Source organism: Lutimonas sp. (genome assembly GCF_051011215.1).
In the GTDB taxonomy this organism is placed as follows: domain Bacteria; phylum Bacteroidota; class Bacteroidia; order Flavobacteriales; family Flavobacteriaceae; genus Lutimonas.
Genome location: NZ_JBPCUJ010000122.1, coordinates 1 through 57,671, shown reverse-complemented (window position 1 = coordinate 57,671; position 57,671 = coordinate 1). Strand labels below are relative to the sequence as shown.

General features: G+C 38.3%; 41 protein-coding genes (1 of these 41 running past the window's edge). 19 read left to right on the top strand and 22 right to left on the bottom strand.

What is annotated here, in order from left to right:
- The 3 genes in view from ACR2MV_RS11865 to ACR2MV_RS11855 are tightly spaced (at most 25 nt apart) and all read right to left on the bottom strand, a layout consistent with a single transcriptional unit that may run on beyond the window.
- On the bottom strand, positions 1 to 86 hold the 5' portion of the coding sequence (locus ACR2MV_RS11865; protein ID WP_434022132.1) for an ammonium transporter. Its footprint begins 1,150 nt before the window's first position; the window shows 86 of its 1,236 coding nt (coding positions 1–86); its start codon is at positions 84 to 86; its stop codon lies beyond the left edge, outside the window.
- Between the two features lie 25 nt (positions 87 to 111).
- Positions 112 to 450, bottom strand: a complete 339-nt coding sequence (locus ACR2MV_RS11860; protein ID WP_434022131.1) for a P-II family nitrogen regulator — start codon at positions 448 to 450, stop codon at positions 112 to 114.
- Between the two features lie 13 nt (positions 451 to 463).
- On the bottom strand, positions 464 to 1,540 hold the full coding sequence (locus tag ACR2MV_RS11855; protein WP_434022130.1) for a porin: 1,077 nt from the start codon (positions 1,538 to 1,540) through the stop codon (positions 464 to 466).
- Between the two features lie 419 nt (positions 1,541 to 1,959).
- Here ACR2MV_RS11855 and ACR2MV_RS11850 point away from each other — a divergent pair, with 419 nt between their 5' ends.
- Complete coding sequence (locus ACR2MV_RS11850) at positions 1,960 to 2,133, top strand: DUF4177 domain-containing protein (RefSeq protein ID WP_290291640.1); 174 nt, start codon at positions 1,960 to 1,962, stop codon at positions 2,131 to 2,133.
- A gap of 34 nt (positions 2,134 to 2,167) precedes the next feature.
- The gene (locus ACR2MV_RS11845; RefSeq protein ID WP_434022129.1) at positions 2,168 to 2,344 is read left to right on the top strand and encodes an Arc family DNA binding domain-containing protein; all 177 of its coding nucleotides are present in this window, start codon (positions 2,168 to 2,170) and stop codon (positions 2,342 to 2,344) included.
- A 34-nt stretch (positions 2,345 to 2,378) separates the two neighbouring features.
- Here the strand turns inward: ACR2MV_RS11845 and ACR2MV_RS11840 are convergent, their stop codons facing one another.
- Positions 2,379 to 4,505: a S46 family peptidase gene (locus tag ACR2MV_RS11840; RefSeq protein ID WP_434022128.1), complete on the bottom strand. Its 2,127-nt coding sequence runs from the start codon at positions 4,503 to 4,505 to the stop codon at positions 2,379 to 2,381.
- Between the two features lie 81 nt (positions 4,506 to 4,586).
- Entirely contained in the window at positions 4,587 to 5,600 is a 1,014-nt protein-coding gene (locus tag ACR2MV_RS11835; RefSeq protein WP_434022127.1) for a DUF4421 family protein, read from the bottom strand.
- 225 nt (positions 5,601 to 5,825) lie between these two features.
- Between ACR2MV_RS11835 and ACR2MV_RS11830 the strand changes: the two genes are divergently transcribed.
- From ACR2MV_RS11830 to ACR2MV_RS11820, 3 genes are all read left to right on the top strand, one after another.
- Positions 5,826 to 8,363, top strand: coding sequence for a M14 family metallopeptidase (locus tag ACR2MV_RS11830; RefSeq protein WP_434022126.1), 2,538 nt, complete (start codon positions 5,826 to 5,828; stop codon positions 8,361 to 8,363).
- A gap of 24 nt (positions 8,364 to 8,387) precedes the next feature.
- Entirely contained in the window at positions 8,388 to 9,695 is a 1,308-nt protein-coding gene (locus ACR2MV_RS11825; protein ID WP_434022125.1) for a DUF819 domain-containing protein, read from the top strand.
- Positions 9,696 to 9,765: 70 nt separating this feature from the next.
- Positions 9,766 to 10,464 (top strand): DUF4369 domain-containing protein, encoded by a 699-nt coding sequence (locus tag ACR2MV_RS11820; protein ID WP_434022124.1) that lies wholly within the window; start codon positions 9,766 to 9,768, stop codon positions 10,462 to 10,464.
- A gap of 6 nt (positions 10,465 to 10,470) precedes the next feature.
- Here ACR2MV_RS11820 and ACR2MV_RS11815 read toward each other — a convergent pair whose 3' ends face one another.
- Both ACR2MV_RS11815 and ACR2MV_RS11810 read right to left on the bottom strand, forming a co-directional pair.
- Positions 10,471 to 11,271: a TIGR00266 family protein gene (locus ACR2MV_RS11815; protein ID WP_434022123.1), complete on the bottom strand. Its 801-nt coding sequence runs from the start codon at positions 11,269 to 11,271 to the stop codon at positions 10,471 to 10,473.
- Positions 11,272 to 11,284: 13 nt separating this feature from the next.
- Positions 11,285 to 11,746 carry a DUF4442 domain-containing protein gene (locus ACR2MV_RS11810; RefSeq protein WP_434022122.1) on the bottom strand — a complete coding sequence of 154 codons (462 nt, stop codon included), beginning with the start codon at positions 11,744 to 11,746 and terminating at the stop codon, positions 11,285 to 11,287.
- A 152-nt stretch (positions 11,747 to 11,898) separates the two neighbouring features.
- Between ACR2MV_RS11810 and ACR2MV_RS11805 the strand changes: the two genes are divergently transcribed.
- The 4 genes from ACR2MV_RS11805 (at position 11,899) to ACR2MV_RS11790 (ending at position 15,340) form a co-directional block, all read left to right on the top strand.
- Positions 11,899 to 12,294: a DUF4870 domain-containing protein gene (locus ACR2MV_RS11805; RefSeq protein WP_434022121.1), complete on the top strand. Its 396-nt coding sequence runs from the start codon at positions 11,899 to 11,901 to the stop codon at positions 12,292 to 12,294.
- A 118-nt stretch (positions 12,295 to 12,412) separates the two neighbouring features.
- A complete protein-coding gene (locus ACR2MV_RS11800; protein WP_434022120.1) occupies positions 12,413 to 12,763 on the top strand; it encodes a PadR family transcriptional regulator in 351 nt (116 codons plus the stop codon).
- Positions 12,760 to 14,523 (top strand): PspC domain-containing protein, encoded by a 1,764-nt coding sequence (locus tag ACR2MV_RS11795; protein ID WP_434022119.1) that lies wholly within the window; start codon positions 12,760 to 12,762, stop codon positions 14,521 to 14,523. The genes ACR2MV_RS11800 and ACR2MV_RS11795 overlap by 4 nt, the downstream gene beginning before the upstream one ends.
- A 97-nt stretch (positions 14,524 to 14,620) precedes the next feature.
- Positions 14,621 to 15,340, top strand: coding sequence for a head GIN domain-containing protein (locus ACR2MV_RS11790; protein WP_434022118.1), 720 nt, complete (start codon positions 14,621 to 14,623; stop codon positions 15,338 to 15,340).
- 9 nt (positions 15,341 to 15,349) lie between these two features.
- On the opposite strand, the gene ACR2MV_RS11785 is transcribed toward ACR2MV_RS11790, so the two are convergent.
- The 6 genes from ACR2MV_RS11785 to ACR2MV_RS11760 form a co-directional block, all read right to left on the bottom strand.
- Positions 15,350 to 16,060 (bottom strand): LytR/AlgR family response regulator transcription factor, encoded by a 711-nt coding sequence (locus tag ACR2MV_RS11785; RefSeq protein WP_434022117.1) that lies wholly within the window; start codon positions 16,058 to 16,060, stop codon positions 15,350 to 15,352.
- Complete coding sequence (locus ACR2MV_RS11780; RefSeq protein WP_434022116.1) at positions 16,050 to 17,096, bottom strand: sensor histidine kinase; 1,047 nt, start codon at positions 17,094 to 17,096, stop codon at positions 16,050 to 16,052. The genes ACR2MV_RS11785 and ACR2MV_RS11780 overlap by 11 nt, the downstream gene beginning before the upstream one ends.
- A 111-nt stretch (positions 17,097 to 17,207) precedes the next feature.
- Positions 17,208 to 20,504 carry an FG-GAP-like repeat-containing protein gene (locus ACR2MV_RS11775; protein WP_434022115.1) on the bottom strand — a complete coding sequence of 1,099 codons (3,297 nt, stop codon included), beginning with the start codon at positions 20,502 to 20,504 and terminating at the stop codon, positions 17,208 to 17,210.
- Between the two features lie 94 nt (positions 20,505 to 20,598).
- Complete coding sequence (locus ACR2MV_RS11770; protein ID WP_434022114.1) at positions 20,599 to 22,278, bottom strand: RagB/SusD family nutrient uptake outer membrane protein; 1,680 nt, start codon at positions 22,276 to 22,278, stop codon at positions 20,599 to 20,601.
- A gap of 3 nt (positions 22,279 to 22,281) precedes the next feature.
- Positions 22,282 to 25,398, bottom strand: a complete 3,117-nt coding sequence (locus ACR2MV_RS11765) for a SusC/RagA family TonB-linked outer membrane protein (protein ID WP_434022113.1) — start codon at positions 25,396 to 25,398, stop codon at positions 22,282 to 22,284.
- 231 nt (positions 25,399 to 25,629) lie between these two features.
- A complete protein-coding gene (locus ACR2MV_RS11760; protein WP_434022112.1) occupies positions 25,630 to 26,448 on the bottom strand; it encodes a 3-keto-disaccharide hydrolase in 819 nt (272 codons plus the stop codon).
- Positions 26,449 to 26,629: 181 nt separating this feature from the next.
- Here ACR2MV_RS11760 and ACR2MV_RS11755 point away from each other — a divergent pair, with 181 nt between their 5' ends.
- From ACR2MV_RS11755 to ACR2MV_RS11730, 6 genes are all read left to right on the top strand, one after another.
- Positions 26,630 to 27,637 (top strand): helix-turn-helix transcriptional regulator, encoded by a 1,008-nt coding sequence (locus ACR2MV_RS11755; protein ID WP_434022111.1) that lies wholly within the window; start codon positions 26,630 to 26,632, stop codon positions 27,635 to 27,637.
- A 158-nt stretch (positions 27,638 to 27,795) separates the two neighbouring features.
- Complete coding sequence (locus ACR2MV_RS11750; protein ID WP_434022110.1) at positions 27,796 to 28,797, top strand: sugar phosphate isomerase/epimerase family protein; 1,002 nt, start codon at positions 27,796 to 27,798, stop codon at positions 28,795 to 28,797.
- Between the two features lie 8 nt (positions 28,798 to 28,805).
- Positions 28,806 to 29,942, top strand: a complete 1,137-nt coding sequence (locus ACR2MV_RS11745) for a Gfo/Idh/MocA family protein (protein WP_434022109.1) — start codon at positions 28,806 to 28,808, stop codon at positions 29,940 to 29,942.
- A 25-nt stretch (positions 29,943 to 29,967) separates the two neighbouring features.
- Positions 29,968 to 30,702, top strand: coding sequence for a 3-keto-disaccharide hydrolase (locus ACR2MV_RS11740; RefSeq protein WP_434022108.1), 735 nt, complete (start codon positions 29,968 to 29,970; stop codon positions 30,700 to 30,702).
- Between the two features lie 277 nt (positions 30,703 to 30,979).
- Positions 30,980 to 32,491 (top strand): Gfo/Idh/MocA family protein, encoded by a 1,512-nt coding sequence (locus ACR2MV_RS11735; protein ID WP_434022107.1) that lies wholly within the window; start codon positions 30,980 to 30,982, stop codon positions 32,489 to 32,491.
- A 127-nt stretch (positions 32,492 to 32,618) separates the two neighbouring features.
- Entirely contained in the window at positions 32,619 to 33,428 is an 810-nt protein-coding gene (locus ACR2MV_RS11730) for a 3-keto-disaccharide hydrolase (protein WP_434022106.1), read from the top strand.
- A gap of 60 nt (positions 33,429 to 33,488) precedes the next feature.
- Here the strand turns inward: ACR2MV_RS11730 and ACR2MV_RS11725 are convergent, their stop codons facing one another.
- The 5 genes from ACR2MV_RS11725 to ACR2MV_RS11705 are packed head-to-tail and all read right to left on the bottom strand — an operon-like array spanning position 33,489 to position 45,660.
- The gene (locus ACR2MV_RS11725; protein WP_434022105.1) at positions 33,489 to 34,379 is read right to left on the bottom strand and encodes an AraC family transcriptional regulator; all 891 of its coding nucleotides are present in this window, start codon (positions 34,377 to 34,379) and stop codon (positions 33,489 to 33,491) included.
- A gap of 12 nt (positions 34,380 to 34,391) precedes the next feature.
- Positions 34,392 to 35,711 carry a vanadium-dependent haloperoxidase gene (locus tag ACR2MV_RS11720; protein WP_434022104.1) on the bottom strand — a complete coding sequence of 440 codons (1,320 nt, stop codon included), beginning with the start codon at positions 35,709 to 35,711 and terminating at the stop codon, positions 34,392 to 34,394.
- Positions 35,708 to 38,980 carry a VCBS repeat-containing protein gene (locus ACR2MV_RS11715; protein WP_434022103.1) on the bottom strand — a complete coding sequence of 1,091 codons (3,273 nt, stop codon included), beginning with the start codon at positions 38,978 to 38,980 and terminating at the stop codon, positions 35,708 to 35,710. The genes ACR2MV_RS11720 and ACR2MV_RS11715 overlap by 4 nt, the downstream gene beginning before the upstream one ends.
- Positions 38,964 to 42,329 (bottom strand): VCBS repeat-containing protein, encoded by a 3,366-nt coding sequence (locus ACR2MV_RS11710; protein WP_434022102.1) that lies wholly within the window; start codon positions 42,327 to 42,329, stop codon positions 38,964 to 38,966. The genes ACR2MV_RS11715 and ACR2MV_RS11710 overlap by 17 nt, the downstream gene beginning before the upstream one ends.
- On the bottom strand, positions 42,310 to 45,660 hold the full coding sequence (locus tag ACR2MV_RS11705) for a VCBS repeat-containing protein (protein ID WP_434022101.1): 3,351 nt from the start codon (positions 45,658 to 45,660) through the stop codon (positions 42,310 to 42,312). Before ACR2MV_RS11705 ends, ACR2MV_RS11710 begins: the two co-directional genes overlap by 20 nt.
- Positions 45,661 to 45,929: 269 nt before the next feature.
- Between ACR2MV_RS11705 and ACR2MV_RS11700 the strand changes: the two genes are divergently transcribed.
- Positions 45,930 to 47,195, top strand: coding sequence for a sensor histidine kinase (locus ACR2MV_RS11700; RefSeq protein ID WP_434022100.1), 1,266 nt, complete (start codon positions 45,930 to 45,932; stop codon positions 47,193 to 47,195).
- A gap of 1 nt (position 47,196) precedes the next feature.
- Positions 47,197 to 47,907, top strand: coding sequence for a response regulator transcription factor (locus tag ACR2MV_RS11695; protein WP_434022099.1), 711 nt, complete (start codon positions 47,197 to 47,199; stop codon positions 47,905 to 47,907).
- 65 nt (positions 47,908 to 47,972) lie between these two features.
- Here the strand turns inward: ACR2MV_RS11695 and ACR2MV_RS11690 are convergent, their stop codons facing one another.
- From ACR2MV_RS11690 to ACR2MV_RS11675, 4 genes are all read right to left on the bottom strand, one after another.
- Complete coding sequence (locus tag ACR2MV_RS11690; RefSeq protein WP_434022098.1) at positions 47,973 to 49,538, bottom strand: RagB/SusD family nutrient uptake outer membrane protein; 1,566 nt, start codon at positions 49,536 to 49,538, stop codon at positions 47,973 to 47,975.
- Positions 49,539 to 49,549: 11 nt separating this feature from the next.
- Entirely contained in the window at positions 49,550 to 52,645 is a 3,096-nt protein-coding gene (locus tag ACR2MV_RS11685) for a SusC/RagA family TonB-linked outer membrane protein (protein ID WP_434022097.1), read from the bottom strand.
- A 230-nt stretch (positions 52,646 to 52,875) separates the two neighbouring features.
- The gene (locus ACR2MV_RS11680) at positions 52,876 to 53,766 is read right to left on the bottom strand and encodes a carbohydrate kinase family protein (RefSeq protein WP_434022096.1); all 891 of its coding nucleotides are present in this window, start codon (positions 53,764 to 53,766) and stop codon (positions 52,876 to 52,878) included.
- Positions 53,767 to 53,769: 3 nt separating this feature from the next.
- Positions 53,770 to 55,092: a sugar porter family MFS transporter gene (locus ACR2MV_RS11675; protein ID WP_434022095.1), complete on the bottom strand. Its 1,323-nt coding sequence runs from the start codon at positions 55,090 to 55,092 to the stop codon at positions 53,770 to 53,772.
- A gap of 293 nt (positions 55,093 to 55,385) precedes the next feature.
- Between ACR2MV_RS11675 and nagB the strand changes: the two genes are divergently transcribed.
- Together nagB and ACR2MV_RS11665 are read left to right on the top strand one after the other, a co-directional pair.
- A complete protein-coding gene (gene nagB, locus ACR2MV_RS11670; protein ID WP_434022094.1) occupies positions 55,386 to 57,296 on the top strand; it encodes a glucosamine-6-phosphate deaminase in 1,911 nt (636 codons plus the stop codon).
- A gap of 112 nt (positions 57,297 to 57,408) precedes the next feature.
- Positions 57,409 to 57,671: hypothetical protein (locus ACR2MV_RS11665; RefSeq protein ID WP_434022093.1), on the top strand; the 263-nt coding region annotated here is incomplete at its 3' end.

Below are 57,671 nucleotides of genomic sequence, written 5' to 3'. Positions count from 1 at the left end.
TCCAGAAAAGCAAATCCCAGGTGCATAAAGAAAACCAAGGCCGTACAGATCATCATCCATACATTATTTATCGTAAGTAATTCCATGTCTATTTAAATTTTTTAGCTTTTTTTATTTTAGAGTGTCTCCTCCTTTTTCACCAGTTCTTATTCTGTAACAATCAGCGATATCGGAAACAAATATTTTTCCGTCTCCTACTTCGCCTGTTGAGGCAGCTTCAAGAATTGCCTTAATTGTCACTTCTTCAAAATCGTCATTGACCACGATGGATAAGAATCTTCTCTGAATATCACTGGTACTATAGGATACGCCTCTATATACATGACCTTCTTTTTCATTCCCGCGCCCTGTGGCGTCCCAGTAAGAGAAGAAGTTTACTCCAACGCTATGCAGCGCTTCTTTAACATCAGAATATTTTGACTTTCTGATAATTGCTTCGATTTTTTTCATAATTAGTTATTGTTTAAAATTTGTATACAGCTGCTACTAAAAAGGATGCCAAAGAACCTGTAGGCTCTAAATCATCATTATAGAAAGTATCTTCACTGGTAGTGTCAATTCTGAATTCAGGAATGATCATAAGATCTCCAATCGCATAATTACCAGTTAACGTAAATTCAAAGGCAGTGGCATTTCCATCGTCGTCATACCCACCGATTGCTCCAACTCCACCATCACCTTCACCGAAGTATTCAGCTCTGAATCCTAATACAAATGATTCAGATGTTTGTAACTGAGGATAGATAGCAACTCCGTAGAAGGAGGCATCTGAATTGTTGTCTGCGTAATAGGTCGAGTTCAGGCCTAAGTAAAAGGAGTCAGTAATGTCGAAACCTGTTGTTAAGTCAACTTGAAACTGAGGTCCGTAAAGGAAGTTTAAGTAAGTACCTTTATAGCCAACCTGAGCTCCTAATGTAAAGTTGTTTGTTGGGTTGTAACTTGTATAGTCGTTGTCGTTCATAACGGCTGCCATAAAAGACCAGTCATCGTTAATTGCCCAATCCATTTTTAGACCTGCATGAGAAAATGGTCCGTAAGAGAACATATATGATGTAGAGTAGTTAAAGTTACCAGTGGGAGAGATCACCTCATATCCTAAGAAAGTGTTGAAGTTACCTAAGGTTAGTGTTACTTTATCCGACACATTCCAGTATACATATAATTGATTCACTACCTGAGAACTGTTTCCTAAATCAGGAGCACCGTCTCCATCGATATCCCATTGTAATGAGCCGAATACAGCGTCGGTACCACGAGGTCCGAATACCAAATCAGCCACGGCACCTACTTTCTTCCCTTCATAAGCGAGAATTACATTGGCCATACCAATGGCAAAACCATTTTGATTTGCGAATGATGTATTTGGTGATTGGTGATTTTCACCTCCGTTAGGCGCACCAATATTTGTTCTATAGTAAACATCCCCACTTCCACTTAGTGAAAATTTCTTTTTTGGCGCTTCTTCAGCCTCTGGAATTGAGTCTTGAGCAAAAGTCATAAAGACTGAGAATAGCATCGCGAGAGTAAATAAATTTTTCATACTTTCTTTTTTTTGTAGTAATTAATTGTTAGTAGTAATATTTCAATTGATTAATCGTGGTAAAAATATGTTAATAATGTAATACCCCAAAAAAAATAAGGGTAATGACTAAAGAATTATTTATTTTGGAAAAAGACCCCCTCCAAAATTAGGGTATATGAATAAAAACTTGATATTTTTTTATATTCTCAATAATTTAGATAGTAAAACATCTGAAATTCGATTAAAATGATATTAAATTAATATCTTTGCTATATTAAATAGATGTCATGTTATAAGAAAATTGGCATATTTTAACATTTGGTGTTTTAAAAACACGATTTTTTTATCTTTGAATTCATTTTGAATAGATCCATTATAAATGACATGTTTGATCTATCCAATGCTCGCAAATATTTTAGAAACGACTTAGAAAGAATATGAAAGAATATAAAATTATCAAGCAGACAGGAACCGCAGTAAAATCACAACAAAATTTTGAGGACCTTATTAATAGTTATGCAAAAATGAACTGGACCGTTATTAATATGTTCACCCATCGTGGGATACTTAAGGCCTTGATAGAAAGAGATAAAAAAGAGGAAGAATCCTAGTTTGATTTTGTGTCCTACTAATGGAGTAAATATTATGAAGACTAAAAAGGCATTTGCTTTGCGAATTGAAGCCAACATTTTTAGGGAGGTTGAAAAGCTGGCAAAAGAAGAATTTCGATCTACCAACGGGCAAATAGAATGGATGCTCAGCAAACAACTGAAAGAAGCCGGCAGGTTGAATGATCAAGATGATGTAGAAGGTTTGACTTAGGTGAAGGATTCACCTAAGTCAAACCATGAGAATTTTATTTCTTTGGATGAACCAATTTCATCTCGTCAATCAGACGTTGGCTATCGGCAAATTTGTCAACTATAAATAGTATATACCTGGCATCTACCATAATATTTCTACAAATTTCAGGATCGTAATTATAGTCACTCATCGTTCCTTCCCACACACGGTCAAAATTCAATCCGATAAGGTTTCCTTTTGCATCGATCACAGGACTCCCTGAATTACCACCGGTGGTATGATTGGTTCCGATAAAATTTACAGGCATTTTTCCATCCACGCCGTATGCTCCATAATCCTTATTGTTATACAACTCAATTAATTTTGCCGGAACATCAAATTCGTAATCACCCGGCTGGTATTTTTCAATGACTCCTTTCAAATAAGTTACAGGTTCATAGACTACTGCATCCTTTGGCTGATATCCGTTTACTTTTCCATAAGTGACTCTTAAAGTACCATTGGCATCCGGGAAAATTCTTGCATCCGGAAATGTTTCAATCAAGGCTTTCATATATACCTTTTGTACCGCTTTAATCTGCATGTTCAAGTCCTGGTATTTTGGATCTATATGTTGGTAAAAATTATCAACCAGTGTTTTTCCAAATTCGAATCCAGGATCAGCATTGATTTTACTGATCACTTCTTCAACGGATCCTTCCAGCATTTTATTCATGCCATCATAGTTGGTAAGCGCTGAATTTGTATAAATGTTTTGGGTTAAATCAGAAACAGATGCTTCCTTTACAGAAGAGGTAAGGTATGCTTGCGGACTTTCTTCTTTATATAAGGTGAGTAGTTTTTCAAATACATCTTCATCGACAGTTGCGTTATAGTTTTTGTAGAACCCTTTAAATCCGTTCATAAGCTTGGTTCGCTCTGCATCAAGTTTTGAGGGGTCTTTTAAAATGCTTCTTTCAAATCGATATAACTTCACAGAGGCATTGAGCAATTCTACATTTCTGTAGACCACTTCAATCCAGTAATTTCTGGCAACAGAAACTTCTTCAATGTCGGTGTACAAACGATCAAACTCTGGCAAGAGGTTTTCATATTCAGCATTGCCTTTGTTTTTTTCCTGAAAGACCTGTTCCAATTCCTGCTTTTTTTCAATGGCCTTTGATTTTGTCAGACCTTGATTTTCTCCAATCCATTTTTTCCAATAATTCGCGATACGCGCAAATTTAGAGGCATATTGAATTTTTATTTTTGCATCCTTTCTCATATAGCCATCCACAATTGTAAGAGCTTCATCTCTTATTTTAATTTTAGGAGGATTTAATTTATGCACAATCTGATCGATGGCAACTGCCGGTAAGTATTCACTGGTGCTTCCTGGGAACCCAAACACCATGGTAAAATCATTTTCTGAGATTCCATCTAAAGAAACGGGTAAGAAATGCTTCGGGTCATAAGGGACATTGTCTTCGCTGTAGTCAGCAGGTTGGTTCTTCTTGTTGGCATAAATTCTGAATAGGGAGAAATCACCTGTATGACGTGGCCACATCCAATTATCAGTATCAGATCCAAATTTCCCAATCGATGTTGGGGGAGCTCCAACAAGTCTGATATCTCTAAAGGTTTCCGTTACAAACAAAAGGTATTGATTCCCGTCAAACATTGCTTTCACTTTGAGATCTTGCCAATCTTCTTTTTGAGCTTTGTCCTTTGCTTTAGCGATATGTTGATCAATCAATTGCTGCTGCTCTTTTAAACTCGCATCGGAAGGAATATCTTTGAGGACGTCTTTGGTAATATCGTCAATTCTTACAATCAGTGTAGCCACCATTCCTTTGTTGGGCAGCTCATCATTCATGGTTTTGGCCCAAAAACCATCTTGAAGGTAATCGTGCTCTACTGATGAATGTGATTGAATAGCTCCATATCCGCAATGATGGTTGGTAAGAAGCAGGCCACTATCAGAAATGATCTCAGAAGTACACCCTCCGTTAAAATGAACAATAGCGTCTTTTAAACTTGAGTTATTAACGTCATAAATGTCCTTGGCGCTTAATTCGCTCCCCAGACTTTTCATTTCTTTTTCATTCATCCCTTCGAGTAAGGAAGGAATCCACATACCTCCTTGTTGTGCGCTAACTTGCAGAACAAAAAATAAAAAAATGATCTTAATTAGTTTCATGGAATAATATTTTGAATTAGTAATAGCTAAAGCCCAAAGTTAGTATTTTTGAAAAGGATTTTCAATCGTTTTTGATAAAGATTATTTCTTTTTAAAAGGGTTCTTGCTTTCGATCCAGTCCATCCCTTTTTCAAATGATTTTGGTGCGTCAAATCGGTATCCGACATATATTTTAAAATACCCTCGAACACTATCAAATTGAATGATAGACTGCTCATTTCTTTGTGTAGCATTTCCTGTAAGTGCAGTACCTCCATAGAACCGACGTGAGTTATATCCAAGCCCGATTTGTGTACTGATATTTACAGCAGCATTATTGTGATTGGTAGTAATATCCGGTAAATTTTCATCACTACGCGTAATCAGTTTATTGAATTCTATTCCTAACCCTGTTGATAGGCCAAGATTCGAATACCAATTTTGATTTATAACAAAGGTGTGAAAATAGCCCGCATTCAATATGGCGAACCAGCTTTTAATATCTTGAGGAGTGGTGTCATCTGTTATTTCAAAATACCCATAATACAAGCTGGGAATGAAGCTTCCGCTACTCTTAGTTTGAATTTCATTTTGATTAATGACGGCTTTAAATGAATAATTTTCATTGAATCTGTAGGATGTTGTACCGGTAATCGACAGCGTTTTAAGGTTGGGCAGGATAACATAATCATTTTGAATCTGGGCAATGTCAAGTGTTGGAACAACATCACTTTCTATATAATACCCTTTTACTTGATTGTAATCAAAATTTTGATAAATGTCCTTTAAAAAAATATTGAGTGACAATCTAAAAATTTTTGTATTTCCTTTTAATTCAGCATCTGATGCTGCTAAAAATTTAGGAGAAAAACCAATTTTCAGAGAAATGAAACGGTAATTAACAGCGACCGCTAATCTCAGGTTGGTGTTTGGTTCAATGGAATAGTTGTCTTTGACGCCTTCATATACGAACGACCTAACATCATTGTCCAAATCCAATCTAAGATTGAGCGTATTGTTCATTTTTACAAAATAGCTATTAGAAGTATCCTCTTCCAATTGAGCTCGGATAAAGAAAGGTAAGAAGATGAAAATAACTAAAAAAAACTGCTTCATATGCATAGGAAATCCAAAGTTAAATATAAAGTATTTATTGCCAATTAAAAATGACGTTTCATTTCCTAATTATGGAATACAGAGTGCTTGTTTTGTGATTTATAATTGCAGGTACTAAGCGTTTTTAGTTTATCTCTACCTTCCTATGTGCTCTTGATAAATTAAAGTGAAACGAACCATTAATGGGAAGAGTTTTATATATTTAACGCGCATAAAAAAAACCGCATGATTCGATTTTATCTTTCGATTTTACTTTCCTTACTATTTGTAGTTGATTCTTTTTCGCAAACCAAGTCTCCAAAAGACTATTTGGGTTATGAACTAGGTAGCAGGTTTACAAGACATCATAACGTTGTGGGATATTTTAATCATATAGCAGGTGAAAATCAACATGTAAAATTGATCAATTATGGAGAAACGTATGAAAAGCGCTCATTGAATCTGGCGATCGTAACGTCACCTGAGAATTTTTCAAAATTAGACGAGATTCGTGAAAATCAGCTTTTCGCAGCAGGCCTTTCTGAAAAAGGAAGTAATGATCAGGATATAGCCATCGTCTGGTTGAGTTATAATGTGCACGGTAATGAATCGGTGAGTACAGAAGTTGCGATGCAAACTTTATTTGAGCTTGTGGACCCTTCCAATACTTCGGCACAAGAGTGGCTGAAGAATACGGTAGTGATCATAGATCCGTGTATCAACCCTGATGGGAGGGAGCGTTATGTGAATTGGTATTATCAAAAGGCAAACATGCCCTATAATAAGAATCCTGATGCCATAGAACATCATGAACCATGGCCGGGAGGTAGAGCGAATCACTATTTGTTTGACCTAAACAGAGATTGGGCCTGGGCCACGCAAATCGAAACAAGGCAGCGTCTTAAAGTCTACAATCAATGGATGCCGCATGTTCATGTTGACTTTCATGAACAAGGTGTGAATTCACCGTATTATTTTGCTCCGGCCGCTGAGCCTTACCATGAAGTAGTAACTGATTTTCAAAGAGAATTTCAAAAAACGATCGGTAAGAATCATGCCAGGTATTTCGATAAAAAAGGTTGGCTGTATTTTACAAAAGAAGAGTTTGATTTGTTATACCCAAGTTATGGAGATACCTACCCTATGTTTAATGGTGCTATAGGAATGACCTATGAGCAGGGAGGAAGCGGCGCCGCAGGGGTAGGCGTTAAAACCAAAGAAGGGTCTGAATTAACATTAAAGGACAGAATAGAACATCACCTTACGACCGGATTGTCAACCATAGAAGTCAGCTCAAAAAATGCCTCATTACTCCATGATGAGTATCGTTCTTATTTTAGAAATGCACAAGAGAAAACGTCGGACGGGGTTACAGGCTACCTGATTAAAAATAATGAAGATGACAAGATAGAAAGTCTTACAGAACTACTAGATCTGCACGACATAAAATATGCCTCTCCATCTTCTACAGCCTCTATAAAAGGATACAGTTATATACAGAACAAAGATGTAAAAGTTGCGCTTTCGAACAACGATTTGCTCATCAGTACTGCCCAGCCCAAATCTAATTTAATCAAGGCTTTATTTGAAGCTAAAACCAAATTAAATGATTCATTGACCTATGATATCACTGCCTGGTCTTTGCCTTATGCAAGAGGTCTGGAAGCGTATGCATTGAAGACTAAAATTGAGGAAAAAGAATTTAGTCCTGAAAAAAGAAGAGCGGATCGTCTGAAAATGGATAGACCTTATGCCTACCTGTCAAAATGGAATAGTGCGAAAGATGTGCGCTTTCTGTCTTATTTACTCAAGAATAAGGTAAAGGTTCGATTTACCAATCGAAAATTTACCATGAAAGAGCAGCAATATGCTCCCGGAACATTATTGATAACCAGGGCGGGGAATGAAAATTTGAAGGCATTTGATTCAATTGTCACGACAGGTGCTTCTGCTTTTAGCCGTCCCGTTGTGCCGATGGAATCGGGCATGGTGACGAGTGGTGTCGATTTTGGTTCTAATAAAGTATCATTTTTAAAAAAACCTAAAATTGCCATCCTAACGGGGTCCAGCGTCTCATCATTGAATTTTGGTGCCATTTGGCACTTTATGGAGCAACAGATACAGTATGAAGCAACGGTTATTGATGTTTCTTATATCTCTGATGTCGCCTTACATAAATACAATGTTTTAGTGATGCCAAAAGGTAATTATTCCAAATTTTTTGATAAGACTCAACTAAATGAGTTGAGTACATGGGTGAATTCCGGAGGAAAAGTAGTTGCTTTTGGATCTGCAATTTCGATTTTTGCGGCCTCCGATGCATTCAAAATTTCACGATTTGAAAGTGATAAGGAAAAAGTTCGAGAGGAAGCAAGAATTGATTCGATTAGAAAAGAATCACGATTGATATCTTATGATCAGAGAGAGAGAAACTCGATATCAAATATGGTACAGGGAAGCATTTTTAAGACCAGCCTGGATCCGACAAATCCATTGGGTTTTGGTTATTCAACAAACTATTTTACGCTCAAAACAAGTAGCGGAAAATATGCTTACCTGAAAAATGGATATAACGTTGGTGTGATTAAGAATGCTGAGGATCAGATCAGTGGTTTTGCCGGGAGTCAGGTATTGGATGGGATCGATGATACGCTGGTTTATGGGGTTGAAAAAAAGGGCCAGGGATCGTTGGTGTATCTAATCGATGACCCCTTGTTTAGAAATTTTTGGGAAAATGGGAAATTACTGTTTAGTAATGCCATTTTTATGGTTGGTAATGAATAAACTAATTAAAAGATATAAGTAACTATGGATAATGCACCAATGTTTACCAATGATACAATAGTATTTGGTTTGTTAATGATTTCACTGGGAATCATTTTTTACACCTCATCTAGAAAAGATGGCTTTTGGTTTAAGTTTTACAAGATAGTTCCTGCACTTTTTATGGCCTATATGCTGCCCGCTGTGTTGACTACAGCGGGATTGATAGCGCCGGAATGGGAAACAGTCAATCAGGATGGAGAGGTAGAAGAGCATGCTTCGAATTTATACTTTATGTCCAGTAGGTATTTGCTTCCAGCTGCACTGGTATTAATGACACTGAGCATTGATCTAAAGGCCGTCTTCAATCTGGGTTGGAAGGCTCTTGCCATGTTTTTTACCGGTACCATAGGAATTGTTATCGGAGGGCCTATTGCGATTCTAGCCATGTCGGTGATTTACCCGGAGGCATTAAATGGGGCCGGTCCGGATGCCGTTTGGAGAGGTCTTTCAACCCTGGCCGGAAGCTGGATTGGCGGTGGAGCCAATCAGACGGCGATGCTGGAAATATACGGATACAATCAAAAGCTCTATGGAGGGATGGTTTTTGTGGATATTGTTGTTGCCAATATATGGATGGCGATTATTCTGATAGGTGTTGGTAAATCGAAAGGAATTGATAAATGGTTGAAGTCTGATACGGCTGCCATAGAGGAACTCAAGGAAAAAGTGAGTTCTTTTTCTAAAAAAGTTGAACGCAACCCTAGTTTGACAGATTTAATGATCATGGTTGCTTTGTCCTTTGGAACCGTGAGTCTGGCGCATTTAGGTGCAGGATATTTAAGTGAGTTCTTTAGTGATTTCGTCGGAAATATGCAGAACCCAACGGTGAAGAATATATTTACATTTTTAGGCTCTTCTTTTTTCTGGATGATTAGTTTATCGACTGTCGGAGCCATCTTATTGTCCTTTACCAAGGCAAAAAACTATGAAGGTGCAGGAGCCAGCAAAATTGGATCTGTATTTATTTATATCCTGGTAGCATCTATTGGAATGAAAATGGACCTGACCTTAATACTCGATAATTTTGGATTGGTAGGGATTGGTTTGATCTGGATGAGTATCCATGCCTTGCTGCTCATTTTGGTGGCAAAGTTGATCAGGGCACCGTATTTCTTTCTGGCCGTTGGAAGTCAGGCAAATGTTGGTGGTGCAGCTTCTGCGCCAATCGTTGCAGCTGCCTTTCACCCTTCACTGGCAACGGTAGGCGTTTTACTGGCCGTATTTGGCTATGCTGTAGGTACGATTGCTGCTATCGGGTGTACCATTTTAATGCAATTAGTTTCTCCTTAAATGCGCAATATTTGTAACGAGATATTCATTTTTTCTAATATATTTGCGCTCGGATAAAAAACCAATTATAATGAAGAAGATAGGTCTGTTAATAATAGGAGCGATGGCTGTTTTAGCCTGTAGTAAGGAGAATTCCAATACAATGTATGTGAAGGCCTCCGTAAAAGGTCTTAAAAAAGGAACTTTTTATTTGCAAAAGCAGGTAGATTCTATGGTTGTTTCAGTTGATTCAATTCAAGTGGATGGTACGGAGAATTTTATGTTAACGGATGAGGTGTTAAGCCCTGAAATGTATTATTTAACCTTGGGTAATAGTTCAAAGAGAATCTCATTTTTTGGAGAAAAAGATACCGTGACGATTCAGTCTCAGTTAGATCTGTTTGCAGTGAAGGCCAAGATCAAAGGATCAACGAATCAAGAGTTGTTGACAGATTTTGAGGATATGCAGCAGAACTTTAACAACGAGAAACTGGATTTAATGAAGGAGGAGTTCGAAGCACGCAAGATCGGGAGTCAGGACTCTATTGATCAGGTGGCTGTTAAATTGAAAAGATGGCAGCGCAAGAGATACTTATATATGACCAATTTTGCCGTAAAAAACGGAGAGTACGAGGTGTCACCTTATATTGCCTTAACGGAGCTTGTAAATGCCAATATTAAATTGTTGGATACTGTCAATAATTCCATGAGCCCTAAAGTGAGGGAATCAAAATATGGTCAGCAGTTGGTGGAATTTATCGATGATATCAAAAAAAATGAATCAAAGTAATTGGTGTTAGAACCGATTATCGCCATCTAACAGGTCTCCAAGTCCACCCAAAACACTCCCTTCTCCTTTGCGATTTCCTCCCTGAGAGGGAGCATTGGCCAGTACTCTGTCCGCCAAACGGCTAAATGGTAAGGATTGTATGGCAACCGTTCCCGGTCCGGTTAAGGTGGCAAAAAACACACCTTCACCCCCAAAGATGGTATTCCGAATACCACCGACGAATTCTATGTCGTAGTTTACACTTGAGCTAAAACCCACGATACAGCCCGTGTCAACTTTTAATACTTCACCTGCAGCTAATTGTTTGGTCACTACGGTTCCACTGGCATGCAAGAAAGCCATTCCGTCACCTTCCACTCTCTGCATGATAAATCCTTCGCCGCCAAAAAAGCCACGACCTAATTTTTTGGAAAATTCAATACTGATGGAAACGCCCTTGGCTGCACATAAAAAAGCATCTTTCTGACAGATAAACTTTCCTTGAAACTCGGTAAGATCGATAGGCATAATTTTACCAGGGTAGGGGGAGGCAAAAGAAACCTTTCTTTTGTTGCCGGAAGTATTTGTAAAAACCGTCATAAATAAGCTTTCACCTGTTAAGAGTCGTTTTCCTGCTGAGAAAAGCTTCCCAAGAATATCTTCTGATTGCTTTGAGCCATCACCAAAAATAGTATCCATTTTGATCAGATCGTCCATCATCATAAAACTGCCTGCCTCAGCCACGACACCTTCCTGAGGATCCAGTTCAACTTCTACGAATTGCATTTCTTCACCATATATGGTATAATCTATTTCATGTGCCTTCATAGATACTTTATTTTTATGTTGTTTTAACCTTGATACTCCAGGTAAATGCCCAGCTTGAAACCATTTCATTGTCCTGGTTGTAACCTGCTGCTTCTAAAATGATGCTTTGACCTTCATTCGTTTCAATTGCTTTGGCAAGAATTTCATCAATTTTAGCGCCCTGATCGCAGGAAAAAACAATTTTACCCGTAGCTTTCTTATGAAAACTACCTTCTTGCTTTACTACCAGCATGGATATTCTGGCGTTCGATTCCTGTATTTTTTTGATCATCAATATACCGGTAACGAGTTCAGCTGCCATTCCCTGCGTTGCCCAGTAAAGTGACTTGAACGGATTCTGATTTATCCACCTATGAGTGACCCTTGCTTCCGCTTTTTTATCAGAAATCGAGCTAACTCTTACCCCTGAAATATAGGCAGATGGGAGTTTGAATAATAAATATTTATTTAAATTTTTTGTGGTTATTTTCGACATTATACCGCTTTAAGCCCCTAAAATACAACAAAAATATGAGTTTACTATGAAATTTCAAATGTTAAATATATGTTAAAATATAGTACTTTGTATTGCATAGTATTAGCTTTTATATATATATTTGCATAAGAAAGTATTATACATTTTAAATTATGACAACTCAAAACGATAATAACAACGCTTTTTTACTGCACTTATCAGCCTTTTTTGGATATATATTTCCTTTTGGAGCCGTAGTAGGACCACTGGTGATTTGGGAAATGAATAAAAGAAAAAGTAGCTTTTTAGATAAAAATGGGAAGGAAGCGATCAACTTTAACCTTAGTTATTTGTTGTACACATTTATTCTAGGTTTATCGGCGGTACCATTTATTATCAGAACTGTGACCAATGACTTTCATCATTTAGATTTATTCGGAATGATCAGTGTCGGTTCTATCGTTGGAATTTTAGCAGTTGTAAAGTTTGTATTGATCATTTTCGCCGCGATTAAGGCCAATCAAGGTGAAGTGTATAATTATCCCCTAACAATTAAATTTATTAAATAAAAAATTATGATCACTATACTAATCTCAATCGTAATATTTATCGCAAGCACCGTGCAAACGGTATTGTTTTAACAATGGTCTTAACAATCATTAATTAAAAAGATTAAAAGAGAAAAACATGAAGATTGAAAACACAAAAGCACAAATGCGTAAAGGAGTTTTGGAATTTTGCATCCTTTCTATATTAGAAAATGGTGATGCATATACTTCAGAAATTCTGACCCAGCTAAAAGACGCAAAAATGCTTGTCGTAGAAGGTACCGTGTACCCTTTGCTTACAAGATTGAAAAATGCCGGACTTTTGACGTATCGATGGGAGGAGTCTACCTCTGGTCCACCGAGAAAATACTATGGTTTAACCGAAACAGGTAAAATATTTTTAACAGGATTGAATGCAACCTGGAGTGATTTGGTTAAAGCTGTTAATGTAATTACAAAGAATAATAAATCAAAAAATACAACAAAATGAACAAGACAATAAATATAAATCTAGGTGGCATATTTTTTCACATCGATGAAGTTGCTTATCAAAAACTGAAAGGTTATTTAGATTCTATTCGACGTTCTTTAAGTGATGACCCCAAAGGAAGAGATGAAATCATAACTGATATTGAATCTAGAATAGGTGAAATTTTATCGGCCAAAGTAAAGGATGTAAGACAGGTAATCAATGAACAAGATATTGATGAGGTTATTGAAGTCATGGGAAAACCAGAAGATTATATGGTGGACGATGAGATATTTAATGATGATTCATACAGTAGTTACAGCCGACAAAGAAGTAAAAAATTATACCGTGACGGTAGCGACCGATTTTTAGGTGGTGTTTCTTCAGGGATGGCTCATTATTTAAATGTTGATGTGATCTGGATCAGATTAGGTTGGTTGGTTGCAGCTTTTGGATTTGGATTTGGTTTTATTGTGTATCCCTTGTTATGGATACTACTTCCTGAAGCCAATACGACGGCAGAAAAACTCGAAATGGAAGGCGCGGAAGTCAATATTACCAATATAGAAAAAAAAATTCGTGACGAGATCTCGGTCGCCTCATCGAGAGTGAAAGACGGCATAGATGAAGTGTCTGAAAAGGTGAAAAATGCAGACTATAAAAAATACGGAAGTCGTGCAAAATCGGGATCGCAGGATCTTATTGACACCTTGGGAAAAATCTTTGTAACTATTTTTATGATCATCGGGAAGTTTATAGGTGTTCTCTTGATTATTGTGGCTGTAACAACAATTTTAAGCATGTTAATAGGCATGTTTACCTTAGGTTCTATTGATTTTATTCATGACGATTGGTTGTTTCGCAATTCAGCTTTTTACAACAATTCTGGTTTGCCGATTTGGTTTTTATCAGTATTAACTTTTATACTGATAGCGATTCCCTTCTTTTTCTTGTTTGCTTTGGGTTTAAGGATCTTATCGAACAATACCAAGACGATCGGGAAAACAGCGAAATTATCGTTGTTAGGAATTTGGATCGTTGCCCTTTTAGTAGCCATCTTTTTTGGAACAAGACAATTTATGAATTCTGCTTATGACGGTACTGTTACCAATACCCAGGAGATGTATTACAATGTGACCGATACCCTGGAGATCAAAATGGTGGATGACAAAAATATTTCAAACAATACAGTGATTCGCAGGAATTGGAATTCTGAAATTATTTTAGATGATCAAAACACGGAAAGAGTTTATTCCAACAATATTCGCTTTAATATTTTGGTCTCCGATGACGAAACGATGTATGCCAAAGTGCGTAAGATGTCTCAGGGCCAAAGTAGAAAAGATGCCAGAGAAAATGCAGAAATGATCGAGTATTCGTACGAGTTAAACGAGGATGAATTAAGAATTAACGGATTCTTTCTAGCAGAACTGAGCAATAGATTCAGTGAGCAACGTGTCTATGTTGATCTGTATCTGCCTGAGGGTCAAACTGTATATTTAGATGGTTCTACCAAAACGTTTCTCTATGATGTTCAAAACGTTCAGAATATTTATGATGCGGATATGGCCAAACATTACTTTCAAATGACACAAGACGGATTTGTTTGTCTGGATTGTGATGAAAATGTAATAAATATTGAAAGTGACGATGATTCCTTTAATATGAAAATCGATGATGAAGGGGTACATATTGAAATACAGGAAGATGGAAAGGATAAATCTGAAGTAAAAATTGATGCCACAGGCGTCGTGGTAAAAAGTAGAAAAGACAGTGTCTAATCAATGCTCCATGGGCCTTAAATTCGTGTTTGAAATATGTAACAATTTAAGGTCCAGTAGAGTCTAATAGTATATAAGCTTATAAAAAAACACAATCATGAAAACATTAATCAAACTATCACTGGTATTATTTCTATTTGTAGGAACCACTTCATGTATGTTCGATGGAGTCAGAGGAGATGGCCATGTGGTATCAAAGTCAAGAAAAATATCAGATGATTTTGTACGCATTAATGCCAGCAGAGGCTTAGATGTTTATATCACAAAGAGCAAAAGGATATCTTTGGAAGTGGAGGCAGATGAAAATCTTCACGAATTGATCGAAACTGATGTTAGAAACGGAACCTTGTATATAACTGCGCGTAAAAATATCTATTCAGCCAGTGCGAAAAAGATTCATTTATCTGTAAATCATATCAATGGTATCAATGTGAACAGCGGAGCAGAGGTGTATTCAGAGAATACTTTCTCAACGGATAAACTCGTCATCAATGCCAGTAGCGGAGCCCATGCAAAAATGGACCTGAAAGTGGATGAGCTGACCTGTGAGAGTTCGAGTGGTTCAGAAATTCGCATTTCAGGAGAAACCAACTATTTGAATGCCTCTTCCTCGAGCGGTAGCGATATTGACGCCAATAATTTGGTGGCTAAATCGTGTAAGGCCCAAGCAAGCAGTGGTTCGGGAATTCATGTCAATGTAACAGATTCATTTGATGGCAATGCCTCAAGTGGTGCTGATATTCAATACAAAGGGAATCCTCAAGATGTTAGTAAAAGTGATAATTCCGGAGGGAAGATTCGTGCAGTGAACGGTTAATTCTATTTGCTAACTAGGAGTATTTAAAATCACGTCTTTGGCGTGATTTATATATTTACGACCAATTGGGATACGCTTATCTGTAACAAGAACAGAATTACCTTCCAAGGCTTGAATTTTATCCAACGCTACCGTGAAGGATCGATGAATCCTTAAAAATTTGGTACTTGGCAGTTCTTCCGTGATTCCTGACAAAGATTTATGTGCCAGATAATCGCCTGATTTGGTAAAGACCTTGATATAGTCCTTTAAGCTTTCAATAAAGAATATATCTTCAAATTTAATTTTGATCAATTTTTTATCGACTTTCAGAAAGATGAATGATTTTTCTGAAGTTTGCTGTACTTCATCCGTTTTATCATTCATAAATTTTTGAGAAAGCTTGTTAATCGATTTTAGAAAACGTGTAAAGGGAATCGGCTTGACCAAATAGTCTAATACGTCCAGGTCAAAGCTTTCAACAGCATATTCTCTATAGGCAGTTGTAATAATGAAATAAGGCTTTTGCTCGATACTTCGTATGAAATCAAGTCCGTTCATTTTTGGCATATTAATGTCGATAAATACCACGTCAACAGACCCTGACTCAATAACAGAAAGGGCTTCGAGCGGATTTGTGAAGGTCTCTTTCAATTCCATATTCGGAAATTCTTTCAAATGAGTTTCAATCACTTCGGCCGCCAATGGCTCATCATCGATAATAATACATCTAATTTTCATTCAGGGGTAATTTCAAATTTACACTGTATATATTTCCTTTGGTTTTGGTCTTTAGGCTGTAGGAAGATCCGTAAAGCAACTGCAATCTTCGTTTGACATTTTCTATACCGATGCCGTGTTTTGGCTTTTTATTTTCGGATTTCACAAAGTTATTTGTCACGGTAAAGTAAAGGAAATTGTCTTTAACCACAAAGTCAATACTTACATTTATGTCCTCATGATGCTTGGTGCCGTGTTTAAAACAGTTTTCAAGAAATGGCAGAAAGAGTAGGGGCGGTATCGCAATATCATCAATATTTCCTTCAATACTGATATCTGATTTCACCCTTTCTCCATATCTTAATTTTTCCAATTCCAGGTAACTGTACAAATAGTTAATTGACTTCATTAAGCTTATTTTAGGTTCCTTTACTTCATATAAGACATACTGCATTATTTCAGAAAGTTTCATAACCACATTTGCAGCATTAGGTGATTGCTTAATCACCAAGGCGTATAGATTATTTAATGTATTAAAGAAAAAATGCGGTTGTATTTGAGATTTTAGAAAATTCAATTCTGTTTCCAGTTGAATGCGCTGTAAATCGTCATTTCTTTTTTTCTCATTTGCCCAGTCATACGTTAATTTTATGGCAGAAACCAAGGCAACCACATAAATGGTTCCAATCATAGATTCGATGATATGAATAAGGGTAAAAGGCTCTTGATTTCCCTGAGCTTCCGGCCAGATACTCTCCGTGACAAGTATGTAATTGAGACCGGTCCGAATAAAGTAAAACAGCGCCAGAGAGCAGGTAAATAGAATAACAAATTTCAGGTACTTCTTTTTAAGGATATATCTTGGAATTAGATAATAGATCGTGAAATAGGTAATAATAATATTAAGCGGAAATTCTACTAAGTTAGATTTTAAAGAATACCAGTAATTATTGTTAATGGTTGCAAATCGAAAGAAATTAAAAACAAAATATACAGACCAAAACAGAAAGTGGTAACGAACCGGAATTCTAAATTCAGAAAAAATTCTTTTAAACATCATGATAACTATAAGGCACTATCGGTGTTAGCTGGTATATATCTTTTATAAAACTGCCTTTAAATATACAATTTAAAGGCAGTATTCATCGAATATTATAACGATCTATTTTTAAGGTCCCTTCACGACTTCTACAAACTGTACGTAGTCGTCATTTTTGGCAGCCATGATGTATTTTTTATCCTGTATGCTGATCATGGAAAGATCTTTGGTGTCGCCTGGGATATACAAGCCACTATCAGTAGGTGATACGGCTTTGAATTCACCTTTCCCATTCCCGGCTAAAAATAAGCCCACGCCTGCATCATTTCGGGGAGTTTCCACCTCAGAGCCATATAGGTTTCCTGCAATTACAATATCCAGGTTTCCATCTGCATTAAAATCTTCTGTGAGTATCTGGTTGATGCTTGATACCTGTGCCAGATTTGGTAATTTATGGATAATAAAGGCACCGTCTTTGTTTTCCAAATAAATGCTGGCAAAGGACTTGACTTCATAATGAAGTGATTTCTCAAGTGATTTCTTGGTATATACATCCTCCAGTGTAGCCACTGCAAAAGCATCGTAATCTTTGAATTTTTTCTTAATGGCTGGAATCTGTTCCGACGAACACTGACGTCCTCTTACCGGAAATTTTTCACCATCATCATAATAACTCAATACAATATCATTGGAATTGTTTTTGTCGAAATCATTGAGATAGATGTCAAAAGGCTCATTTTCATTGGCCTGGTATTTGTAATTTAACCCCAAATTACCAACGATAAAATCCATGTCCCCATCATTGTCAAAATCACCTTCAGTGAGTCCAAACCACCAACCTGTGGCATCTGATAAATCTAATTTAGAAGTAATATTATCGAAGTTACCTCTGTTATTTCTGAATATCGTGACCGGCATCCATTCACCAACCACAATGAGGTCTACCCAACCATCATTATCATAGTCGGTCCAGCTGGCATCGGTTACCATGCCTATATCAATTAATTCAGGCGCAATTTTTTCAGTAACGTTGACAAATTTAGGTTTACCTTTGGTGCTGATATTCTCAAGAATATAGCTGCTGGTTGGCATAGGATAATTTTTGGGGATCAATCTTCCTCCTACAAAAAGGTCCAGATCACCGTCTTTATCATAGTCAATAGCTTTTACTCTTGAGCCGCTAATGATCATTTCAGGCAACGCTGTCTTTGATTTAGAAAGGGCCCCTTTCCCGTCATTGATGTATAAACGATCTTGTAATAATTCTGAATCATGGTCAAATTCACTACCGCCACTTACCATGTATAAATCGTTAAATCCATCCCCGTCTGCATCAAAGATGAGACTTCCCAAGTCTTCACGATCACTGTCATCAGCTACATCAGGAAAATGCATACGTTCAAAGCCTGATTTCGTTTGGTAGTAAATAGCTGTCTGGTTATTATGAGAACCACCGATAACAACATCTTCCAAACCATCACCGTTAAGGTCGCCGACACTGGATCCGGGGCCGAATGAGGATGTTTTATGCGGTAGCAAGACCTGATCATTAAAATCATTATATACATTTTCTGCATGTTTGTGCGCCAAAACAATATTCGTGTTCTGTTCTGTTTTAAACAGCTTGATATTATCGGTTATCACAGGAGCTTCGTCAAATGCCCCGTTTTTATAGTCAATGGTAAGGAACTGGTTGGCAGCTACATTTTTCAAAACTTCCATTTTTCCATCAGGCCATTGAACTTTGATCTCTTGAACGTTTTCATCCTGACCTAAACCATAGTGTAATTGAGGGGCGACAGAAGACTGAAACCCTCTGGTTAAAGTTAATTCTTGAAACTGTGTCAGTTCAGCGGTTTTTACCCAAGTTTTTACACCCAGTCCTGAAGTGTTTTTCTCCGGGCCGTTAAATTTTATGGTGATGGAGTTGTTCTTATCCGAACTGAAGTTTTCAAAGATGGCAGCTTTGTCATCAATATTATTCAAAACGATCTCTAAATCTCCATCATTGTCCAGATCAGCATATACACAGCCATTAGACCAGCCCGGAAATTCAATTCCCCAGCTTTCATTCATTTTGTCAAAGGTGAGATCACCATTGTTCTTAAAGACAAAATTATCCACTTTTTCAGAAGGAATTGCCAATGTTTTTTCGAGGAAATTTCCTTTTACAGGATTCTTTTTAAGGTTATTAAAGTAATCTTTGTTGTTAATTTCTCTTCTCGTCCCATTTGAAATGTAAATATCTTTCCAGCCATCGTTATCAAGGTCCACGAATAAAGGAGCCCAACTCCAGTCAGTGGTTGCCAAACCGGCAATTCTAGCCACATTGCTAAAAGCAGGCAAGGAATCCTGAACATTTCCATTGTTCATCTGTAATTGATTTTGCATGTACTGGTAATGAAACCCAGCATTTACTGTTCCCCAGAAAAGATCTGGGTTCATACCGGCCATATTGGCTTTTGATCTTCGGTTATTCCCAGGAGTCATATCCATTTGAATGATATCTAAGAGCTGGTCATTGTTAAAATCAGCAATATCGACACCCATTCCATAAAGGGCTGTTTGCTTCGTTAGCTTTTTTGAATGTTCACTAAAGGTACCGTCCTGGTTATTGATCAACAAAAAATCTGGAACATTGAAGTCATTTGAAATATAGAGATCAGGCCAGCCATCTTGGTTTAAATCTCCAACAGTACAGCTATTGGTTAGCCCGAAGGACCTCACTTTTGCCTCTGTAGTTACATCCGTAAAATGATCACCATCATTTCTAAACAACTTGTCAGTTTCCACATCCTTAGGATTGCTCATTTTGAAGGCGTAAAAATTGTTGGGTGCATTAAAATTGGTAGGAGGGTAGTTGGCTACATACAAGTCAAGATCGCCATCCAGATCGTAGTCAAAAAAGGTAGATTGAATAGTGTTTCCAATATCTGCAATTCCATATTCGGCTGCTTTTTCAGTAAATGTCATGTCACCATTGTTGATAAAGAGCAGATTTTCTTTAGGATTGAATTTCCCCGCTACGGAACAATAGATATCCAGAAAACCATCATTATTAACATCAGCCATGGTCACCCCTGTGAACCATCTGTCGTCTCCTGCAACACCTGCGCTTTCAGAAATGTCCTCAAACTCTAGATTTCCTTTGTTCATATAAAGCTTGTTTTCCACCATGTTACCGGTAAAATACAAGTCAATAAGACCATCATTATTAAGATCCCCTGCTGATACTCCACCACCCATATAAATATAGGCATAGGCCAGATAATTCAAAGAGTCATTCTCTGTTAGATTGTTGGCGAAATCAATCGAAGACTCTGATGCATCAACTTGTCGAAACAACCTTTCATTATTGAGCTTTTCTGTTTTTGTACAAGAGATAAGGAGGATAGTGATTACTAGAAAAAAAAGACTTTTTTTCATGACTTTGAATGATTTAAATTTCAGGCATAAAAATACAAAAACGGAGCATTATACAATGCTCCGTTTAAGAATAAATAAGTTAAAAAACTATTTTTTACCAATCTGGGTTTTGAGTTAAAGTTCCAGAACTTTGGTCAATAGCAGAAACAGGAACTGGTAGCAAATTGTGCTTGCTTCCAACAGCGGTCGTCTTAGGACCAAAGTTAGAAATAGTTCTCGTTTCATTTGTAATATACGTATTCATAGTGTTAGGATAGTCACCCCATCTTCTAAGATCGAATAAACGATGTCCTTCCATACCTAATTCTAATCTACGCTCCATTTGAAGCGCTTTTATAGCATTGGTTTTGTCACCTAAAGTAGTATACAATTCAATTTCGTAATTAGCAGCGTCAGCACCACCAGCATCTTTCATGTAAGTCATGTTTTTCGCTCTTGAACGAATTTGATTGATATAATCAAGACCTTTGGCTAAATCATCCGTAAAGATAGCGGCTTCAGCAGCCATTAAAATTACATCAGCCAATCTGATAAAGTGGTAGTTTATACCAGAGTGTTGTTGACCCCAGTTACCAGCTCCTTGTAAGGCGTCTTCACCATTCCAATATACATTCTTACGCGCAAGGTAAGGTCCAGAAATATCACCGAAACCAGCTCTAATCCATGATTTACCTGGGTGTATTTCCCAATTGTTATAGTTGATACCTCTTCTACCTACTACATAGTCAAGTCTTGGATCAAGAGGACCTGTATGTAAGGTGAAATCTTCAGTACTCTCCACACCGGCGTCATTCTTAACGTCAGTTTTGTTATAGTCATCCAATAAAGGTAATCCAGCTGAAGTTTGGAATGAATTTACCAAATCCTGAGTTGGTTGGTAAAAACCACAACACCATCCGTTTGGCCCACCAAAGTTCAAGGTACCACCTTGGTTACCATTAGGAGCAAATGCACCACCAACGGTATTGAACTGTATTGCAAAGATTGATTCAGAACCTTGTTCACCTGCTTGTCTGAAGTTATCAATATATTCAGGTAATAAAGAAAATGGTCCACCGATTACAGTCTCTAATAAACCTAAAGCAGCAGAATAATCTCCCTGGTACAATTTAGATTTACCTAAGTAAGCAGTAGCAGCCCAATTTGTAGCACGACCATAGTCAGATTGAGAATCTGGTAGGTTTTTCTGTGCATAATCGAAATCCGCATCAATATTCGCCCATAAATCAGTTCCGTTAGGCTGTGCAAATTCTACATTTGAATAATTTTCATCACTGATATATGTAGCATACTTACCCCACATGATCTGTAATTGAAAATTGTAATGCCCTCTTAAAAATCTTGCCTGAGCCAGTTGGTTTTGAAATAAAATCTCTCCGTTTTCCGCTCCTGCAATTTGAACGATTACCGCATTTGCTCTGTTCGCACCAGCATATAAAGCTCTCCACTTAGAAGAGATATATGACAATCCAGTAGACCAGTCGTGTACTTCCAATTGAAATAACGTTTGTTGGTCACCATCAGTACTTCCTTTGTGAGCATCATCAGAAATCACATCCATCCACCAGTTATCACCGGTAGCTTCCCATCCACCAGAAGCATTTGTAACTCCATCTAAAGAGCTATATGCCGCTGTAAGTAGGAAGTTAACTCCCTCTTCGTTGGCAAGTGCCTCTGGATTTAACGTTCCGATTTCAATCGTTTCGCTAAATTCATCGCTACAGGCTAAAACAGTCATTAGCAGTAGCATTATATAAAATATTCTGTTTTTCATTTCTTAAAATTTAATGTTTAAACCTATAGTAAAAATCTGAGATACAGGATAAACCCTACTATCAATACCCATGTTCAAGTTTTCAGATTGTCCACCAATAACTCTTGGCTGAACTTCTGGATCAACACCGCTATAATTTGTAACAGTGAACAAGTTGGTTCCTTGCAGGTAAATTCTGAATCTTTCCATACCCATTTTATCAGTTGTTTCGGTTGGTAATGAATAACCGATCTGAAGGTTTTTCAATCTGAAGAATGATCCGTCTTCAACAAAATAGCTATTCGAGTTCAATTCAGAACCTTTGATTGAATTACTCAATGCAGGAACATTGGTGTTTGTGTTATCAGGTGTCCAAGCATCTAAAACTCTTGTACTTCTGTTACCATTTACAAATAATGGGAAGTCAGTAAAGATTAAATTACTATTGTAGACATCATTTCCTTGAGATCCGTTGAAGAACATAGAAAGATCAAATCCTTTATATCCTGCGTTCAAGTTCAAACCATATGTAAAGTCAGGATGAGGAGAACCAATTTTAGTTCTGTCATCATCTGTGATAACTCCATCTGGCACACCATCTGGTCCAGAAACATCTTCATATTCAAATCTTCCTTGGTCATCCAAGCCAATAACGTTACGTCCGTAGAAATAAGAAATTGGTTCACCTTCTTCAGTTCTTGTATAAGAACCTGCCCAGCTAGTTAAAGCATTACCTGTAATAGGTGTACCATTAATCAAGCTAGTAACCTCATTTTTGTAATGAGATAGGTTGAAAAGAGCACCAAAAGTAAATCCTGAATCCCATGTGTTGTTATATCCAACAGACCAGTCAATACCAGTGTTTTTGATCTCCCCTAAGTTAACAAATGGAGCCGGAGCTTCAGGACCTGTAGTTGGGATCAAGTTATTATCTCTTGCAAATAATCCATCAGTAGTAATTTGATAGAATTCAATAGACGTTGTTAATTTGTTATTGAAGAAATCTAATTCCGCACCAATGTTACTGGTAATACTTGTTTCCCATTTAAGGTCTTCGTTACCAATCTGACTAACAATTGCACCTGAACTAGCAGCACCATTAGTACCCCAAACATAATTGGCAGTATTTTGGTCGAAAGCGTAAAGTGTTTTAGTTGGGTTGTTTACAGGAAGATCCTGGCTACCTAACTGTCCCCATGAAGCTTTCAATTTAAACCTGTTCAAAACACCACTGTTGTTGAACCAATCTTCATTACTCATTACCCAACCAGCACTAACTGAAGGGAAGACATCTGACTTATTATCTCCAGCAAATCTTGAACTCTTGTCATAACGTAACGTTGCAGTCACGAAGTATTTTTGCTTGTAGTTATAATCAGCTGAACCGAATACTGAGAACAAAGTATATCCATTTTGATATGCCCAGTCTACAGCAGGATCTGCAAAACCATTGTTTAATAAGTAGAATTCAGGAGTTTCGTTGAAATAATCAGTTCTACTCACTTGTTTCCCTTTGTTTGTTTGTTCCAAAGCTTCAGTAGCAATAAATGCACTCAAGTTATGATTTTCTCCAAACGTAGTGTTGTACATCAACATGTTTGTCCAAGTCCAGTTATAAAAATTCTGATCTTGTTCCCATAAAGTGTTGAATGATTTAGGCTCACCGTGCTCTGGATCAAGAGGAGTAAAATCTCTCTGATCAAATGCAGCAATCGATCCCGCTAAAGTAGTCTTGAAAGTAAGTCCATCAATAATTTCATAAGAAAGATAGATGTCACCAAATACTCTAAAGTTATTGATGTAGTTATCTTTTGCTCTTTGAAGTAAAGAATAAGGTTGTCTTGTATTTGACAATCCTGTTGAGTTACTATAAGTACCTGCAAAATTACCATCATCGTCATACACAGGAATCAGCGGACTCGCTCTAAGAGCACCTTCAATTGCTTCACCATTTCCATTTTGTTGTGTTGAGTAAGATGCATTTAAGTGTTGTCCAATTTTTAATTTTTCAACTGGCTTAAATTCATTGTTTACCTGAATATTACCTCTAGCAAAACCAGTGTGCTTAATAACACCACCTCTGTTTAAGTAACCTACAGACATAAATGACTTACTAGTTTCAGTACCACCTTCCATAGATACAGTTGCCTGAACAGTAGGAGCAGACTGAGTAATTTCATTCCACCAGTTTGTTCCACCCGGAGTTACAGTCGCACTAATTCCTTCACGACCTGGAGCCTGAGATAGGTCCAATTGGTCTGGAATTACAGGACTTGCCCCATTTCCGTATTGTGGATGAGATGGAGGATCAGCTCCGTAGAACAATACGTCATTGTTCATTCCTTCCCATAGCATATCAGCATGTTGTTGAACATTTAATACGTCAATACCCTGAACAGCCTGAGATACACCCGTGTAGATGTCTACAGTTACAGTAGATTTAGCAAGGTTGTAGCTACCACCTTTTGTAGTAACAATGATAACCCCGTTAGATGCTCTTGATCCATAGATCGCAGCAGCACCATCCTTCAAAACGTTCATCTGATCGATATCACCAGGATTGATCGATGTTAAAACGTTTGGATCCGTAGTTTGCACTCCGTCAATAATGTAAAGTGGTCCTGTTCCGTTTGAAGAACCAATACCACGAATGTTTACTGTTGGTGCAGCACCAGGAGCTCCGTTAGAAATTACTGTAACACCCGTTACCCTACCTTGTAAGGCTTCTGCAGCATTCACTGTAGGAACTTTTAATGCTTCGTCCATGTCAACAGAAGCAACCGATCCGGTAATGTCTCCTCTTGTTTGAGCAGCATAACCAACAACAACAACTTCTTCAAGGGTGTTGTCCCCACCCTCAAGTGTGATGTTAATAACAGAATCACTACCCACTGTAGCAGTTCCATTTGCCATCCCGATGAAAGAGAACTCTAAAACGTCACCTTCATTGGCTTCGATTGAGTAATTACCATCGAAATCAGTAGTAACCCCCCCAGAGGAGCCCTGAACAACAACAGCTGCTCCAGGCAGTGGCCCGTCAGCATCTGAAACTGTTCCTGTGACTGTCTTCTGCGCCATAGTAAAACTACAGGTGAAGAAAATCCCCAGAATGATTAAACTTTTAAATAATTGTTTTCCCATAATAAATAATTATTAATTAATAAATTGATTGTAAGCGTGCGGTTTTTTTTGAAAATACCGCCAAAAAATGTTTTAATGCATAATGATATAAGTTTATATTTTATTTCAAAAAATTAATATACAAATAACTTAATACGCCCCATGGATAACATTTATTTAACAATTAAAATGATATCGGCACAGAAACGTTAATGTTTTCTAAACAATTAATTGGCAAGATATAAATTTTTCTTAATTTAATTGTGATACAATTCCGTCCATTTTTGATACCATTATATGTCTAAACTCTACTGGGTGACTTTCACTTTGTAGTGAAATGTATCCTTGGTCAAGAGAATTCCCCTCTAATTCAGTCAAAGTATTGTATTCACCACCTATTATCGGTTTGTTGTATTCCAGTACTTTTTCACCATTAATATAATGTGTAATCAATGAATCATTTCTTACTTCAATTTCAAGATCCACCCATTGATCTCCATAATAGGTCTTTGACCTTGAATCTATACAATGAGCAGTAACCAATTCGTTCTCCATATAAACATGACTTCCAGGAGTGCACAGGTTGGCTGTACTTCTCGGCACTCCCTCTTCAAGTCCACCTAGGAGCTGAACTTCTATGCAAACAGGGAAATTTTGATCTAACTCCATGGTCTTAGGGTCCTGACAGTGAATCATGACGCCGCTATTTCTCAAGGCCCAGTTTTCCCCTCCTTTTAGTTGTTCTCCTGTAAATCGATATTGCAGCTTTAATTTATAATTACTAAAGGGTGATTTATAGAAAAGGTGCCCAAAGGAATTATCAAAATTCTCATATGCTGAATAATCCACCTTGATCACGCCATCAACCACTCTGAAAGTATTTTTCCAATTGACACCTAATTGATGCCCCCGGATCTTCATGTTCCAACCATTCAGATCAACACCATTAAAAATGGAAACCCATTTTTCATTGTCAAGGGAAGCCAGTTTTTGACTTTTTTCTTCCTTTTTACAATTTATTAAGAATAGTGATAAAAAGATGCTAATAATTAAATTTCGAATAATGATCATATAAATTATCTACATACTACAGTTCTGACTAAGGTACAGTGTATGTTAGACCTTGGAACAGGGGTTATTTAAAGTTTTACACTTTATGTTAACAATAAATGAACAGGATATTTGCTATTAATTTTGTAAAACTCGAGGCAATGTAATTACTTTGCGAAGTATTAATGTTCAAAATATTTCAGTGAAAGACCGTATACATGAAATAGAGCCCTTTCGAGCAGAAGGAATTGTTTACCATGCAGACACCTGTTTGCCTTTGGTAGATGCTATTTCACGACAAAAGCTAAAGTTTAAAGCCCTGGCCCGTTATACCTATCCCGGAGATCGTCTGACCGATGATACGAAGGGATTGAACTCAATCGGTTACTGGGACGCCATGGAGCCTCAGGACTGGGGACTGAACTGGCATCGAAATGAAGGAATAGAATTTCATTTTTTAGAGTCAGGTTCTATGCCGTATGCACAAGAAAAAGAGAAAACAGCCTTAAGACCGAATCATCTTACCATAACAAGACCCTGGGAGGCGCATAAAGTGGGTAGTCCGGAAATAGGCATGGGGAAGTTTTACTGGGTGATTATAGATCTGGGTATCAGGAGGCCACATCAGGATTGGGTTTGGCCGGATTGGATTATGATGACTGAGAAGGATTTGAACCGACTCACAAAAATTCTAAGGCTGGATGATCAATGGTTATGGCAAACAAATACGAGAATGCGGGAATGCTTTCACAAGATTGGGGCTGCTGTGGATACTGATGTTGATGGCAGCAGTGCTTCTAAAATACGCCTCTTAGTGAATGAAATGCTCATTGTTTTATTGGAACTCGTTGATTCAAAGGATGTTGTGCTAAATGAGGCGCTGACAGATAGTTCTAGAAGTGTTAAGCTTTTTTTGGACGAATTAGATAAAAATTTATCCGAAAACTGGACCATAGAGCGTATGGCAGAATCTGCCGGGGTAGGTCTTACCAGATTCACCTACCATTGTCGACAGTTAACAAATACGACTCCTATGCGCTATCTGGCAATGAAACGCATCGAAAAAGCAAAGAATATATTGATAAATAAACCAGAATTAAGTGTAGCAGAAGTGGCTTATAGTTGTGGTTTTGCGACCAGTCAGTATTTTTCAACTGTTTTTAAAAAACAGGAAAAATGCACGCCTTTAGAGTTTAAGGTGAGTTTGTAAGAGTCATTTCTGGAATTTCTCTGGAGTTTAGAGCCATTGTCAACTGGAAATAGTAATTCTGTCGTTTTGTATAATTTCTTTCACTGATTAAAAATACACAGAAATTCTTGATTATTATTTTACTTTCACAAACATTAAATCAAGAAAATTTTAGGGAAATGAAAAAAGTTGGTTCAAAATTCACCCTGCTTACGGCTGCAGTGGTGTTTATGCTTGTAACTACAATTTCGTGTGGAGAAAAGCAGAAAGAGGGTAAGGCAGCAGCAATCAAAGAAACAGCGGAAGTTGACAAAGAGCCTTTCTTTAAATTGTCATTGGCCCAATGGTCTTTGAATAAAGCGGTAAGAGAAGGAGGGGAGAGCCCTTTGGATTTTGCTCAAAGAGCAAGTGAGTTGGGCTATGAAGGCATTGAATACGTAAGTCAATTGTATACCAAAGAACTGGAGAAAGAAGCAGATCCCAAAGTAGCTATGGAAAAGTTACTGATTGCTTTAAAGGAAAAAAGTGTAACATACAATGTGACAAACGTGTTGATCATGGTTGATGGAGAAGGGCATTTGGCCGCTATGGATGATAAGGAAAGAGCCAAAACCGTTGAAAATCATAAAAAATGGGTTGATGCAGCACAATTTTTAGGTTGCCATTCCATTCGTGTGAATGCCCATGGTGTTGGTAGCTATGAAGAAGTAGCTGCGGCAGCAGTGAAAGGACTGACAGACCTATCGACCTATGCAGCTACAAAAGGGATCAATGTATTGGTTGAAAACCATGGAGGATATACTTCTAACGGACAATGGCTGGCTGAAGTTATGGCAAAGGTGAATATGCCGAATTGTGGAACGCTACCAGATTTTGGAAATTTTTGCATGACAGAAGGTTATGGATCTATAAATAGTGCAGAATGTGAGGATCCTTATGATATATATAAAGGTGTATCAGAACTTATGCCCTATGCAAAAGCTGTAAGTGCTAAAAGTTATGATTTTGATGCCCAGGGAGGACAACCCAAAATAGACTATGTGAAAATGCTGCAAATTGTGAAGGATGCAGGATATACAGGCTTTATCGGGGTGGAGTATGAAGGTTCAAACTTGACTGAAGTTGATGGTATCAACGCTACAAAAGATTTATTGCTACAGGCAGCGGCTTCCATAAAATAAAAGAAATCATGGGTTCAAAAATCAAGTTAGGTATTCTTGGAGGAGGAGGAGATTCACTGATAGGTGTGTTACATCGTGTGGCATCTAATATGTTTGATCAGTATGAAATCGTAGGAGGTGTATTTAATCCTAACTGGGAAGAGAACATTGGTTTTGCCAAAAAACTGGACCTACCACTTTCCAGGATTTATGCAGATTTTGAATCTTTGATCTCAGAAGAAATAAAACTTCCAGATAACGAAAGAATGCAGGTGGTGTCAATTCTTACACCAAACTTTTTACACTTTCCAATGGCGAAAAAGTTATTGGAGAATGGATTCAATATTATTTGTGAAAAACCTCTGACGACCACCTATGAAGAGGCGCTGGAATTGCAGAAGATCCAGGAGCTGACCAAAACCGTATTTGCAGTGACGTATACCTATACAGGTTATCCTATGGTGAGGCAAATGAGAAAAATAATAGCATCAGGTCAGCTGGGGAAGATTCATAAAGTAGATGTTCAATATTATCAGGGATGGATCAATCCGATTATTCACGATGCAGAGAAAAGAGCTTCTACCTGGAGGTTACAACCTGATAAATCCGGAATTAGTTGTTGCATCGGTGATATTGGAACACATGCTTTTGATATGATAGAATTTGTGACGGGTTTAAAGATCTCAAAAGTATTAGCAGATCTGAATTACCTCTATGACGATAATTTGATGGATATTGACGGCACGGTATTGATTCGATGCGGCAATGGTGCTAAAGGAGTTATCAGAGCAAGTCAAATTGCCACAGGAGAGGAAAACAGTATCATTGTTAAGGTGTACGGAGAAAAGGCAGGCCTGAAATGGGAACAGGAAAATCCCAATTACCTGTACAAGCTTGAAGATGGTGAGCCTCTAAAGGTGCTGAAACCCGGGAATGTGTATAACAGCGATTTGTCATTGGATGGATCTAAATTACCTCCCGGACATCCGGAAGGTATCTTTGATGCGATGGGAAATATTTATAAGGGAGTGGCCAGAGCTATCAAAGGAGAGCCCTATGATTCCGGGGAGTTTCCAACGATTACAGACGGAGTCAGAGGAATGAATTTTATAGAACAGGCTGTGGCTTCAAATGCGGAAGGCAACGTGTGGAAAGAGATCGATTAAGCGCTTTGGATAAATTTAAAAATATATGAAAAACGTATTAATAGTTGTTGTTTTTGTAGGACTTTTAGCCTCTTGTAAGAGCGGAACCAAGCAAAAGGAGGTAGTACCTGAGCAAACTGCAGCATTGGAAGAAGGTTGGACAGATTTGTTTGACGGTGAAAGTTTTAAGGGTTGGCACACGTACCTGCGAGATACAATTTCGACACAATGGCAAATTAAAGATGGAGTCATGTTTTATAAGCCTGATCCGGACAAAGCGCAGGGGATGAATAATTTAATTACTGATCAAAAGTATACAAATTATGAACTTTCCTTGGATTGGAAGATCTCGGTAGATGGAAACAGTGGTGTATTTTACGGAGTTTTGGAAGATGAAAAATTTGTAGTTCCCTATATGACGGCACCGGAAATTCAAATCAGAGATTATACGAATATTCCAGACTTTACCGATCATCAGCAAATGTCAGGAGCTATTTTTGGCATCGTGGGTATTGAGAGGGATGTGGCTAAAAAAGCAGGGGAATGGAATCATTTTCTGATTAAAATCGATCATAAAAATAATGTTGGAAGTGTCACTTTAAATGAAGTTGAGGTTGCGAATTTTCCAGTCAACGGGGATGCATGGAATACCTTGGTAGCGAGCTCAAAATTTAAAGATTGGGAGGGATTTGGAATTACTCGCGAAGGTCATATTGGTCTACAGGATCATGCCCATGGCGTTTGGTTTAGAAATATAAAGATCAAAGAGTTGGTTGATTGATAGGAGATAAAGTACCGTTAAGTGACGGAGGATAGGAATGCATATGAAAGCCTAATTTTATAGGTAAATGGAAAGATTTTTGCAGATTTGTTAGTATATTTACTTTTTTCGAATCAATTCCCTCAGTATACGGTAGTTTTAGTGCCTTCAGCAACATGTACCGTATTTTTTAATGTAGTCAATTTGACACATTTTTTTTGAAAATAATAAAAAGAGTTTAATGATTTAAACAAATATAAATTACCGATTTTTCTAATTAATTAAGTTTTATAGTATTATGAGTAAGAATGAAAAAAAGAACACAATTTCCAGAAGGAATTTTGTAAACAAAACGCTGGTGGCCAGCGCTGGCTTTTCTATCGTGCCATCTTTTGCCGTAAGCGGGTTGGGTCATGTTGCACCTAGTGACAAATTGAATATTGTTGGAGTAGGAGTAGGTGGCATGGGTCTAAGAAACCTAAGAAATCTAAAATCACAGAATATAGTAGGTTTATGTGATGTTGATTGGAAATATGCTAAAGGAGCTTTTGATGAGTTTCCGGATGCCAAAAAATATTGGGATTTTAGAAAAATGTATGAGGAAATGGAGAATGAATTTGATGCGGTTGTTATTGCCACAGCAGATCATACCCATGCATTGACAGCAGCTCATGCCATGACAATGGGAAAACACGTATATCTTCAAAAGCCATTGACGCATTCTGTGTATGAATCTCGTTTATTGACGAAACTTGCTGCAGAAAATAAGGTAGCTACTCAGATGGGTAATCAAGGGGCTTCAGGTGCCGGTGTTGCCGAGACATGTGAAATTCTTTGGAGCGGTGCCCTGGGAGATGTTGTAAAAGTGGAGTCATTTACCGACAGACCTATATGGCCTCAAGGATTGAATTTACCGGAAACTGCTGATCCGATTCCGGATACTTTGAACTGGGAGCTGTTTACAGGACCTGCTAAAATGAGAGATTTTAATGAAGTGTATCATCCATGGAATTGGAGAGGATGGTGGGATTATGGTACAGGAGCCTTAGGAGATATGGCATGTCATATTTTACATCCGGTATTTGAAGGATTAAAATTAGGATACCCTAGTAAAGTTCAGGCAAGTTCATCGTTACTTTTAAATGACTGTGCGCCGGTATCACAATCTGCTAAATTGACCTTCCCTGAAAGAGGGAAAGTTGGTAGCATTAATTTGCCAGAAGTAGATGTACATTGGTATGATGGAGGTATCAAACCAGAATTGCCAGACAATTGGCCTGCAGGTAAGAATCCGAACAAAAGCGGAGGAGGAACCTTCTTCTATGGAACCAAAGATATTTTACATACAGGTTGCTATGGTGTTCAGCCAGAATTGTTGTCAGGTAAAAAAGTAAACCCACCAAAAACAGAAAGAAGGGTTGAAGAAGAAATGGGTCTGTCTTGGGGCGGAGGAGCTCATGAAATGGACTGGGTTAGAGCTTGTAAAGAAAGTCCTGAAAGCAGAATGCCTTGTACTTCTGATTTTGCGGAAGCAGGTCCATTTAATGAAATGGTCGTGATGGGTGTATTGGCAGTTCGTCTTCAAGACTTGAATAAGACACTTGAATGGGATGGTGAAAAAATGGAGTTCACGAACATTGGTGCCTCTGAGGAAATAAGAAACGTCGTTAAAGACGGTTTTGAAATTCATGATGGTCATCCTACATTCAACAAAGACTATACAGATCCTATGAATGCGCTAGCCTATTCTCAGGAATTAGTGAAGCACACCTATAGAGATGGATGGGAATTACCTCCAATGCCAAAATAGAATTAATAAGGAATTATAATTTTAAAACGGACCTTAGAATTTTACCTTGTAGCGGTAATTTTCTAAGGTTCTAATTAACAGTAAATAAATAATTAACTGATTTTCAATTACAAATAAATTTCAAAAAATGAAGAAAAGAATTTTTATACTTGCATTAGGTATCGCAACAAGCTCTTTTATGGTTAGTTGTGGTGGTGGAGCAAAAAAAGAGGCTCCTGCAGCTGAAGCGGCTGAAGAGGTTGTTGAAGAAGTAGCTGTGGAAGAGGCTGCACCAAATACATTGACGGAAGCTGAGAAAGGCGATGGTTGGGTATTGCTTTTTGACGGAACTACGTCTGAAGGATGGAGAGGATATAAAAAAGATGTTTTCCCTTCTGCCTGGCAGGTCGTAGACGGAACAATTCATATGATTGGTTCCGGAAGAGGTGAAGCTGGAGACAAAGAGGGTGGAGACATCATTTTTGATAAGCAGTTTCAAAACTTTACTTTGAGCTTGGAATGGAAAATTTCAGAAGGAGGAAACTCGGGTATTTTCTATTTGGGAGAAGAAGAACTGGATTTTATCTGGAAAACGGCTCCAGAAATGCAGATTTTGGATAATGAAAAGCATCCTGATGCAGCTTTGGGAACCGATGGAAACAGACAGTCAGGTTCTTTATACGATTTGATTGCCGCAAAACCACAGAATGCGAAGCCAGTTGGCGAATGGAACAAGGTGGAGATCACTGTGTATAAAGGTACTGTTGTTCACACTCAAAACGGCGTAAATGTTGTTGAGTATCATTTATGGACACCAGAATGGAATGAAATGGTAGCCGGAAGTAAATTCCCAAGTTTGAATAAAGACTGGGCTGATGTCGCTTCAAAGGGATATATCGGGCTTCAAGATCATGGTGATGATGTATGGTTTAGAAGTATTAAAATTAAAGAACTTTAGGCCTTACATTGGTAAAATTTATTAAAAACCTCTGAATATTCAGAGGTTTTTTTTGTGCTGTTATTCTTTGATAGGCATAAAAATTTCTGCCTGCCATTGAAGTTCATCTCCACCCATATTTGGATTGTTATGAAATACCTCGAAAGGTTTTTTGTCTATGGTGATGTTTTGTGCGGCAGCATAGTCAACTAATGCATACCAGGCTCTATCTGAGGTGATATAGTTTCCATTGTAGATGGCTTTTAAGGCTTTTCGAGGTGTAACTTCTCTAAAATGGATCAGCGAATGATCAAACCGGTCCTCTTTGTTTTTTATGGGATAACAAAAATCATAGGTGATATAGTCATTCGTCATATCCCAGTCAATGACTTCGATAAAAGGCCTTCCATCAAGTTCAATATTCTTTTCAACCAAGGTACTGGTGAGCAAACTAAAATTTTGCATCATTCCCACGGCTTTTTCGCCTTGCGGCCCACTGATACGTATAAAAGCACAATAGGTTTTATTTATGTGATCTTCTCCCACGATCTTCACCTTGAAACGACTGATATGTTGTTTTAAATTACTGTTAAATTCAGTAAGGCTGTTCTTAACTCTTTTTTCGAAATCTGTATAGAAAAAAAGATTGTTGAGACGATTTTGAAAACTATGACTTTGATCTGTGACGTACACTTTGACAAAGGTAGTGGAGTCATTTATGGCTTCCAGTCGCCATTCATATAGGAAGACAGAATCACCATAGGTTATGAGCTGATTAAGTGCTAAGAGATCATCGGACTTGCTGAGGCTTGAATTATCAAGGGTGAGATTCCAGGTCTTGATACTTTGGTTTACAGCTCCAGGAAAGGTTTTTGGCTCCAGGCTAACCAGATAATCATAGGGCTTAAGCAGAAAGTACCAGGACAAAAAGCAGCCTAAAAAAATAGCTATAAGAAGAAGAATCTTTTTCACTATGAAAAGGTTTTAATTGTACATGTCTAAATTCTGGATCACAAAGGTACCCAAATCTCTTCCCTGTTTAACTCCAACTTCTACAGCAGCTCTGTAATGTATGCCTCCATACATGCGACTGATCGCGGCTTCATCTGCCGCCTTGTTAAAGGATTCGAAATGCCTTACCGGAAGTCCATATGGTAGTTCTGTATCGTCTGCAAACTTAAAATTATCTCCAAAAATATCGGTCAAGGCGATCGCTGCCGCTCCAGAGGCCACTGAGTGCCCGCTTACGTATTCAGGAAAAGGAGGAGTCTGTAAAACAGGCTTCCAGGCATCGTCGATATGTTCGTTAATCAAGGTTTCAGGTCGGATCAAATTGCTTCGATATTTCTCGTCCCAACAACTGATAAAGGCATCTGCAATGGCCACTGCTGTTTTGGTATAGGCATAAACAGTATCATCAAAATCGTAATTGCTTTGTCTGCAGGCTATTTTTGTTATACCGATCCAATGTGCACCAGGGGTAATCTTTTTGGTAGCGAACATAAGGTGACCCCGGGAAACTGAAACATAAGGATTACAATCCCAAAACTGGGCAATGGCAACTTCTTCAGAATCATCTCCGCCTTTTGTGATTGCATTACTAATATCATAGACTTCCTTTAATTCCTTGTAGAAATCAGATTCCTGTTCCATACTAAAAGGTGGAGGTGGTACCGGTTTAAACTGGGCCGCGGAATCTATCACAAACGGCCTGATTTTATTCCAGTGAGGCTCAAGACCATCCATATAGGACGGTGGTGTTGGCTGCCATCGTGAAGGATCATCTGTGTTGACTGAAAATTTTGACATGGTTCGTGTTTGCTTATAATTGTCTTGATCCATCCAGTCGGCTATATGCCTGGCCACGTTTAAACCATAGGTTTTGGAAATTTCAAATTCTTTGGAATTCGTATCGTTCCAATTTTGGTATAGACTGTCTATGTACACTTGCATGTCATCTTCAGAGAAAATGAGTTTTTTATTCAAATTCATATGTGCAATCAAGGCAGCAAGTTGAAAGTTCACTCCTTCGGGAGCCGGGGGCGTGGTCCCTAAATTCGTTAGTTGATCTTCTAAAGAGGCGTATTTGGAATTTCCCTGGGCGATAATTTCATAGGCGGCAATACTGGGATATGAGAAAACTCTGCTTGCAACCGGTGGAGAAAAAATATCATGTACCATGATTTCTCCAACCTTATCAACTGAATGGTGAAAATCTTCAGCATTTATTAAAATGGGAGCTGATTTTTTTGAACAACTGAGTAAAAGTCCCAGGCTTATCAGAATAATAAGGTGCTTTTTCATGGTATGTTTTTCGTATTTTTTATTTTATATACTTGTGCCTGATCATTGTTAATGGTAATCAATAAATAGACATCATTTTTAAACGGAATGATATTCAAATGTCTGACTGATTTGCCCGAAAGATCTATTCCCATTTGATTTCCCAGCAGGATCTCCGTATTACTTTTGATCAGGGCAGCTGAGAAAGCATCAAACCTTCCATGGAAGGGCTGTACTCCAAAATAGTTTCCTGCAGTCAAGATGTCCTGCCTGCCATCACCATCAAAATCATATTTTAAAAAAGTGGTGATTGGTGCCACCTGTAAATGGTTGGGGAAAGGCACGAATTCAAAGGTTGAATGATTGTTTTTTAAATAACCCGATTGCAAGGTGTTGACCTGATATATCTGTGACTCTTTGAGTTTTACATCGTCGAACATCTGCGTTATAGTTTGGCCAGCAGCCTCCTGATAGGTACCGTATTTTTTTCTTAGTTTCACCATTTGACCGCTTAATTCATCGAAATTAGCAAGTGGATAGTAACCACCATTTTTTTCAATAGCCAGGATGGTTTCAGCAGTCCCGTTATCATCAAAATCCTGATAGTACATTTGCATTGGATTTTCCTTACTGGCTTTAAACTTGCTATTCATTCCCCAGTTGCCCATCAGATAATCAAGGTCTCCATCCTGATCGATATCAAACGGAATGATGGTTTGCCATAGACCACTTAGTATTGCTGGTGTGACCTGCACTTTTTTCAGGCCGGCATTATCATTTTTGAAAAAAACTGGTTGCATCCATTCGCCAACGACAATAAGGTCTTTGATCCCATCTGCATCAAAATCTGACCAAACAGCATCTGTCACCATGCCAAGTGATTTAAAACCCTTTGTTTCCTGTATCGTAAAGGCCCCATTCTCGTTGATGAGAAGGTAGGAATCCGGAGTTATTCCGAATTTTTTGGAGATAACGTGGTTTCCTATAAACAAATCGAGGTCTCCGTCCTGATCGATATCGTATTCTTTTACTACAGACGTATTGCCCGCATAGGTTGGTAATTCACTCTTTGAAAAAGAGCTGTCATTTTGAATAAAATAAGAATCACTCAGATAAGAGTTATTGGCTGAAAAGGCAGCTCCTCCCGTGCCTGAAAACAGGTCCATTTTACCGTCGCCGTTTAAATCGAGAATCAATGCAGACACATCTTCTTTAATGGAATCTTTTCTAAAATTACTTATTTTTATTTCTTCAAAAGCAGTGTCTTTTTGAATAAAGACTTTTGAAGGAACGCCATTGGACCCACCAAAAAAGACATCTGCTAAGGTGTCATTATTCAGGTCACCGACGGCAGTTGCAGGCTCTCGGTCTGACACCTTATAGGGAATCAGTTTTTGTCTGTTGAAATCGTTAAAAGGATTTTCTACATGGGTAAAATCAAGACCAAGGTTGTTGGTCGTTTTCTCAAAAATATGCTTATTTTCTGGATTCAAAATTCGGTAATCAAAAGGCTCGTTTCGATCAGGTTTAATACGGAGGGTTTGGTTGGTGTTGATATCAGTAAGTAACTGACTTGTTTTATCAGGCCAGATGATTCGCAGGGAATCGACCTTGCTTTCTTTTCCGTAGCCCAAATGAATGATTGGTTCCGAAGAGGCCTGAAAGCCTCTGGCTGTGTACAGCTCTTTGTATTGTAAAGTTCCCTGATGATAGGACAATACTTTTGTACCAATACCGAACGTATTCGGAGCAGGATAATCAAATGTAAGTTTTAGGAAATTTGCCTTGTCATTTGTTTTATTAATATAAAGTGAAGCGGCATGGTCTATGTTATTGATGACGATATCCAGATCTCCGTCATTGTCCAGGTCGGCCAGTGCTGTGGCACCGGAATACAGGGTATCCTTCCTGGTCCATGAACCAGACATATCTTTAAAAACAAGGTCCTTACTTCCTTTAAAAATATAGTTATGGACCTTACCTGAAGGCATCATGTCTAACGCCTGCTGGTCTACCAGACGTGAATTATTGATTTTTTTCTGAATTTGATCATTCGAAATGAATTTGATAAAATCTAAGTTATTAGGTCTTTTGGGAATACCATTCGAAACAAAGAGGTCCTGTTCACCATCCTGATTGTAATCTGCCAGCAGACCGCTCCAACTCCAGTCGGTAGCTGCAACGCCACTTAGTAAGGCAGTTTCAGCAAAGTGGCCATCAGGTTGATTTATTTGCAACATGTTACGCGTAAATTGATAGTGATATCCGTATTGTTTTATGCGCAAATTGAGAATTTGCAAAGATTCATCTCCATCAGAAGATTTTAAGACTGTTTCGTCCTCAGGAAGCATGTCCAGCGTGAGTATATCCGGCCAGCCATCGTGATTAATGTCAGCAGCGTCGTTGCCCATGGAAAAACGTGTGGTATGTCCGAAAAAATCTTTGATTCTTTCAGAAAAGGTTCCATCTCTGTTGTTTAAATAATAATAATCATCTTCATGAAAATCATTACTAATATAAAGATCAGGGTAGCCATCCTGGTTAAAATCGGCTACTGAAACTCCCAATCCATAGCCATTGACACCTCCATAAATACCAGCTTCTTCGCTCACATCAGTAAAAATTCCATTGTCATTACGCATCAATTTATCACCTGTCTGATAATCTCTTTTTTCCCTCAATTCAGACCTTCCGAATGATTCCTGAGTATGAACGGCATGGTTTAAAATGTACATATCCAGGTCATTATCCAGGTCATAATCAAGGAAGACAGCTGAAGAACTATACGAATCTGCATCCAGTCCATATTGTCCGGCACTTTCCGTAAAAGTCAGATCTCCATTGTTGATATACAATTCATTATAGCCATTGAATCCATTGAGTCCAACTACGGCACAAACGTAAATGTCTAAATAACCATCTCCATTAACATCACCCATCACGGCCCCGGTGTTCCAGGTACTTTCTCCTGCAATTTTCGCCTTCTCGCTAATGTCTTCAAATTCCAGGTTACCTTTGTTCAGGTATAGTCGGTTTTTTACCTGATTGCCGGAGAAAAAAATGTCTGTGAGTCCATCCTGATTGATGTCTCCAACTGCAACACCACCACCATTATAGAAATACAGGTAATCAAGGATGTTGAGGTCATCTGTTTCCCTTATGGTATTTTCAAAATCAATCCCTGTTATATCCGCCTCAGGATTGCTGAATAAATCTCCTTCCTGACGGCCGCAACTCAGAAGCACTAAGGAAAGCACAACATAGATTGGTCCTCTAGTTATCAAATGCATATATCCTGGGTTTCTCATCATTAATGGCTGTAATTATAAAGGAGTTGTTATTTTTATCTTTGAACTGTTTTATGTGCTTTATTTCATTTCTGATATAGAACCCACTGCTGGCGTAGGTTTGCCATTCAAATTCCATTTTTCCATTCCCCAGTAAAACGCTGCCGTAATTGGCATCGATTCTCGAGTACTGTGGTTTAAATTCAAAATTATTTCCACCTAATATCAGATCGAGGTGGCCGTCTTTATTGATATCCACACAGGTAATGCCACAAACGCAGGATAATTGAACCCAATTGGGAAGTTCCTTTGTGGAAAATTTGCCATTTCCTTCATTGATGGCAATGATTGATTCACCCATGTTAGCTTCTCTCATAATTGATTTTTCGAAAACTTCGGCAGGGAACAGTTCATCAATACTTCGTTTGGCATATTCTGAGGCTTTTAAATTCTGTTTCTTTAAAGAGACCATTTGAGCAGTCAGTTCTTTTTTCATATGAATAGGGTAGTCTTTCCCATCAATGTTCCTGGTTACAATTTGTTCAAAGGTACCATTGTTGTCAAAGTCATTGATCCAGATTTTCATCGGTTGGTCTTTATTGGCCTTGTAAAGGGTATTGAGCCCCTGATTTCCAAGAATCAAGTCCATATCTCCGTCCTGATCTAAATCCGCGGATTCAACAACGTTCCACCAACCTTGGAGACTATCCAGGTCCGTAGACATAAAAGACAGCCTTCTACCGTTATTTTTATAGACTCTTGGACTGCCCCAGTCGGATACGGTAATCAGGTCTTTTTTTTGATCATTGTTGATATCTGTCCAGATAGCAGAGGTAATCATTCCGTCTTTTTTTAGATCATAGGCCAGTCTTTCGGTAGCGTCAGAAAAGGATCCATCTCCATTGTTTACAAGTAATAAATGATTGGGATTCAGGCCATAGACACCAACAATACTTCTTGCGCCAATAAAAACATCCATATCACCATCCATATCAAAATCTTCCGGACTGATGACTGACACATTTTTAAAATTAGAAGGAATGGATTTATCTGACAGGCTAAACTGTCCTTTACCATTGTTTAGATACAATCGTATTTTGTAGGACTTTTCTTCCCCGGTTTGATTTCCACCGGAACCGACCATGAGGTCGAGGTCACCATCAGCGTCAGCATCGAATAAAGAGGCTGCTGTATCCTCATAAAACTGATCATTTTCAAAGACGTTCTGTTTGGCAAGGGTTAATTTTCCAGCACCTTTATGCAGATAGATCAGTCCGGCCTGGTTTTTTGCGCCACCAATAAAAACATCTTCATTTCCGTCTCCGTCAATATCACCAATCGCTATTGCCGGTCCTTCCTGAGAGAGTTTCTTGGAAATCAGGCCTTCAAAGTCGAAATCATTGAAATTATTTTCCTTATGAGTGAGAAGTTTGTCATTGGAAATCTCCTGGAGTAATTTTTTTTGGACTTTTAATGCAGGAATCGTAAAAGTATCACTGGCATCTTTCTGATCGAAGGTCAGCAATTGATTGACCTCTATATTTGTGAGCTTGACGGTTTTATTATCAGGCCAGATGACTCTGATAGAATCCATTGTTTTTATTTCACCAAGTCCAATAGTCATTATATAGTCCATGGAAGATTGGAACCCTCTTGAGGGGATTAATTCTTGTAAAATGTTTGTTTTGTCATGGTAGAGATTCACTCTGGTACCAATGGCAAATGGATTTTTATCGTTCCCTTTGAACTGCAGGCGCAGGTGGTTGTATTCGTTTTGTTCATTCGATTTATTCTCATATAAGAAAGCCTTCATATTGACATTGTTGATCACGAGATCAAGATCGCCGTCATTGTCAAGATCTCCATAGGCGGCACCGTTGGATAAACTGGGTTGCGCAAAACCCCAATTTTCAGTTTCATCGCTAAAGGTAATATCATGTTTATTTCGAAAGGCATAATTAGGTTGTGGAGAAATCGGCATTTTATCGATAATTGAATCGATGGCTTCTTTCTTGCCTGTCAATGCCATGTTCTGGATAATTTCGTTGGCAAAAAAATCGACAAAATCCAAATCTGTTAAATCGTGATTGATGCCATTTGTTACATAAATGTCACGATAACCATCATTGTCCATATCAAATAACAGCCCTGCCCAGCTCCAGTCTGTTGCTGATACTCCGCTGTAATGCGCCGTTTCTGAATACGAGCCGTTTCCATTGTTAATTTGAAGCGTATTTTGGATATATTGTTGGTGAAAGTCTTTACTCTGTTTTAATTTAAAAATATTATAGCCTTCAAATTCCATGACGGATTTCACTCTTTGATCTCCTTCGGGTAGCATATCCGTTATAAAGATATCAGCCAGTCCATCATTATTGACGTCCGCCATATCAACTCCCATGGCAGACAGACAAAGATGTGAGGCCCAGTTTTTGATATCTTCCGTAAAAGTCCCGTCCTGATTATTAATGTATAGGTAATCTCTTTCGTAGAAGTCATTTGAAACATAAATATCCGGATACAAATCATTGTTGACATCACTGATCATAACCCCTAAACCAAAACCAATCAAACTGCCATAAATTCCGGCCTTTTCGCTTACATCAACAAAGACCCCATTTTTGTTTTCAAGCAGCATGTCTCCAACACCTTTAAAAATATCAGGCACCCCTTCCCAGTCCTGAGCCCTTACTTCTCTTTGCTCTGCATATCCCAAACTACTTACAGGAATGTTACTGTTATTCAAGATATAGGCATCCAGATCTCCGTCTTTATCATAATCAAAAAAGCTGGCATGGGTGCTGAATCCTGTTTTTGCCAGATTAAAAGTGGTAGCAGATTCAGTAAACGTAAGGTCTCCATTGTTGATATAAAGGTCATTATCATGATTGTTGCCTTCCATATTCCCTGCATTGCTTACATAAATATCCAGAAGTCCGTCAGCATTGATATCGACCATGTTTACACCAGTTGACCAGGGTTTGTTACCTGCGATTCCGGCAGTGTCTGAGATGTCTTCAAACTCAAAGTTTCCTTTGTTTAGAAATAATTTGTTCGGGCCCATATTGGCTGTCATATAAATATCTGCCAATCCATCATTATTGATATCACCAATGGCAACACCACCTCCATTGTAGAAATTTCTGTATTTGAAAATATTAAAGTTTTTTTGATTGACTACTTTGTTGTTGAAATCAAAACCAGTTTCTTCAGGTGTTCTTAAACTAAACAAAGGTCTGGCAGGCTCTTCTTTTTTTGCCATAGGTTTTTCAGCCTTCTTGCAGGAAGAGAAGGCAAAGAAGCAGGCAATCAAAAATGTAAAATACTTCATATTAATTTGATGTTGACTCATGTGTTTTAGTTGCTTTTAAAAAAACAGGACTGTCATTATTTAACGTGACTATAAGGTATGTTTCACCTTGGATCCTGATGCTGGAAATATCTCTGACCATACCGCGGAGGTCCAGATCCGCCTTTTGATCAGAGAAGAAATTACCTCTTGTGTCATTGATAAGTAATTCTCCATGACTGGCATCCAGCCTGCTTAATTGCGTATTGATATGGAAATCATTTCCGGCTAATAGAACGTCTGTAAATCCGTCCTTATTAAAATCTTCTAAATGTATCGATTTTACCGAAGACAATTGACTTGTAAACGGGAGTTTATGTTTTTTAAATGCAGCATCCCCTATATTTTCAAAATAGCAACTGGAAAGTTCAAATACTTCCAGTAGCTGCGCTTTATCGATGATTTTTTTGTTGAACAGGTCTTTAAAATCGGCTGCAGCAAAATCCGCATAAGACAAAAACTTTTTATTAAGAGAAGGAAGCTGTTTGGCGAGCTCATCTTTGGATGAAAACACTGTTTTCTCCCCTTGGTCAAAATAGGTCATGATGGACTCTTCCTTGCCGTTTAAATCAAAATCTGAAATATACAATTGCAAAGGTTCTGATGAACTAGCCCTCAATCTTGTATTGATCCCCCAGTTTCCGGCAATGAAATCCAGGTCCCCGTCTTTATCAAAATCAGCTACGGCGATGCGGTTCCATAAGCCATTTGATTTATTCAGACCTTTATATTCTGCTCTTTTAAAGCCTTGTTTCGAATTGAGAAATATGCTAATTGGCATCCAGTGCCCCAGAACGATCAGATCTTTTAATCCATCGGCATTTACATCGCTAAAGGCCAGGTCTTCTACGAGCCCTGCCTGGGCAAAGGAATCTGCTCCATCGGTCTTATCTATATTGAAGTTTCCGAATCCGTCGTTGAGCAGCAGGTAATTGGTGGCAGGTTGTCCAAATTTTCTGGGAAAGGCATTGGCCCCAATAATCAGATCCATATCGCCATCCGAATCGATATCAGCCGCTTTGACCACTGAAGCATTGACTTCAATCTCGGGAAAGTTCATACTGAGCGTAAAAATCCCTTGTTCATTAATAAATAACAGGGGATGTAATTCTTTACCTCCTATATATTCATTACCACCAGATACTGTAAGAAGATCGAGGTCGCCATCATTGTCGGCATCAAAAAGAACATTGTCAGTTTCCTCATTGTCTTTAACCAATGTAAATTCTGGTTGTGAACTTTCCTTAAAGTGACCTTCCCCATCTTGCAGGTATATGGATGAAGCTTGTCTTTTGCCTCCTCCTACGTAAAAATCTTCCAGGCCATCATTGTTTATATCGGCCACAGAAATTTTAGGACCTTCAGTTCCTTTTGAATATGGTATCAAGGGTTCCCTGCCAAATTCGTAGGAAGTGGGTTCCTGATGCCTGGCTTCAGAAGAAATTGCGACAGGCTTCAAGGCTATTGTTGGTAATTTAGTTTTTAACGGAAGGGGTGAGGCCTTCTGATAGTCGAATGTTACTTTGGTGTTTGCTGCAATATTTGTCAATAACTGAGTTGAACCACCAGGCCAATGAATTCGTATTGAATCTACGGCATTTCTCGGTCCGATCCCTACGGTCATTTCAGAGGCCATGGCAGACAAGTATCCTCTGCTGCTATAGTTCTCCATAAAAATGGATAAACTGTCGCTAAAAACCGTTATTTTGGATCCGATCCCAAGGGTGTTTTTATTGGGGCCTTTGAGAATAAACTGAATCGAATTGTTCGCGCCTTTATCCGATTTATTCTCAAGAATAAAGGCTTTTTCATTGACATTGCTGACCACAAGGTCCTGGTCTCCATCATTGTCCAGATCGGCATAAATACTTCCATTGCTAAAGGATGGCAATTCTTGGAACCAATTGGCCGTTTGGTTGGAAAAGCGATTACCATCCTTGTTTTTGAAAAAGTAATTGGAAAGCATTCGCTGAGGTAATTGCTCAGTGAATTTCAGATCTTTTTCCTCCATGCCCTGTTCCAATTGCTTTTGAATTTTTTTGTCGGCTATAAAGTTGATAAAATCCATATCATTGGTGGCGCCGATGATACCATTTGAAATAAAAACGTCCTTATACCCATCGTTATCCAGGTCAACGATTAACGGTGCCCATGACCAGTCTGTTGCTGCAAGCCCTGCCGCGAAAGCAGTTTCCTGAAAGAACTTTCCTCGCCCGTTGCGCAGTAAACTGTTTTGCATGTATTGTGGTCGATAGCCATTGTTAAGATATTGATCGTAAATGGCATTGTTATATTCCCGCCCTGATGTTTTATAGGCTTTTAAGTTTTCGGGCAACATATCCAAGGAAATAATATCGGTCCAGCCATCGTTGTTAATATCAGCAATATCATTTCCCATAGAGAAATGACTGGTATGTCCTACATGTGTCTGGTCAGCGGTGATCAATTCTTTAAAAGTACCATCCTTTTGGTTGACATATAAATAATCATTTTCAAAAAAGTCATTCCCTATATAGATATCCGGATAGCCATCATTGTTGACGTCACTAATACCTATGCCCAGTCCGTAGCCAATTTTTCCTTGAAAGATTCCAGATGTTTTGCTCACATCGAAATAAACACCTTCTCTGTTCTCAAATAGTTGATCTCCTGCCAGGGAATCTATTCGTTGTCTTGAAGAACCCTTTCCATAGGTTCTGTTCGGATAAACGGAATGGTTGAGTAAAAACATATCCAGGTCTCCATCGATATCATAGTCGAAAAAAGCTGCCTGAGTGGCAAAACTGGTTACATCTAAATGGTATTTAGCGGCTTCTTCTTTGAATTCAGGAATGCCATCAAGGTTGATTCCCTGATTTACGAACAAAAAGTTTCGTCCGGAAATACTTTTAAACTGACCGACTTTACAGACATAAATGTCTAACAGGCCGTCATGATTGATATCCACAACTGTCACACCGGTTGTCCACCCACTTTCATTGACGATGCCTGACTCATTTGTAATATCCATAAAATGTAGTGCTCCGGCATTGAGGTAGAGGCGATCGGCCACCTGGTTCCCTGTAAAATACAGGTCGATGAATCCATCATTGTTAAAATCACCAGAAGCAACGCCACCTCCATTATAGTAATATAAATAGGTGAGAATATTTAATTCAGGATCGGGGCTCAACTTGTTGTTGAAATCTATTCCAGTGTCTTTTTTTAATTCAAATAACCTGGAACTTTTATATGTACAGGAGGAGCTGCAAAAAAGGACCACTAAACAGAGCAGGACAGCAATAAAAAGATTGCTGCCAACATCAGTTTTCCCGCTTAGTTGGTTTGAGTTCACTATTGTTAAGTGCCAGATTTTATGGTCTTTAAGTAGTATTTGTGTTGTTTTGATTTTTTTGAAATTCCAAATTGAATTTAAGAATAAAAAAAGCCAACAAATGCTGGCTTATTTTCACCTTATCTCTCAAATAATGTATGAAATTTCAGCTAATTTAAATCATTAATTCTTACTTTGGCTCTAATGATAGTTTAAAAAGATTAAGCAAAAGTTAAAATGGTTAATCAAATATTAATAAAGAGGATTGCCGAGCGCATCTGGCTTTAGAAATGAATAAAAAACACATCTATATTACGTTATTTATCATCGCTATAGTTGGTCTTTCGTTTATTCAATACCAATATTTTAGAATAGGATTAAATCTGGCCAGTGTTCAATTCAATCAGAAGATGGGAGATGCTGTGAAGGATATTAAACAAGGATTGTTCCAAAGAAATGAATTGACGTTTCTAACGGCCTCTGCACTGAAAGGTAATTCAGGAAGTTTTAAACTAAGTCAGGATAGTTTGCAAGATGCATCGATCTATTTTATTCAGGATTTTCTACAGCAAAAATTAGTGCAAAATGGGGTAAAGACGGAATTCTCTTTTTCCTTGTATGATGCAGATTCTACAGTGATTCTTCACTCCACGAATGTCTTTGAACAAGAAGATAAGTTATTGATTTATCCGATTGTTCTTGAAGGATATTTACCGGATGTGATGAAGGAGAAAATGGTACTTTCCATACAGTTTAGAAATGTTAATCGTTACTTTCTTTCTCAGATCAACGGCCTGACCATTCCCAGCATCGTTTTTCTGATCATCATTATTGTTGTGATTTTATGGGTATACAGAGCTTTTTATTTACAGAATAACCTGATTGTCACCACCAATGAATTTATCAATAACTTGACCCATGAACTAAAAACTCCTGTTTTTTCGATAGGCGTGGCATCAAAATTATTGGAGGCGAAGGGGCATGAAGATTCAAAAGAATTGATAGTAATGATACGAGAGCAGGTGGGTAAATTGAAAGGACAGATTGATAAGGTATTGGAATTAGGAAGTATAGAAGAAAAAAAAGGTTTTGTACAAAGCAAGCCCGTTGATATGCAACTGGTGTTGAAAGAAGTTGTGCAGAATTTTCGGCAGCAGGCAGTACTCAATAATTTTACATTTAAAAGCAATATCGATGAGAAGCCTATAAAGTTGCAAGGTGATGCGTATCATCTGGAAAATGCCATAAGCAGCCTGGTAGACAATGCAGTTAAATATTCAGGTGATATCGTTGATATTACGTTGGATGCCAGGGAAAGTAAAGGTTTGCTGGAAATAAAGATTTCGGATAAAGGTATCGGAATCAGTAAGGTGGATCAAAAAAAAATTTTCGATAAGTATTATCGAGTAACAGATGGTGATTTGCACAATGTAAAAGGGCATGGCTTGGGATTGCATTATGTAAAACGAATTGTACATTTGCATAAAGGAAGTATCAAACTTAAAAGTGAGCCTGGTAAAGGAACTACTTTTACCATAGTGTTGCCATTGAAGTAGTATGTCAGAAAATCGAAGAATTTTATTAGTTGAAGACGATCAATCACTAGGATATCTTTTGTCAGAATATCTGGAAATGAAGGATTTTGATGTCAAATGGGTTAAAAATGGAGTGGAAGCTTTGCTCGAGATCGAAATCTATCCGTTTGACCTGGCTATATTGGACGTCATGATGCCCGAGATGGATGGCTTTACCCTTGCCAGGGAGATTCGATTAAAACACAGCGATACCCCTTTTCTTTTTTTGACAGCTCGCTCGATGAAAGTCGATGTATTAAAAGGGTTCTCTCTGGGTGCAGTAGATTACCTTAAAAAACCAATTGATGAAGAAGAACTCGTAGTTCGCTTAAACAATTTGCTTGAAAGATTATCGATAGGGAGGGAGCTGCATAAGGTAAAACCGTTAATGGATCAATCTATCGGGTCTTACGTTTATTCATCTCACCTTCATGAACTGAGGCATGAAGACGGGAGTATTCAAAAACTTACTCAACGTGAGTCCGATGTTTTGAATTTGCTATTGGAACATAAAAATGAGTTGTGTTCCCATAAAGAACTCTTGAATACCTTATGGGGGAAAAGTGATTTTTTTTCCCGAAAAAGTTTGAATGTTTTTGTTTCCCACTTGAGAAAGTATTTGTCAAAAGACACATCGATACGCATAGAAAATCAGCATGGGAAAGGTTTTATTTTTCGGCTAGACCAATCGTGAATTTATTAGAACAAAAAAAAGGCTCCCAAGGGAGCCTTTTATATATTTGATTGATATTCTAATCATTAATTGTAACCAGGGTTTTGTTCCAGTTTCGTATTTGATAAAAGGGCATTTGAAGGAATCGGGAATAAGTTTTTATTTACATCTCCGACTGCACTTTCATCTTTAAATTCCCAATTTCTTGTAAACTGTCCTAATCGTACCATATCAGTTCTTCGTACGAATTCATGGTATAATTCACGTCCTCGTTCATCGAGGAATATTTCATCAGATAAAGAACCCAGGTTTTGAGCACCACGTAAGGTACGTAACTCATTAACCATTCCAAGAGCATCTCCACCTTGTCGATACATAGCCTCGGCTTTCATCAGGTGAGCATCGGCATATCGGAAGATAATTTGATGACTCACAAAGGCGCCATTAGCAGGGGTGTATTTAAGGGTACGAATCCCGGTAACTTCATTGTTACCTACCAATCCTGGAAGCTCTCTTGTGAACGCCAAAGGATTCCCATTTCTGTCTTTAATCGGTTGCCCGTCTTTGTCATATTGTTGTCCAATTAGCATTCCATAGCCAAATCCTAAGTTATCCTCATTGGCTGTATTTGCATCGGGAACCCATCCTCTTCTTTCTTCCTGACCATCTCCTGCATAATTAGAATTTTCTGGTCCTTCAAATAGATCATAGAATTCAGCTAAGGTAGAGAAGCCATTCCAACCGCCACCACCATTGTCAGGGTGGCCCATGTTATAATGAAGTCCGTTCCACATTCTGTTTCCAGAAGAGGCACCTACCCACCAAATAGTTTCGTTGTCCTGATCAGGTGTAAACAAGTCGAAAAAACCTGCCTGTAAGCCAAAACCATCTCCTTGAATATCGTCTACCAAGGTAATTACTTCTGCCAAGGCTTCAGCCGAAGGTGTCCCGGAACCTGTATATACACCAGAATTCAATAAGACTCTGGCTTTTAAAAACCTGGCTGCTGATTTATGTGCAAAGTTGGTCATGTCAGCATCAGGACCTGTTGCCGGAAGTGCACTGATCGCTTCATTCAGATCGTTTAAGATAAAGGCATATGCCTCAGCTCGCTTGAAAACTTTAGGCTCAATTTCCGGTCCTTCACCTGGCTCTCTAAAAGGAACCTGTCCGTATAGATCCATAATCCAGAACATAGAAAATGCTCTTAAAAATCTTGCCTCTGCGGCCTGAGCTGCTGTTGGACCTGATTTTTCATCTATAATTTCAGAAGCATTAAACACATTTTGATTCCATTGGTTCCAAACAGATAAAACGTAATTGTGAGATGGGGACCAGGTGTGCTGGTGTAATACTCTCCAAATTCCGTTATCACCCCAGTCAGTACCTCTTGTTGGTACAAAGGTTTCATCTGTTGACACTTCTGTCAGAGCAAAAAGATTGTCTTGCCCTTCCAAGTTTCCTCGAATATTATTATTCAAGTTTGTCAAACTTCCTGCCACATCGGCGACTCCATTAAATCCATCACCGCTTTCGGAAAAGATAGAATCTGTTTCTTTTATTTCAAGATCCGTACAGGATACAAGAAATATAGCAGCTAAGATGCCGAGAGACCCTATATTTTTAATTTTATTTTTTAACATTTTTTTCATGACTTAATTTTTTAAAATACTAGATTTATTCCTAAAGTAAAGACTCTTGGTCTTGGGTAGGAAGTATAGTCTATACCTGCAGTTGGTAAATTATTCAATAAATCTCCTGAACCTGGATTGGTACTTAATTCAGGATCCAGTCCAGTGTAATCAGTAATAATGAATAGGTTTTGACCTGTTAAAGATAATCTTAATTTGTCAATTGCGCTCGTATCACTCAACATGAAGTCATACCCCAAGGTCATATTTTGAAATCTGAAGAAATCAGCTTTTTCCAAAAATCTTGTGGATACTGCAGCTTCCGCATTTCCAGCTTCACCGCTCACCAGTACATCTGGCGTCACATTACGTGCATTTGCAATTGCTCCAGCAGTAAAGAATGCGTTGGCAGTATTGTTATAAACATACCCTCCAGCCTGTCCGGTAAAGAACATGTTTAAATCCCAATTCTTATATCTTAAATTGGTATTTAAACCATAGTTGGTAGTAGGTAAAGCACTCTTACCTACAAAGGTCTGGTCATCACCAATAGGTTGTCCGTTTTCATCAAACCCTTCAAACTCTCTCAAGAAATAAGAGAATAATGGCTGGTCTTGCGCAAGGATCTGAGCATAGGCTCCTGATAATCCTTGTCCCCTGATCGTACCTGCGGGAATCTGTCCTGCGAAATCTTTGATTTCATTTTCATTGTAAGAGATGTTAAATCCTGCATCCCATGAAAAATCTTCTGTATCGAAGAAATCATAGTTGATGGAGAATTCAACCCCTTGGTTGATCACAATAGCATCTAAATTCTGGAAAAAGAATGGCTGAGGAGATGGCTGTGCGGCCTCAATTCTCAACAACAGATCATTCGTTTCAGAGTAATAGATATCAAAAGTAGTCGTCAATCTGTCAGCTGCCAGTCCGAAATCAATTCCAAATCCATAAGAAGTTGTTTCCTCCCATTTTAGATCTGGATTTGCAAAGGCTACTGCTGATGTACCTGGTGTATTGATTTCACCATTGTCAGCGATTCCAGGTCCGGCAAAACGCTCTCTACGAATGAAGTTACCATGTCCTAGACCTTCTTGGTTACCTGTAATACCCCAACTCAATCTCGCTTTCAATGTCGAGACATTATCACCGATAAAATCTTCCTCATTTACTTTCCAAGCAAATGCTGCAGATGGGAATACCCCGTATTGATTATCTGAACCAAATCTTGAAGATCCGTCAATTCTTACGGTAGCAGTAAATAAATACTTATCTCTGATCGTGTAATTGGCTCTCGTAAAGAAAGATTGTAATTCATCAGTATAATCATAGTAGTCGCTCCAGAAAGATCTTACACTTGTGTCTGCAAAACCTGCAATCGGTTCTGAAGATGGTTCTGGAAATAATCTGTTTACAAAAGAATTACCGTTTGGATCTGCAATACCAAATTGCTGGTAAGAACTACCTGCCAGTAATTGCTCTACTGCACTTACTGAAGTTCTTAGGGCTCTTGCCATATCATTCATATTAGAGGTATTATAACCCCATCCTTGTGCAGTATTTCCTTTTTGTACAAAATCCTGATAAGAATAACCACCTAACAAATTCAATCTTGAATTCTCCCAGTCCTTATCCCATGTTAAGGTGAGTTCCATTAATTTACTTGAAGCTTCTGCATCTGAGAATGCTCCTAAACCATTATCTTGTGACCCTCGATCCAGATTTCTGGAAGCAGGTGAAGTATTCGATTCTCTCAAAGAATTTGATTTGTCATAACCAAGAGTCAGTTTACCAACTAATCCTGGTAAGAACGCATAATCTGCTGAAAAGTTAATTAATACCCTATCAGTTTCAGTAAGACTTTGCGTATAAGCCAACATATTTGCTGGATTAATCTGACCTCCAGTATCTATGTCGGGATCGTTGGCCCAAGTTGGGTTGGCGGAATAAGCAGCTCCCAAAAGGTCACCACGAAATCCTGCACTACCAGACAGGGCAGGTTGTTCTTCATTTACCTGAGATAAGGTAGATTGAATACTAAGATTCAATTTATCATCAAACAATCTTTGAAACCAGTTAATTCTTCCAGAGGATCTCTGTAAACCTGAATTTTTCAGGACTCCCTGAAGATCCTGGTAACCTAGCGTTCCTCTAATAGAACCTGATGAATAATTGTAATTGTAAGAAAGACTTGTATCATGCGAGAAAGAATCTCTGGTTACAACATCTTGCCAATCAGTTTCAGATCCAAAATCTTGATCATCCGGGTTTCCACCGAACTGCTCAACCGCATCAAGGAAATCTTCTGCATTTAACAAATCATAACTATTAGCCGGTGTAGAATAACTTAATCCTGTATTGAATTCAAATTGTCCGCCCTGTCTTCCTTTACCACTCTTTGTAGTGATAATAACAACACCATTCGCACCCCTGGATCCATAGATAGCGGTTGCCGAGGCATCTTTCAAAACACTCATGCTTTCAATATCATTTGGATTCAAGAAACTCAAAGGGTTACTCGATACACTTGAACCAAAACCAACGTTCGGTCCTTCTGGTGGTGCTGCACCTGTCAAAGGCACACCATCTACCACGTAAAGAGGATCATTGTTTGAACGAATTGAGTTCGTTCCACGAATTCTAATGGCAATACCGGCACCTGGTTCTCCACTTGACTGGACGGTTTGAACACCGGCAACTTTACCCTGAATTAATTGTTCGGCAGACGCAATTGCTCCACCATTAAAGTCATCTGAACTAACTGAAGCGACAGCTCCTGTTGCGTCCTTAACTGTTGTCGTACCATAACCGATAACGATGACTTCGTCCAGAGCTTCACTGTCTGTTTCCATAACCACGTTGATGGTGGTTTGTCCGTTTACGGTAACTTCTTGAGTTACAAAGCCCAGTGAACTGAACTCCAAAACTGCATCGCCACTTAAATTGTCGAGAGAATAGTTTCCATCAAAATCGGTAGAAGCCCCATTTGATGTTCCCTTAACAATTACATTCACCCCGGGTAATGGTCCCTCATCACCCGTTACTGTTCCACTAACTGTCTGAGAATAGGCTATTCCTGCAAACAGGAATATACTCGCAAACACTAATTGTTTGAGTAAATTAAATTTCATAATTATTTTAAATTAGTTATTATTTGAGAAGTCAAATTCTAAACAAAAAAACACACTTCAAGGTCCCATTTTTGTGTGATTTTAGGAAGGATATTTATTTGAAAAAGAATTAGACAGTGGAAATATAAGAAAATTATTTAGGTAAATTAACCTTCTATTAATAAAAAAACATGTTTTATTGCGAAAAGTGACTCTAAAAACACGAAATTCTGATTATTATGCAATAAAAATTAGGAATCTAATAATTGGAGGAGCTCAATTTCTGCATTATCAACCATCGCAGTTGCGCCTGCTTTACTAGCTACTATCGATCCCATGGCACAGGAAAAATCTAAGGCTGATTGAGGTTCTACTTTGGTCAATGTTTTGTAAATCAGGCTGGCAAGAAAAGAATCACCGGCTCCGACCGTGTCTTCAACCTTCACCTTATATCCTTTATTCCTGTAAAACATAGAATCTGTGAAAAGAAGTGCTCCTGCGGAACCAAGCGTAACACAAATATGATCGGTTTTGGTCAGTGAGGACAAATACCTGATTTGAGCCTTCATTCCTTTGACTGAAACATTCAAAAAATGAAAAATTTCATCAAGTTCTTCGTCATTGAGCTTGATAAGATCGGCCTGATGCATGAATTTCATAATTGATTCCATTTGGTAAAAAGGAGCGCGCAGGTTGGCATCAAAAACGCTGAATGTAGCTTCTTCGATATATTTCAACAAGGTGGCTCTGGTGGTAGAATTTCGGCAGGCCAGACTACCAAAAATAAAGGCATCTGATTCGGAAATACGAAGGGTGTCACTTTGACGGTGATAAATATGGTCCCAGGCTACCGGTTCTGAGATGGTATAGGTCGCAGTATTGTTTTTATCAAGATGAACAAGCACATTTCCTGTTGGATGATTGACATGTCTTTGAATGCCATTAGTTGACACTTTTTTTTCATCGAGAAACCGGATTAAATTTGTGCCTTCACTATCCTCTCCTATGCTGCTGATAATGTGCACATTGGCTCCTAGAGAATGCAATCTTAAAGCTACGTTTAAAGGCGCACCACCCACCACTTTTTTAGCTGGAAAAATATCCCAAAGCGTTTCACCAAAACAGACAATATTGGGTTTCATGACCTATTCTTTTTTCGTTAATAATTTCTCTAATTCTTCCAATGGAACCCCTTTGGTTTCCGGCATCATAAACTTGACAAATAACAATTGGAGCACCATCATAAAAGCAAAAATAGCGAATACTGTACCTGGTCCTATGGTGCTGAATAAAAATGGAACCATGGATGGAATAATTGCTGCCAATACCCAATGTGTGCTGGTTCCGAAGGATTGACCTGCCGCCCTGAGTTGGTCCGGAAAGACCTCAGAAATAAAGACCCAGATGACGGTTCCCTGACCTATCGCATGAGAGGCAATAAAGACAAATAGGAAAATAGGTACCGCGATTCCTTCCCATTCAAAAAAGAAAGCCATTGCTACCAAAGACAAGGAAATGATATAACCAACGGATCCTATATACATTAATTTCTTTCGCCCCAGTTTGTCTATCAGAGAAATACCAATTAAGGTAAATACCATATTGGTCACACCAATACCAATTGAACTTAAGAGGGCCGTGCTTTCTCCTAAGCCAGCCTCTTGAAATATACGCGGGGCATAATATAAGAAGGCATTGATACCTGACAATTGGTTGAAAAATGCAATTAAAAAAGCCAGGATTAAAGGGAATCGGTATTTTTTCATAAAGATGGTCTCATTGCTGCTGTGATGATCAGATTGACTTTCTTCAATGTCATTCATGATCTTTTCAACGTCCTCACCAGGATTTAATAAGGCCAGTGTTTTGGAAGCTTCTTCTCGACGACCATTGAGCAAGAGCCAGCGAGGACTTTTTGGAACCGTTAGTACAAGAATGGTATAGATAAAGGCCGGAATAGCTTCAACTCCCACCATCCATCTCCAGGCATTTTCTCCTACATTACTCAATAAATAATTAGAAAGGAAGGCAATTAAAATTCCCAAAACAATATTGAACTGGTAAAAACCAACCAAACGTCCCCTGTCTTTGGCAGGAGCAATTTCCGATACATACGCCGGAGCGGCTACTGTTGAAGCTCCAACACCTAAACCTCCTATAAATCTAAAGGCAGCAAAGGTATAAGGATCGTTTACCATTGCTGAACCAATTGCCGAAATGGTATACAAAACACCAATCCAGATCAGGGTCTTTTTTCTGCCGATTTTGTTGGTGGGAATCCCACCAAACATAGCGCCAATGACCGTACCCCAGAGTGCCATGGCCATCACAACAGAACCGTGGAAAACATCAGAAGATCCCCATAATTCTTGCAATTGCTGATCAGCACCTGAAATGACAACCGTATCGAATCCAAAAAGGAATCCTGCTAAGGCCACAATAATGGACCATAAGGTGATTTTATTCATTCTAAATATTTTTTTGTTAGTGTCTCGTTTTTATTCTGAATATCAAATAGATTCTAAGACAAATACGCATTACATGGGTTTATTAAAGGCATGTCTGGCGTATGAGGCTAGGGCAAGATATAGAAATTAAATCAGACTTGTAAGTCTATAAAAAGGATTTTTTATCGGTTAATTTGGGTCATTTGTCGAATAATTTTCTGAAATAGATTCAATTAAATGAATTTTGTCAAAGATTTAAGCTCGAGGGATGCAGCAAGACACTCTCGAAATAACCTTGAAGAAAAATTTAGAGTATGTATAAGAAACTAGAATACAAAGAAGCAGGGAAATTTGAAGAAACCAGATTTGAGAAAATTCATAATGTGGTTTTTGACAATTCGAATATTGCATCCATTGCAGTAGCTCAGGAAATTGCAGATTTGATCAGAACCAAACAAGCTGATTATAAAAAATGTGTTTTGGGACTGGCAACTGGTTCTTCGCCTATTAAAGTTTATGAAGAATTGGTAAGGATGCATCATGAAGAAGGATTGAGCTTTAAAAACGTCGTTACCTTTAACCTGGATGAATACTACCCGATGACCAAGGAAAATACCCAGAGTTATTGGTATTTCATGCACGAGCATTTGTTCAATCATGTAGATATTTTACCAGAAAACATCAATATACCCAGTGGTGAAGTGAAGCCGGATGAGGTACATCAGTTTTGTATCGATTATGAATTGAAAATCAAAGAAGCCGGAGGCCTTGACTTTCAATTGTTGGGAATAGGACGTACAGGTCATATTGGGTTTAATGAACCTGGATCGCATTATAACTCCGGTACCAGAAACATAACTCTGGATCATATTACACGAATTGATGCTGCCACATCATTTTTAGGAATAGAACATGTGCCTCGAGTAGCGATTACCATGGGTATCGGAACCATTAGAAAAGCCAAAAGAATTGTATTGTTGGCATGGGGTGTGAACAAAGCCTCTGTGATTAAAGAGACCATTGAAGGAGAGATCACAGCAGATGTGCCTGCAACCTATCTGCAAAGACATGAAAATGTGACTTTTGTCTTGGATGAAGGAGCGTCAAATGACTTAACCCGTGTAAAAACACCCTGGTTGGTGAAGAATTGTATCTGGACAGATGACCTTATGGCAAAAGCCGTTGTCTGGTTGAGTAGTAAGCTGGATAAGTCCATCTTAAAATTGACAGATAAAGATTACAACTACCACGGGATGTCAAGTTTATTGGTCGAACAAGGGTCGGCTTATCAAATGAACATCAACATGTTCAATAAGTTACAACACACTATTACCGGCTGGCCAGGTGGAAAGCCAAATGCAGATGATACCAACAGACCGGAAAGAAATACGCCTGCAAAAAAACGTGTGATTATTTTTAGCCCGCATCCGGATGATGATGTCATTTCTATGGGAGGGACATTTGATCGGTTGGTCGAACAGGGACATGAAGTACATGTTGCTTATCAAACCTCCGGAAATATCGCTGTATCGGATGAAGAAGCTTTAAAGTTTGCCGAAGTATCTTTTGACCTTAACGGAGAAAAATCTTCAGCTTCAAAAATTATCAAAGACCTTGAAGCTAAAAAAGAGTATGATGTGGATAGTGCTGCGGTAAGAGGTTTAAAAGGTTTGATCAGAAGAAAAGAATCGGTAGCAGCTACCAGATATGTAGGAATACCTGATAGTCAGGTACACTTTTTAGATTTACCCTTCTATGAAACTGGGCGGGTGAAGAAGGATAAATTAAGTGAAAAAGATGTGGCCATCATGTGCGATATTATTACAGAGATAAAGCCACATCAGATCTATGCTGCCGGAGATTTAGCAGATCCACATGGAACGCATAAAGTGTGTTTGGATGCTTTATTTATGGCTTTGGATCAGTTAAAGCCTGAAAGTTATATGGACGATTGTTGGGTATGGCTGTATCGAGGTGCGTGGCACGAATGGGATATACACGATATTGAAATGGCCGTCCCAATGAGTCCAGATCAGGTTTTGAAGAAGAAACAAGCTATTTTTTATCACCAATCTCAAAAAGATGGTGTGATGTTCCAAGGTGATGATTCGAGAGAATTCTGGATGAGAGCTGAGGATAGAAATAAAGAAACAGCTAAAAAGTATAATAGTCTGGGAATGGCTGATTATGCAGCGTTTGAGGCTTTTAAGAGATATCATTATTAAGATTTTATTTGAGTATTTTTTGAAACCGTCTTTCAGAGCTTGTTGAAAAATAAAATTCTGGCTGACGGTTTTTTTATTGTTTTAAGAGAAGTTAAATTATTATTTATCAAATATGTATAGTAAATTATTAGTGTTTTTGTTCGTGGTGACACAGTTCATAGGTTGGGAAGCAGTATCTCAGGAAAATTCCAATGGGACAGAAAAGAATCAGGAAATGATCAATGAAGAAATTCATATCATGCCATGGCCTCAGCAAATCACTTCTAATTCGAGTAATTTTGAGATTGCCCCGGATTTTTCCATTTTCATTGAAGGAGAAATCAAGGAATCTTCCAGGATATTCAAGGCAACGACAAGTTTTATTCGATACATGAC

What these genes read in the sequence shown, in the direction of transcription:
- ACR2MV_RS11800 (WP_434022120.1), top strand. Translation starts at nt 12,413, where the DNA reads ATGAAGATTGAAAACACAAAAGCACAAATGCGTAAAGGAGTTTTGGAA.
- ACR2MV_RS11695 (WP_434022099.1), top strand. Translation starts at nt 47,197, where the DNA reads ATGTCAGAAAATCGAAGAATTTTATTAGTTGAAGACGATCAATCACTA.
- ACR2MV_RS11675 (WP_434022095.1), bottom strand. Translation starts at nt 55,092, where the DNA reads ATGAATAAAATCACCTTATGGTCCATTATTGTGGCCTTAGCAGGATTC.
- ACR2MV_RS11835 (WP_434022127.1), bottom strand. Translation starts at nt 5,600, where the DNA reads ATGAAGCAGTTTTTTTTAGTTATTTTCATCTTCTTACCTTTCTTTATC.
- ACR2MV_RS11750 (WP_434022110.1), top strand. Translation starts at nt 27,796, where the DNA reads ATGAAAAAAGTTGGTTCAAAATTCACCCTGCTTACGGCTGCAGTGGTG.
- ACR2MV_RS11770 (WP_434022114.1), bottom strand. Translation starts at nt 22,278, where the DNA reads ATGAAAAACAGAATATTTTATATAATGCTACTGCTAATGACTGTTTTA.
- ACR2MV_RS11700 (WP_434022100.1), top strand. Translation starts at nt 45,930, where the DNA reads ATGAATAAAAAACACATCTATATTACGTTATTTATCATCGCTATAGTT.
- ACR2MV_RS11740 (WP_434022108.1), top strand. Translation starts at nt 29,968, where the DNA reads ATGAAAAACGTATTAATAGTTGTTGTTTTTGTAGGACTTTTAGCCTCT.
- ACR2MV_RS11685 (WP_434022097.1), bottom strand. Translation starts at nt 52,645, where the DNA reads ATGAAATTTAATTTACTCAAACAATTAGTGTTTGCGAGTATATTCCTG.
- ACR2MV_RS11795 (WP_434022119.1), top strand. Translation starts at nt 12,760, where the DNA reads ATGAACAAGACAATAAATATAAATCTAGGTGGCATATTTTTTCACATC.
- ACR2MV_RS11805 (WP_434022121.1), top strand. Translation starts at nt 11,899, where the DNA reads ATGACAACTCAAAACGATAATAACAACGCTTTTTTACTGCACTTATCA.
- ACR2MV_RS11860 (WP_434022131.1), bottom strand. Translation starts at nt 450, where the DNA reads ATGAAAAAAATCGAAGCAATTATCAGAAAGTCAAAATATTCTGATGTT.
- ACR2MV_RS11845 (WP_434022129.1), top strand. Translation starts at nt 2,168, where the DNA reads ATGAAGACTAAAAAGGCATTTGCTTTGCGAATTGAAGCCAACATTTTT.
- ACR2MV_RS11735 (WP_434022107.1), top strand. Translation starts at nt 30,980, where the DNA reads ATGAGTAAGAATGAAAAAAAGAACACAATTTCCAGAAGGAATTTTGTA.
- ACR2MV_RS11765 (WP_434022113.1), bottom strand. Translation starts at nt 25,398, where the DNA reads ATGGGAAAACAATTATTTAAAAGTTTAATCATTCTGGGGATTTTCTTC.
- ACR2MV_RS11730 (WP_434022106.1), top strand. Translation starts at nt 32,619, where the DNA reads ATGAAGAAAAGAATTTTTATACTTGCATTAGGTATCGCAACAAGCTCT.
- ACR2MV_RS11775 (WP_434022115.1), bottom strand. Translation starts at nt 20,504, where the DNA reads ATGAAAAAAAGTCTTTTTTTTCTAGTAATCACTATCCTCCTTATCTCT.
- ACR2MV_RS11850 (WP_290291640.1), top strand. Translation starts at nt 1,960, where the DNA reads ATGAAAGAATATAAAATTATCAAGCAGACAGGAACCGCAGTAAAATCA.
- ACR2MV_RS11810 (WP_434022122.1), bottom strand. Translation starts at nt 11,746, where the DNA reads ATGTCGAAAATAACCACAAAAAATTTAAATAAATATTTATTATTCAAA.
- ACR2MV_RS11825 (WP_434022125.1), top strand. Translation starts at nt 8,388, where the DNA reads ATGGATAATGCACCAATGTTTACCAATGATACAATAGTATTTGGTTTG.
- ACR2MV_RS11745 (WP_434022109.1), top strand. Translation starts at nt 28,806, where the DNA reads ATGGGTTCAAAAATCAAGTTAGGTATTCTTGGAGGAGGAGGAGATTCA.
- ACR2MV_RS11720 (WP_434022104.1), bottom strand. Translation starts at nt 35,711, where the DNA reads ATGAAAAAGCACCTTATTATTCTGATAAGCCTGGGACTTTTACTCAGT.
- nagB (WP_434022094.1), top strand. Translation starts at nt 55,386, where the DNA reads ATGTATAAGAAACTAGAATACAAAGAAGCAGGGAAATTTGAAGAAACC.
- ACR2MV_RS11780 (WP_434022116.1), bottom strand. Translation starts at nt 17,096, where the DNA reads ATGTTTAAAAGAATTTTTTCTGAATTTAGAATTCCGGTTCGTTACCAC.
- ACR2MV_RS11690 (WP_434022098.1), bottom strand. Translation starts at nt 49,538, where the DNA reads ATGAAAAAAATGTTAAAAAATAAAATTAAAAATATAGGGTCTCTCGGC.
- ACR2MV_RS11815 (WP_434022123.1), bottom strand. Translation starts at nt 11,271, where the DNA reads ATGAAGGCACATGAAATAGATTATACCATATATGGTGAAGAAATGCAA.
- ACR2MV_RS11680 (WP_434022096.1), bottom strand. Translation starts at nt 53,766, where the DNA reads ATGAAACCCAATATTGTCTGTTTTGGTGAAACGCTTTGGGATATTTTT.
- ACR2MV_RS11785 (WP_434022117.1), bottom strand. Translation starts at nt 16,060, where the DNA reads ATGAAAATTAGATGTATTATTATCGATGATGAGCCATTGGCGGCCGAA.
- ACR2MV_RS11790 (WP_434022118.1), top strand. Translation starts at nt 14,621, where the DNA reads ATGAAAACATTAATCAAACTATCACTGGTATTATTTCTATTTGTAGGA.
- ACR2MV_RS11855 (WP_434022130.1), bottom strand. Translation starts at nt 1,540, where the DNA reads ATGAAAAATTTATTTACTCTCGCGATGCTATTCTCAGTCTTTATGACT.
- ACR2MV_RS11715 (WP_434022103.1), bottom strand. Translation starts at nt 38,980, where the DNA reads ATGCATTTGATAACTAGAGGACCAATCTATGTTGTGCTTTCCTTAGTG.
- ACR2MV_RS11840 (WP_434022128.1), bottom strand. Translation starts at nt 4,505, where the DNA reads ATGAAACTAATTAAGATCATTTTTTTATTTTTTGTTCTGCAAGTTAGC.
- ACR2MV_RS11710 (WP_434022102.1), bottom strand. Translation starts at nt 42,329, where the DNA reads ATGAGTCAACATCAAATTAATATGAAGTATTTTACATTTTTGATTGCC.
- ACR2MV_RS11820 (WP_434022124.1), top strand. Translation starts at nt 9,766, where the DNA reads ATGAAGAAGATAGGTCTGTTAATAATAGGAGCGATGGCTGTTTTAGCC.
- ACR2MV_RS11830 (WP_434022126.1), top strand. Translation starts at nt 5,826, where the DNA reads ATGATTCGATTTTATCTTTCGATTTTACTTTCCTTACTATTTGTAGTT.
- ACR2MV_RS11760 (WP_434022112.1), bottom strand. Translation starts at nt 26,448, where the DNA reads ATGATCATTATTCGAAATTTAATTATTAGCATCTTTTTATCACTATTC.